Genomic DNA, 56,489 nt, shown 5'->3' with positions numbered 1-56,489 from the left:
TCCTCCTCCGGGCCACCCACGTCCCGGCCGACCACCACCGGTGTCACCGGGCTGCGGTGCTCCAGCAGCAGCTCCCGGGCCTTGACCAGCTGTTCCTTGCGGCTCCGGGACGCCGGGTTGTAGATCGCGATCACCAGGTCCGCGCTCGCCGCCGCCGACAGCCGGGACGCGATCACGTCCCACGGCTTCAGCCGGTCCGACAGCGACATGATGCAGAAGTCGTGCCCGAGTGGTGCGCCCGCCCGGCTGGCCACGGCCTGCGCCGCCGTCAGCCCGGGCACCACGCGGACCGGGACGTCCTTCCACTGCGGGTCCTCGCTGACCTCCAGCACGGCTGCGGCCATCGCGAACACGCCCGGGTCACCGGACGACACCACCGCCACCTTGCGGCCGCTCTTGGCCAGGTCGAGGGCGAACGCCGCGCGTTCCGCCTCGACCCGGTTGTCCGAGGGGTGGCGGCGCTGGCGGGCGTTCGGCGGGACGCGGTCCACGTACGGGCCGTAGCCGACCACGTCGTCCGCCGCCGCCAGAGCCTCCTGCGCCTCCGGGGTGAGCCAGTCGCGGCCCGCCGGACCCAGCCCGACGACCGTCACCTGTCCCTGCTGTTCCTGCTGCACCGGCTCGGCCACGAAGGTCGCGGCGGCCGGGCTCGGCAGCAACGCCAACGAGAAGTACGGCACTGTGTCCGGGTCGACGTCGGCCAGCCGGGCGTGGCGTTCCCGGTCGGTCGTCGCGCGTTCGACGTACCAGGCGTCGTCGAGGCGGCCGGCCTGGGCCAGCGCTTCGCGGACGCCGGTGAAGGTGCGGCCCAGCTTCATGATCGCGGCCGAGTCGGTGGCGGCCAGCCGGGCCGCGAGCTCGGCCGGTGGCAGGGTGCCAGGCAGCACGGTGAGGATCTCGTCGCGTTCCATCAGGGGGCGGCCGAGCACCGCCGAGGCCGCGCTCACCGAGGTCACACCGGGCACGACCTGCGTCTCGTAGCGGTCGGCGAGCCGCTTGTGCATGTGCATGTACGAGCCATAGAAGAACGGGTCACCCTCGGCCAGCACCACCACGTCGCGGCCCGCGTCCAGGTGGGCGGCCAGCCGTTCGGCGCTGCGGGCGTAGAACTCGTCGATCGCGCCCTGGTAGCCGCCCGGGTGGTCGGTCGCCTCGGTGGTCACCGGGTAGATCAGCGGTTCCTCGATCTGGCCCTCGCGCAGGTACGGCTCCGCGATCGCGCGGGCATTGCTGCGGCCGTGCCGGGCCGCGTGGTACGCGATCACCCCGGCCGCGCTGATCAGCCGGGCCGCCTTGACGGTGACCAGCTCCGGGTCGCCGGGGCCCAGCCCGACCCCGAACAGTCGGCCCGCCATGACTACTCCTCCTCCGAGGCGAGGGCGTTGACCGCCGCCGCCGTGATCGCGCTGCCGCCGCGTCGCCCGCGCACGACCAGATACTCCAGGTCGGACGCGGCCAGCGCGTCCTTCGACTCGGCCGCGCCGATGAACCCGACCGGGATGCCCAGCACCGCCGCGGGCCGCGGCGCGCCCGCCTCGACCATCTCCAGCAGCCGGAACAGGGCGGTCGGTGCGTTACCGATCGCCACCACGGCACCGCCGAGCCGGTCGCCCCACAGGTCGAGGGCGGCCGCACTGCGCGTGTTTCCGAGCTGCGCCGCCAGCGCCGGCACGGCCGGGTCGCGGAGCGTGCAGACGACCTCGTTGCCGGCGGGCAGGCGCTTGCGGGTCACCCCGGACGCCACCATCTCGGCGTCGCAGAGGATCGGCGCGCCGCCGAGCAGCGCCTTGCGAGCCGCGGTCACCACCCCGGCGCTGAAGCCGATGTCGCCTACCAGGTCCACCATCCCGCAGGCGTGGATCATCCGGACCGCGACCCGGGCCACGTCGGCCGGCAGCCCGGACAGGTCGGCCTCGGCCCGGATCGTGGCGAACGACCGCCGGTAGATCTCCGCGCCGTCGCGCACGTACTCCATCTCAGCCCTTCCTCGCGGCGCCGACCAGCGCGCCCACATCACCGACCGAGGTGACGCCGCCCGCATACGGCGAGCGCACCTCGTATCCCACGCCGGTCGCCTCGACCCGCACGTGCGGCCCGGCCGGGCTCCCGCACCCACGCGCGCAGCCGACCCAGTGCACCGGCAGCCCCTCGCCCGCGACCGTCGCGGCCTCCGCGTCGGCCCGCACGTCGGCCAATGACTTCGCGCAGCCCGGACGGCCCGCGCACGCGGTCACCCCGGCCCACCGCGACCCGGCCTCGACCTCGAGACCGGCCCCGGCCAGGGCCGCCAGCCACGACCCGGCCGCCTGCGGCGCCAGACCGGGCAGCACGACCCCACGCCAGGGCGTGAAGATCAAGCTCTCCGCCGCCTCCAGCACTTTCAGTTGTACGTCGCTGAGCCGCCCGAGCGGCACGAGGGCCCCGACGGCGACGGTCCCGCCGACCTGCTCGACGATCCCGATCGGCTCCCGCACGGCGGGCCGATGCAGGTCAGCGGGCTCACCGAGCGTCCGGCCCAGCGCCGCGGCGGTCCGCGCCGCGACGCGTGCCGGTCCATCCGCCAGCTCCCGAACCCGCCAGGCGACCCGCTGGCGCCCGCCGGCATCGGCGCTGGTCCGGGGGCGAGGGATGCCGTCTGGTCGCACCCCGGCGGAGACGCGCGGATCGACGGCAGCATCCGCGGGGGGCGGCCCACCCGGTGCCGCGTCGAAGCCGGCCGCGCCGCCGGGTGCCGCGTCGAAGCTGGCCGCGCCACCGGGGGAGGAGGTGGGAGCGGCGGTTGCGGAAGGCGCCTCGCGGGGGGTGGCTGCGGTTGTGGAGGTCTGGGCGGCGCGTTCCTCCAGGAAGGCGTGAGCCGCTGCCAGGAGCGCCGGGATCACCTCGGCCGGCGGGACGCGCAGGCCGGCGTCCACCCCGGCGAAGATGATCGCCACCTCGTCGGCGAGCGGGAGGGCCGCCACGTCCGCCCCGAAGGCCACGTCGCCCTCGCCGCCGTCCAGGGCGAACAGGAACCGCCCGGGCAGCCCGGCCAGGGACGGGTCCGCGCACAGGGCCTCGTCCAGGGCCCGCACCGGCAGTCCTCCGGCGAGCGGCGAGGCGGCTGTGTTCCGTACGAGTTCGTGGGTTTCCGAGGGCAGCAGGCCCGCTGCCCGCAGCCGGGCCGCCAGCTCCGCCACCGGGGCCTCGCGGAGCCCTCTGAGCTGGAGATTCGCCCGGCTGGTGAGCTCCACGTGCCCGTCGCCCCAGCGGGCAGCCAGCTCGTGCACCGCGGTGAGCTGCGCGCCGGTCATCCGGCCGCCCGGCACCCGGACGCGCGCCAGGGGCCCGTCGGCCGCGGCGTGCAGCCGCAGCGCGCCCGGGCAGGCATCGGCGTCGGCGCGCACGGATGGGATGGGCACGGCCCGGATACTACGGATCCGGGCCGACACTTTCCCGGCGGCGGTCGGCATCGTCACACCCGGCGCCTCGCCTTGACGCCGCTCGCGCGCTTCTGGAGAGTGGGAGGCCACGTGCGGCGACGCCGCGGAGGAAGCCGGTGCGAGTCCGGCGCGGTCCCGCCACTGTCACAGGGTCCTGATAGACCTTGGAGCCAGGAACTCCGGTCGCCGTGGATTCCTTCGACCCGGGGCGCGGACCCCGAGGGGAGAGCCGTGTTTCTGCTGCTGTCGACGTCTGACACCGACCTGCTGAGCGCCCGGGCCAGCGGGGCCGCCTATCGCCTGGGCAATCCCGCCCGCACGCAGGTCGCCGATCTGCCGGCGCTGCTCGACGGGGTCGACCTGGTCGTGGTGCGGATCCTCGGCGGGCGCCGGGCCTGGGAGGAAGGGCTCGACGCACTGCTCGCCGGGCCGGTCCCGGTGGTGGTGCTCGGCGGTGAGCAGGCGCCGGACGCCGACCTGATGAAGCTCTCCACCGTGCCCGCGGGTGTGGCCGCGGAAGCCCACGGTTATCTCGCCTACGGCGGCGCCGACAATCTGGCCGCCCTGCACGACTTCCTCTCCGACACGATCCTGCTGACCGGGCACGGCTTCGCGGCGCCGGTGCCCGCCCCCGACTGGGGCCTGCTCCCGCGCGAGGCGAGCGCCCAGACCGGCCCGACCGTCGCGGTGCTCTACTACCGCGCCCACCACATGGCCGGGAACACCGCTTTCGTCGAGGCGCTGTGCCGGGCGATCGAGGGCAAGGGCGCGCGGCCGCTGCCGATCTTCACCTCCTCCCTGCGCACCGCCTCGCCCGAGCTGCTCGCCGAGCTGCGCAAGGCCGACGCCCTGGTGGTGACCGTGCTCGCGGCCGGCGGCACCAAGCCGGCCACCGTCTCCGCGGGTGGCGACGACGAGGCGTGGGACGTCGGGGTGCTCGCCGACCTGGACGTGCCGATCCTGCAGGGCCTGTGCCTGACCAGCAGCCGGGCCGCCTGGGAGGCCAGCGACGACGGGCTCTCCCCGCTGGACGCGGCGACCCAGGTGGCCATCCCCGAGTTCGACGGCCGGATCATCACCGTGCCGTTCTCGTTCAAGGAGATCGACCCGGACGGCCTCTCGGTCTACGTCCCCGACCCCGAGCGGGCCGCCCGGGTGGCCGGCATCGCGGTCGCGCACGCCCGGCTGCGGCAGATCCCGCCGGCCGAGCGGCGGATCGTGGTCATGCTCTCGGCCTATCCGACCAAACACTCCCGGATCGGCAACGCGGTCGGGCTGGACACGCCCGCCTCCACGGTCCGGTTGCTGCAGGCCATGCGGGAACGCGGCTACCGGGTCGGTGACTTCCCGGGCGTCGCCGAGGGCGACGGCGACAAGCTGATCCACGCGCTGATCGCGGCCGGCGGCCAGGACCCGGACTGGCTGACCGAGGAGCAACTCGCCGGCAATCCGGTACGGATCGCCGGCTCGGCCTACCGGGAGTGGTTCGCGACGCTCCCCGCCGACCTGCGCGAGTCCATGGAACGGCACTGGGGCGAGGCGCCCGGCGAGCTGTACGTGGACGACGACGCCATCGTGCTGGCCGCCCTGCGCGACGAGAACGTGGTCGTGATGGTGCAGCCGCCCCGGGGCTTCGGCGCCAACCCGGTGGCCATCTACCACGACCCCGACCTGCCGCCGAGCCACCACTACCTCGCGGCCTACCGGTGGCTCGCCGACGAGTTCGGCGCGCACGCGGTCGTGCACGTCGGCAAGCACGGCAACCTCGAGTGGCTGCCCGGCAAGAACGTCGGCATGTCCGCCTCCGACGGCACCGACGCGGCCCTCGGCGACCTGCCGCTGATCTACCCGTTCCTGGTCAACGACCCGGGCGAGGGCACCCAGGCCAAGCGGCGCGCCCACGCGACGCTGGTCGACCACCTGATCCCGCCGATGGCCCGGGCCGAGTCGTACGGCGACATCGCCCGCCTCGAGCAGCTGCTGGACGAGCACGCCAACATCGCCGCGCTGGACCCGGCGAAGCTGCCGGCCATCCGGGCGCAGATCTGGACCCTGATCCAGGCGGCCAAGATGGACCACGACCTGGGCCTGGACAACCGGCCCGACGACGAGGAGTTCGACGAGTTCATCCTGCACGTCGACGGCTGGCTCTGCGAGATCAAGGACGTGCAGATCCGCGACGGCCTGCACATCCTCGGGGCCGCGCCGAGCGGGGAGGCCCGGGTCAATCTGGTGCTCGCCATGCTGCGGGCCCGGCAGATGTGGGCCGGTCAGGTGGCCGCGCTGCCCGGCCTGCGGGAGGCGCTGGGCCTGGCCGAGGGCGCCTCCACCGCCGAGACCGACGCCGTCGAGGCGCAGGCGCACGCGCTGGTCGCCGCCATGGAGGAGGCCGGCTGGGAGCCCGCCGCCGCCGACCGGGTCACCGCGGACGAGACGGTGGCGCAGGTCCTGCGCTTCGCCGCGACCGAGGTCGTGCCCCGGCTCGCGCGCACCACCGACGAGCTCACCAACGTCCTGCACGCCCTCGACGGCGGTTACGTGCCGGCCGGGCCGAGCGGGTCGCCGCTGCGGGGCCTGATCAACGTGCTGCCGACCGGCCGCAACTTCTACTCCGTCGACCCCAAGGCCATTCCGAGCATGCTGGCCTGGGAGACCGGGCAGGCGATGGCCGAGTCGCTGCTGACCCGCTACCGCGCGGACTACGGCGACTGGCCGAAGTCGGTCGGCCTCTCCGCCTGGGGCACGAGCGCCATGCGGACCGCCGGCGACGACATCGCCGAGATCCTCGCCCTGATGGGGGTACGCCCGATCTGGGATCCCGCCTCCCGCCGGGTGACCGGCATCGAGCCGATCGACCTGGCGGAGCTGGGCCGGCCCCGCATCGACGTGACCGTGCGCATCTCCGGCTTCTTCCGCGACGCGTTCCCGCACGTGGTGGCCATGCTGGACGACGCGGTCGGCCTGGTGGCGGCGCTGGAGGAGACGCCGGAGCAGAACTTCGTCCGGGCGCACGCGCTGGCCGACGTCGGCGCCGAGAAGACGTGGCGGCAGGCGACCACCCGGATCTTCGGCTCGCGGCCCGGCGCGTACGGCGCGGGGATCCTGCCGCTGATCGACAGCCGCAACTGGCGCGGGGACGCCGACCTGGCCGAGGTGTACGCGGTCTGGGGCGGGTTCGCCTACGGGCGCGGGCTGGACGGGGTCGAGGCGCGCGGGGACATGGAGACCGCGTACAAGCGGATCGAGGTCGCGGCCAAGAACATCGACACCCGCGAGCACGACATCGCCGACTCCGACGACTACTTCCAGTACCACGGCGGCATGATCGCCACGGTGCGGGCGCTGACCGGGCGGGCGCCGGCGGCGTACATCGGTGACTCGACCAACCCGGACGCCACCAAGACCCGCAGCCTCACCGAGGAGACCGCCCGGATCTTCCGCGCCCGCGTGGTGAACCCGCGCTGGATCGCGGCGATGCGCCGGCACGGTTACAAAGGCGCGTTCGAGCTGGCCGCCACGGTCGACTACCTGTTCGGCTACGACGCGACGGCGGGTGTGGTCGCCGACTGGATGTACGAGCAGCTCGCGGCCAGCTACGTGCTGGACCCGGACAATCAGAAGTTCATGACCCAGTCGAACCCGTGGGCGTTGCACAGCATCACCGAACGGCTGCTGGAGGCCGCGGACCGCAAGCTCTGGGAGTCTCCGGAGCCGGCGACCCTGGCCGCGCTGCAGCAGGTCTACCTGGAGACTGAGGGCGACCTGGAAGGCGACGCGGAATAGTGCGCCATCCGTGTCGAGCCGGCGCCGGTGACTCCGACCCAGGGGTATGAAGAGCAACCGCCGCGTCGTCGGCAACATCTCGCTGTCCCTCGACGGCCGCACCACCGGCGTCGGCGGCGACTACGACATGAGCTGGATCGTGCCGCACGCCGTCACCGACGCCGCCCGCGACCACATGATCCGGGTGACCGAGCCGGCCACGACTGTGCTGCTGGGCCGCAAGAACTATCAGGGTTTCGGTGGCTACTGGCCGGCTGTCGCCGGCAACCCCGAGGCGGATCAGCGCGACCGGACCTTCTCGGCCTGGCTCAACCGGACGGAGAAGGTCGTGTTCAGCACGACCCTGACCGGGGCGTCTTGGGAGAACTCCCGCATCGTGGCCGGCGACCTGCCGGGTGAGGTCCGCAAGCTGCGGGTCGGCGCCGGCGGGGACATCATCGTGCTGGCCAGCGGCAGCATCATCCGGGCCCTGCTCGGCGCCGACCTGCTGGACCGGCTGTGCATCACGCTGTGCCCGGCGGTGGTCGGTGGCGGCGCCAGACTGCTGGAGGACGGCCTCCCCGCCTCCACGTGGGCGCTCGCCGACACGAGGCCGTCGGAAACCGGGGCGCTCTGCCTGGTGTACGACCGGGTGTCGGCCTAACCGGCGTCGCGGCGGCGCAGCAGGTACGTGTCCATGATCCAGCCGTGCCGCTCGCGGGCCTCGGCGCGGACCCGGCGGATCTCGTCGCTCACCTCGGCCAGCGGGCCAGAGATCAGCAGCTCGTCCTCGGTGCCGAGGTACGCACCCCAGTAGATGTCCACGCCCTCGGCGTCCACCCCGCCGAACGTCTGGTGCGCGTCCAGCATCACGATCACGTCGTCGACGTCGGCCGGCCACTGCTCGGCCAGCCGCCGGCCGGTGGTCACCTGGAACGGGCGGCCGACCCGGTTCAGCCCGATCCGGTGCTTGGCCGCCAGCGTCGAGACACTGCTGACGCCGGGGATGACCTCGTAGGTGAACGTGGTCTCGCCGCGGGCCAGGATCTCGTCCAGGATGCTGATCGTCGAGTCGTAGAGCGACGGGTCACCCCAGACCAGGAACGCGCCGGTCTCCTCGTCGAGCAGGTGCTCGCGGATGAGCGCCTCGGTCACCTCGGAACGGCGGTGCCGCCAGTTCGCGATCGTGCCCTCGTAGTCGGCGGGGGTGCGGTCCCGGTCGGGGTCGCGGCCCTCGGCGATGCGCCGGCTGGGGCGGGCGTACGCCTTCAGCATCCGGCGCCGGAGCTCGATCAGGCTCTCCTTGGTGTCGCCCTTGTCGAGCAGGAAGAACACGTCGGTCCGGCCGATCGCCTTGGCTGCCTGCAGGGTCAGGTGGTCGGGGTCGCCCGCGCCGATCCCGATGACGTAGATCTTCCGCACGCCCAGCAGTCTGCCGCACGCCACCGACGCGCCGACCGCAGGCCCACGCCGAAGGCCGCAAGCCGGCCCGGAGCGAGTCGAACGCCGGAAAGCCAGACGCCGAGAAGCAGCACGCCGGGAAGCCGGACGCCGGGAAGCCGGACGCCGAGAAGCAGCACGCCGGGAAGCCGGACGCCGGGAAGTCGCACGCCGGGAAATCGGAAGCCGGGGACGACGACGGCCGAGGTGGCCCGCCGGTCAGACGGCGACCGCCGCCGCCCGGGCGTGCTCCAGCGCCAACTGCAACGCCCCGTGCAGCGCCGCCTCCGTGCCCAGAGTCCCGTGCTCGACCCGCGTCGGTCCCGGGAACGAGATCGCCGCCCGCACCCGCGGCAGCAGCGCCGGGTGCGTCCCCACCGGCCCTCCCAGCAGCACCAGTGCCGGATCCACCACCGCCGCCACCGAGATGATCGCCCGGGCCACCGCCGCCGCCAGCACCCGCAACGCCGGCTCGTCGCCGCGATCGAGCAGCTCCAGCGCCGCCGCCACGTCGTTGGACGGGGCGTCCGAGCGGCCGAGCCCACCCGCGGCCAGATCAGCGGCGATCGTCGGAGCTCCGGCGCCCGGCAGGTAGCCGATCTCACCGGCCAGCCCGTGCGCGCCGCGGATGAGCTGGTCACCGATGTAGAGCCCGACGCCGAGCCCGGCGCCGACGTAGACGTACGCGAAGCTGGCCTCACCCACCGCCCGGCCCGCGCGGTGCTCCGCCAGCGCGGCCAGGTTGACGTCGTTGTCGACCAGGATCGGGGCCGGGACCAGATCGCCGATCAGCTCGGCCGGGCTGAGCAGGCCCTCGGGGAACGGCGTGCCGGCCAGCGGGACCACCTCGTGGGTGACCGGGTGCACCGGGTTCGCGATGGAGATGCCGACGGCCCGCAGCGGGCCGGGCCCGCCGGGGAAGGCGCCGACGGCGGCCCGCAGGTTGGCGACCAGCGCGTCCACGTCGCCGGGGGCGCCGGCCGGGCGCCGGTGCTCGTCCAGGGTGCGGCCGGCCAGGTCGGCGGCCCGGGCCCGGACGCCGGACTGGTCCAGCTCCACCGCCAGCACCCAGCCGGCCCGCGCACCGAGCTCGTAGAAGGTGCCGATGCGTCCGCGGCGGCCGGTCTCCTTGAGGCCGGTGGCGTCGAGCAGACCACCCTCGACCAGGCGCCGGACGGCCTCGGAGACGGTGGGCCGGGAGTAGCCCGTCATGTCGGCCAGCTCGGCCCGGGTGGTGCGGCCCTGGCGGATCGTCTCGTCGAGCAGGCGCCGGTCCGTGGCAGCACGGAGCACCGTCTGCGGCAGTGCCCGGCTGACGTCGTTCACCGTCACCTCTTGTGATCTTCGGGTGGGATCTCCTACATTAGGACAAGGTTCTAGTAAGGTGACCTAATCAAATGGAGGCAGCGATGCACACCGCCCCGGACGACATCCCCCGCGCCATCCGTGAGACCAAGGCCGAGCTGCGCAAGCGGGTCGGCGACGTCACCGGCGCCTTCGCGCGGGCCGAGGCCGCGGTGCGGGCCGAGGTCGCCGAGGTGGTCGCGCAGCGCGAGCGCGGCGAGCAGGTCTGGCCGGTCGTGCAGTTCGCCGACATCGCCGCCGGCACGGTGCCGGCCGAGCTCGTCGAGGCGGTACGCCGCCGCGGCTGCGCCGTGGTCAAGGGCACCTTCGGCCGCGACCGGGCCGAGGGCTGGGACGCCGAGCTGGTGTCCTACCTGGACCGCAACGACTTCGCCGGCAAGTACCGCTACCTCGACGACGGCATCTTCGGCGGGCTGTCGGCGAGCAAGCCGTCGATCTTCCCCATCTACTGGTCGCGCCCGCAGATGGAGGCCCGCCAGGACGAGAACATGGTCGCCGTGCGCGGCTTCCTCAACTCCTTCTGGAAGCACGAGTCCGAGGGCCGGGTCTGGTTCGACCCGACCCGCGACACGGCGTACCCGGACCGGGTCCGGCGCCGCGAGCCCGGCACCGATTCGGCCGGGCTGTCCGCGCACACCGACTCCGGCTCGATCGAGCGGTGGCTGCTCCCGGCATACCAGAACGTCTTCCGGCACGTCTTCACCGGCAACCCCGAGGCGTACGACCCGTGGGACGGGGCCTACCGCACCGAGGTGCACGAGTTCGATTCCACGGTGATGTGCTCGGCGTTCCGGACGTTCCAGGGCTGGACCGCGCTGTCCGACATGGCGCCGACCGAGGGTGTGCTGCACGTCGTGCCGATCCCCTCGGCGATGGCCTACCTGCTGCTGCGGGCTCTGCAGGACGACGTGGCCGACGACGACCTGTGCGGTGCGGCCAACGGCCAGGCGCTGCCGATCAGCGAGCGCTGGCACCCGGCGCTGATGCCCGCGCTGACGCCGATCCCCGCGGTCGAGCCGGGCGACACGGTCTGGTGGCACGGCGACATGATCCACTCCGTCGGCGCGGTGCGGGACCAGCAGGGCTGGGGCAACGTCATGTACATCCCGGCCAGCCCGTACTGCGAGAAGAACGCCGCCTACGCAGCCGAGTGCGGCCAGGCGTTCCTCCGGGGCGTCAGCCCGAGCGACTTCGCGGCCGAGGACTACGAGGCCGACTGGGCGGGCCGGCCGACCGCCGACGAGCTCAGCCCGACGGGCCGCGCGCAGCTCGGTCTCTGAGGGGGTCAGTCGGGCAGGATCGGCACGGACGGGTTGAGGTCGCGGCCCAGGGAGGCCGCCCGGGTCACCGAGGACGAGCCGAACCTGTCCCGGACCGCGTCCAGCGCGCTGTCCAGGCTGTCCGCCACCGGTACGTCGAACGGCAGCTCCAGCTGCACCGCGCCGTCGCTGTCCAGGTTGCCCACCGCCACGCCGACCAGGGTCAGGCCGCGCTCGTCGATCAGCGGCCGGGCCTCGGTCAGCAGCTGGCGGGCGGTGGTGAGGATGGCGCTGGTCTGCATGGTCGCCTTGAGCAGGCTGCGCGAGCGGGTGGCCCGGGTGAAGTCGCCGAAGCGCAGCCGCAGCGTGATCGTGCGCCCGGCCCGGTGGGCCGAGCGCATCCGGCGGGTGACTCGGTCGACCAGGGCCGCCAGCGTCGCGTCGATCTCCTCGAACGGGCGTGGCCGGCGGCCCAGCGCGCACTGCGAGCCGATCGAGCCGCGCCGGTGGCCGGTGCGGACCCGGCGGGGGTCGCGGTTGTGGGAGAGCGCGTGCAGGTGCCGGCCGGCGTGCGCGCCGATCATGGTGACCAGGGCGGCCTCGCCGATGCGGGCCACGTGCCCGACGGTCAGGATGCGGTGCTCGCGCAGCTTGCCCGCGGTGACCGGGCCGACGCCCCAGAGGCGTTCGATCGGCAGCGGGTGCAGGAACGCGAGCTCCTCGCCGGGCGGCACCACGAGCAGGCCGTCCGGCTTGCCGACGGCGCTGGCCACCTTGGCCAGGAACTTCGTGCGGGCCACGCCGACGGTGATCGGCAGGCCGACCCGCTCGCGGACCTCGGCGCGCAGCCGGGCGGCGATGCCGGCCGGGGTGCCGCTGATCCGGTGCAGCCCACCGACCTCGAGGAACGCCTCGTCGATGGAGATGCCCTCGACGATCGGGGTGGTATCGCGGAAGACCTCGAAGACGGCCTTGCTGGCCGCCGAATACGCCGACATGCGCGGCGGCACCACGAGGGCGTGCGGGCACAACGCGCGGGCCTGGGCGATGCCCATCGGCGTGCGGACGCCGTACGCCTTGGCCTCGTAGCTCGCCGCGAGCACGACGCCGCCGCCGACCAGGACCGGGCGGCCCCGCAGGGCGCGGTCGTCCCGCTGCTCGACCGACGCGTAGAACGAGTCGAGGTCGGCGTGCAGGATGGTCGCCTGGTCGGACACCGCGTCATCTTCGCACACATGTTCGAATACGGCGACGCGCGAGGATGGGGGGCATGACGACCCGACCCCCGCTGGCCGAGAAGCTCGATCTGCAACCCCACCCCGAGGGTGGCTGGTACCGCGAGACCTTCCGGTCCGCGGTCACCATCAGGCCCGACGGGTACGCGGGCCCGCGCGCCGCCGCCACCGGCATCTACTTCCTGCTCCAGCCCGGCGAGTTCTCCGCCTGGCACGTGGTGGCCTCCGACGAGCTGTGGTTCCTGCACTCGGGCTCGCTGGAGCTGCGCTACGGCGGTGCCGGTCCCGACCCGGTCGAGGGTGGCGAGACGGTTGTGCTCACTGCCGAGAACCCGCAGGCGCTGGTGCCGGCCGGGGTGTGGCAGAGCGCGTATCCGGCCGGCTCGGAGCCCGTGCTGGTGAGCTGCGTGGTGTCGCCGGGTTTCGACTTCGCCGACTTCCGGCTGGCCTAGTGTCGCAGCTCACGGGCCTTCCAGGAAGTACCAGGGGGGCACCCCGGTTATGAAGGTTGAGTGCAACACGCTCAATCTTGAACCGGAGGAATCCCCATGGTGCTGCGTACCGATTTCGACCGCCTGACCACCCGCGTCTTCGACTCCGCCACCCGTAGCGCCGGTGCCCGCCTGGACGCCTACCGCGAGGGTGACTCGTTCTTCATCGACATCGACCTGCCCGGCGTCGACCCGGCCGGGATCGACATCACCGTCGACCGCAAGGTGCTCACCGTCCGCGCCCAGCGCAAGCGCGCCGAGCGTGACGGCGTGCAGTACGTCGTGGCCGAGCGCCCGATGGGTCCGGTCAGCCGGCAGGTCTTCCTGTCCGACTCGCTGGACACCGACCGGCTCGATGCCCGCTACGACAACGGCGTGCTGACCCTGAGCATCCCGGTGACCGAGAAGGCCAAGCCGCGCAAGTTCGAGGTTGCCGCCGCCTGACGGTCGGGTGTTTCTCCCGGGGCCGCGTACCGATCGAGGTGCGCGGCCCCGGCGCGTCAGTGGACGAACGCGAAGGAGTTCAGGTTGACGAACTCGGCGTCGTCGTCGCGGGCGAAAGTGATGAACACGGTGTGCCGTCCGGTGGTGGGCTCGATGTCCGCGCTGCGGGACTGCCACTCCTGCCAGCCGCCGGTGTCCTCGACCGGCACGGAGCCGACCGGCGCGTTCGCGGGGCTGTCCAGGCGGATCTCGATCCGGCCGCCGCCGTCGTCCACGTCCGAGGCCACCCGGACGGCGACCTCGGTGGCCGGCTCGGTGCCGAACTCCACCTCGTCGAAGCGCAGCCAGTCGCCGTTGCTGATCCAGCCGATGTTCTGCCCGCCGCCCTCGTCCTCGGTCTCCTGGAACTGGGTGCCCTGCTGCCCGGCGGCCGTCTCGGCCTGGATCACCGCGTAGGCGTCGATGCCGCCGGGCGCCGGGGCGCTCGCCGACGGTGACGGCTCGGCCGTCGGGGCGGCCGACTCGGCGGGCGACGACGCCACCGGTGGCGGGGCGGCCACGGCGGCGGCGGGGGTGTCCGGACCTCCCTGCAGCCGCCCGATCAGGTAGCCGAGCAGGACGAGGGCCAAGCCGGCCGCGGCGAGCGCGAGCCGGGTACGGGTGACCCGCGACCGGGAGTGATAGACGCCGGGCGGCGGGGAGGCTGGAGTAGTCATCGGCTCAGCAGGATAACGCAGCCGCCCGCCTTTTTCGAAAAGTGTCGACCATGGACGCTGAGCTGCGGTAACAGCCCGAAGTGCCGGGCGGTGCGGGCTGTGATAACGGCGCGGACATCGGCGGCGATCACCGGTTGACATCTCCGGGAGGCCGTACCAAGCTCGGTGAGAGCGCTCTCAGCGACAGCGGAGCGTAATGGCCGGGACGCACCCCCCTTCCCTGGTCCGCCCCCGAAGCGGCCCGGCCGACGCCGGATCCCTCCCGCGCGGATGTCCTCTCGCCGGGCCGGTGTCATCCGGGGGCCGACAGTTAGGTGCTCATGCGTCTCAACCGCAGATCTCTCCTCGGGCTCGTCGTCGCGGCGGTCGCCATCCCCGCCGCCGTCGCGGTGATCCCCACCGCCCAGGCCGCCACCGGCCCCGACCTGCTCCCGCTCACCGTCACCAACAACTCCGGCCGCGGCGAAGCCACCCACCTCTACGTGCTGGGCGTCAGCGACGGCAAGCTCGGCTACGTCACCGAGGCCGGCACCTTCACCCCGTGGACCGGCGGTGCCAACCCGCCCGCGCCGGCGCCGGACGTGTCGATCGCCGGCCCGGCCAACGGCGCCAGCAAGACCATCCCGGTGCCCAAAGGGCTCTCCGGCCGGATGTACATGTCGTTCGGCGACAAGCTCGACTTCAAGATCAGCCAGGACGGCGGCCTCGTGCAGCCCGCGCCGTGGGCGGCCGGCGACCCCAACAGCGACATCCTGTTCGACTGGAGCGAGTTCACCTACAACGACTCCGGCATCTGGCTGAACAGCTCGCAGGTCGACATGTTCGCCGTGCCGCACGCGGTCAGCGTCACCGGCTCCGACGGCAAGACCGCGGTCACGGGTCAGCTCAAGCCGGGCGGGCGCAACGCCGTCATCGACGCCATGAAGGCCGACGCCTCGTTCAGCGGTCTCGTCCGGACCCGCGCCGACGGCACCGTGCTGCGCGTGCTGGCTCCCGGCAAGGGCGCCGACGGCGGCGACTTCGACCCGAACTACCTGGCGTCCTACATCGACCGGGCCTGGGCCGCGTACGAGAACACCGACCTCACCGTGAAGCCCTTCGCCGACCAGCCCGACAAGATCTTCAAGGGCCGGACCAGCGGCGACGTCATGACCTTCACCGACGCCACCGGCGCGCAGGTCGCGACGTTCACCAAGCCCACCACCGCGCACGTGTGGGGCTGCGACGGCAACCTCGGCGCCCCGAACGACCTGGTCGTCGGCCCGATCGCGCGCAGCCTGTGTGCGGCGCTGCAGCGGACCACCCTGGGCACCCAGGCCGTCGAGCCGAGCACGGACGCGTCGACGTTCTACCGCAACGAGCCGACCAACCTGTACAACAAGGTGATCCACGAGCAGATGGTCGACGGCAAGGCGTACGCGTTCGCCTTCGACGACGTGGCGAACCAGGAGTCGCTGGTGCACAGCGGTGACCCGACCGCGATCGGCATCACGCTCACGCCGTTCGAGTAGGACCGGCCGGGTACGGCGCACCGGGACACCTCCGGTGCGCCGTACCCGTCGCTCAGATCTTCGGAATGAGCACCTGGGCCACCGCCGCCGCCTCGGCCAGGTTCTCGTCATCGCTGTCGCCGCGGCTGTAGACGTCGATCGCCACCGTGCCGTAGAGCACGTAGAGGTGCCCGGCCAGCTGGAAGGCCCGCTCGCCGACGTCGTTCACCGGCGTGGCCCCGGCGATCGTGACGGTGAAGTCCGGCTCGGTGGTCCGGTTCAGGAAGACGGCCAGCTGCCCGCCGGACTGCTGCCACTGGCAGTAGCGGTTGGTGTCACCGCGGGGCAGCCCGTCCTCGTCGATCCGGGTGATCTTCCGCCCGGTCAGCTCGGTGACCTGTTCCTTGCTGAGCAGCGTGCAGGGATCCGGAATGTCACCGGCGTCCTTGACCGAGTCACCCAGTCCACTGGCGGCGGTCGGCGACGGCGCCGCCGAGGCGGCGGCCGGCGGGGAAGCCGTCGAGGCTTGCTCCCCGGCACCGCAGCCCGTCAGGGCGAGACAGGTGACGAGGGCGGCGAATGGGCGGCGGTAGTCCATGGCTCTCCCTGGGTTCTCGCCGCGCGGTGCGGCGTGCGGCCAGGTTGCCGGTTCCCGCCGGGGCACCGGAAGGGCAAATGCGTCCGGATGGCACGGAGGCGGGAGAACTTCAGCCGTTCGGGGCGAGGGCGGAGAGGATCTCCTCGGCCCGTTCGCCGGCGGCCCGCGGGTCGGCCTGCGGTGAACCGATGAACGGGTCCCAGTTCAGGTCGTAGAACAGCTCGGTGACGCCGGCCTCGGCGTAGAGCTGGGCGCCGGCTCGGATCTGGTCCCAGGTGCCCGACAGCGGCACGCCGTCCTCGCGCAGCCCGGCCTTCACCACCCCGCGCACCACGATCCGGAGGGCGTCCGGGTCCCGCCCCGACTCCTCGGCCGCGCGCCGCACGATCTGCGCGCCCCGGGCGATGTCCGCCAGGCTCGCCCGGCTGCTGCTGACCCAGCCCGCGGCGATCCGTCCGGCGCGGCGCAACGCGACGTCCGCCGTGCCGCCCAGCAGGATCGGCGGGCCACCGGGCTGCACCGGCGCGGGAGCCATGACGCTCGGCGGCACGGTGTAGAACTCCCCGTCGAAGGCGACGTGCTCACCGGTGAACAGGGCCCGCAGCACGCGCAGGTACTCCTCGGTGCGGCGGCCGCGGGGATTCGGGTCCGAGCCCGTCGCCACGAACTCCACCTCGGACCATCCGGTGCCCAGACCCAGATCGAAGCGGCCGCCGGAGAGCACGTCGAGCGTGCTCGCCTGCTTGGCCAGGTAGGTGGGGGAGAGGTAGGGCAGGTTGATCACGGCGACGCCGAGCCGGATGTCGGTGGTGCGGGCGGCCGCGTAGGTCAGTGCCAGCAACGGATCGAGCACGCTGCGGTAGACCGGCTGCAGCTGCTGGCCGTCGCCGGCCAGCAGCCGCTGGAACGACCACAGGCCGTGGTAGCCGAGCTCCTCGGCCCGCATCGCGAACCCGGTCAGCGACAGGGGATCCGCCCACACCCCGGAGACCGGGCAGCCGCAGCTGATCAACATGCGGTTCACCGTACTGCCCGCCCGCCGGGCGGGCCACCGGGTCGGACGGAGCCCGCGGTGCACAATGTGGGCACAGGCTTCGCTACGGTCGGGAAGGGTCATCGCATGCCGCTGACTCTCGTGGAGATGGGCCCGGACGACTTCGTGCGCCGCCGCGCGCAACTGGTGGCGAGCTACGCCGAGGCGATCACGACGGCTCGCGCGCTGACCCGCGCCGAGGCCGAGGCCGAGGCCGAGCGGGACGTCGCCGGCAGACTCCCGCGCGGTCCCGCGACCCGGGGCCAGCTGCTCCGCAAGGCCCTGGCGGACGGCGCCGAGGTCGGCTGGATCTGGCTGTCGCTGCCCGGCCCGGCCCTGCCGGACACGGCCTGGATCAGCGACGTCGAGGTCGATCCGCCGTTCCGGTCCCGGGGGTACGCGGGCGCGATCATCACCGCGGTCGAGGCGGAGCTCGTCGCCCGCCGCGTGCCGGCGATCGGCCTCAACGTGTTCGGCGACAACACCACCGCCCGTCGGCTCTACGAGCGGCTCGGCTTCGAGGTGACCGCGGAGCAGCGCTCGCGCCCGCTGGCGGAGGTGCCCGCGGCCGAGGGGATCGACCTGGTGCCGATGACCGACTACGAGAGCCGGATCGAGGCGTTGTTCGCCGACTACGCCCAGGATCTCGTGCAGGAGCGGGGCCTGTGGCACGGCGAGGCCGAGGCGCGGGCGGCCCGCAAGCTGGCGGAGCTGCTGCCCGACGGGCCGCAGACGGACGGGATGATCCTGCGCACGGTGGTGGCGCGGGGCGTACCGGTCGGCTGGGTCTGGGCCGGTCTGCCGGCGCCGCCGCGGCCGGGGATGGGCTGGCTGCACAACATCGAGATCGACGGGCCCTACCGCCGCCGGGGCTACGGGCGGGCGGCCGTCACCGCGGTCGAGTCCGAGCTGGCGCGGCGGGGCGTCCGCACCATGGGGCTCAACGTGCACGGCGTCAACACCGGCGCGCGCCGGCTCTACGACCGGCTCGGCTACCGCCTGCTGGCGCAGCAGATGGCCAAGCACCTCGCGGCCCGGTGATCCGGGCCCGGCGTCAGTTGCTGTAGATCCGGGCCGGGCTGATCAGCACGGCGGTGCGCCGCTGCTCGGCCATCACCCGGTCGTATTCATCCCAGTCGTCGTGGGAGCCGCCCGCCGCAGTGAAGATCTCCCGCAGCAGCAGGCGCAGGCGGTCGGCGTCCAGCCACGGCCGAGGGTCGTCCGGACCGGCCAGCTCGGCGTGGCCCTCGACCGTGGCCCACTGCCAGCCGCTGCGGAACGCCGTCGTGATCTGTGGCCGGGCCCGCAGGTTGGCCAGCTTGACCCGGCCGTACGTGACGAACGCCAGCACCTGCCCACCGGTGCCGGGATGGGCCACGACACCGGCGTTGACCAGCGAGGACTGGATCGTCTGGTCGGCCCGCAGGGTGGAGACGACGGCCAGGCCGCTCTCGTTCGCCGCCAGGCTCCAGGCCTCGGACAGGGTTGTCACCGCTCGGCCTCCGCCTTGTCGAGGAAGTCCCGCATCCAGGCGATGCGGTCGTGGCTCAGGCCGGCCTGCTCGCCCTGGGCGATCGCCTCGCGGACGTGGGCCAGCCCCTGCTCGCGCAGGCCGTCGGCCAGCTCGGCGATGCCCAGCGCCATCGTCCCGCCGGGGATCCAGCGCGGGTCGCCGAGTTGGGCGCGCAGCTCGTGCGAGATGCGCAGGTGCTCCAGCGCCTTGTCCGACTGCAGATCGGACGCCGCGTAGTAGAAGCCGACGTGGCGGTGCACCTCGGAGCGCAGCAGCAGGTCGCCGTACCGGTCGGCCAGGTCGAGCGCCTCCCAGTAGTACGGCATCGCGGCGTCCCAGTCCTGCCGCAGCACCTGGTGGACCAGACCGACGCCGAAGAGCGACTCGGCCGTGCCCGCCGGGTCCCCGAGATCCCGCCGGATCTCCAGGGCCTGCTGGAACAGCGCTTCCTCGCCCTCGCTGTCGGCCTTGCCGAGGTCGTCCTCCAGCGCCCGGAAGTGCATGAGCATCGCCTGCCGGTCCAGCACCGCGGCCTCGAGCGCCCGGTCGCCGTCGGCCCGGGCCTGGGTCAGCAGCTCCTCGAAGGTCCGCTCGGCCGCCTCGTAGTCGCCGGTCCGGAACGCGGCCTCGACCATGGCCTCGTTGCCGGCCGCCAGTGTGTCCCCCGTTGTCCCCATTCTTCGCAGGCTACCGGCGGATCGGCGCCCCGGCTGTCCGCCCGCGCGTTTGCTTGCCCCGACCTGATCGAATCAGGGGCGTGACCGAGGACATCGAAACCCGCCTGACCGCGCTCGCCGGACTGGTCCGCGAGGCCGAACTGCTCCGCGCCCGGCGCGCCGAGCTCGACCAGCGCTGCACCGAGCAGGCGGCCGCCTTGACCGAGCTGCGCTCGCAGTGGGCCGGAGAGGTGCGCGACGTCGAGCGCCTCGAGGGCCTCTCGCTGTCCCGGGTGCTGATGGCCCTGCGCGGCGCGCACGCCGAGGAGCTGTCCCGCGAGCAGGCCGAGGCCGACGCGGCGCGGTACCGGGTCGCCGAGGCGGAAAGCCGGCTGGCCGCCGTCCGCGCCGAGCTGGCGACCGTCGACGCGCGGCTGGCCGAGTTCGCCGACCTGCCGGCCCGCTTCGCGCGGGCGGTCGACGACAAGGAGAGCCACTTGCGCCGTACCGGCGGCCCGCAGGTCACCCGGTTGCTGACCCTGGCCGGGGAGCGCGGCCGGGTGGAGGCGGAGCTGCGCGAGCTGCACGAGGCCGGCCGGGCCGCGGACGTCGCAATGGGTGCGCTGGCCGAATTGCGTCGGCAGCTCGACCGGCTCTCGGCCCGCCAGACGAGCAACAACCTGCTCGGCGGCGCGGTGGCGTTGCGTACGCCGGACTGGCTCGACGGGGTCGCGCGGTCGGCGGCGTACGCCGACCGCTGCCTCGTGGTACTGCACACCGAGCTGGCCGACGTCGGCCTGGCCCGGCCGCTGGGCCACGCCCCGCGGCCGGTGGTCACGCCCACCGGCTTCGCGCAGGTCTTCTTCTCGGACATGCTGATGCGGGACCAGATCAACCAGGCGATCCGCAACACCGACGGGTCGGCCGCGCTGGTCACGGAGATCCACCGCGACGTGGCCGCGCGCACCGAGGCGGCCCGCGCCTACTGGAGCGGACTGATGCGCGAGCGGCAGGACCTGTTGACGGCCTGATTACAGGGCGGCGAGCGCCTCCGGGATCGGGGTGTCGCCGGCGAACAGCTCGAACGTCGTGCCGATCGTGGCCGGGGTCAGCAGCACGGCGGCCAGCACCGCCGCCACGTCGTCGCGCGGCACCGGCCCGCGGTTGCCCAGTTCGGTGCTGACCCGGACCAGACCGGTGCCGGGGTCGTCGGTGAGCGAGCCGGGCCGCACGATCGTGACGTCGAGCCCGCTGGCCCGTACGTAGTCGTCGGCCTCGGCCTTGGCCTCCAGGTAGGCCCGCATCGACTCGCCCGCGGCGTCCGGCCGGTCCGCCCCGATCGAGGAGACCATGACGTAGCGGCGTACCCCGGTGGCGCGGGCCGCGTCGGCGAGCTTGACCGCCCCGCCCAGGTCGACGGTCCGCTTGCGGGCGGCCCCGCTGCCCGGCCCCGCCCCGGCCGCGAAGACCACAGCGTCGGCACCCCGCACGTACCCGTCCAGGGTCTCGTCGTTCTCCAGGTCGCCGATGACCGGTACGGCGCCGAGCGCGGTCAGGTCGCCGGCCTGGCCGGGGGAGCGGATGAGGCCACGGGCGGTGTGTCCCTGACCGGCGAGCAGGCCCAGCAGGCGCAGGGCGACCTGGCCGTGGCCGCCGGCGACGAGAATGTCCATGACTCTGTTCTACCGTTACCTTCAGTGCGCTTCAACGAGCACACGATCGATAGCCCCGCCTTGCGGCGGGACGGTCCCGGTCTGACCGGCGGATGCCGTGCCGGGTTCACGTTTCATCGCCACCTGCCCGCGTACGCGGGTCTTCTGGTCGGCTCCACGTGCTGCCACCGGGCCACTCCCGGCAGAGTCGAACTCAGCCGCGAGCGCGGCGAGGTTGAGGGAGGCGTTGTGGTCACGGTCGATGACCAGGCCGCACGCTTCACAACAGAATTCACGCTCGGCGAGGGACAGTTTGGCTTTCACTGTGCCGCAGCCCGAGCAGGTTTTCGATGACGGATACCAACGGTCGGCCACGAGGAGCCTGCCGCTGCTCCACCCGGTTTTGTAAGCCAACTGGCGTCGAATCTCCGCGAACCCGGCGTCGGCGATGTGCCGGGCCAGTTTGCGGTTGGCGAGCATCCCGGTGACGTTGAGGTCTTCGACAACGACGGTGCCGTGCTCGCGGGTCAGTCGGGTGGTGAGCTTGTGCAGCCCGTCGCGGCGCAGGTTGGACACCCGGGCATGCGCCCGCCCGAGCCGGGCCGCGGCGCGCTCCCAGCCTTTCGACGCTCGCCGTCCGGTGCGCCGGTCCGGCCCTGTCTTGCGGGACAGTGACCGGCCCAGCGAGCGTATTCGTTGCTGCGCTGCGACCAGGGGGCGCGGGTTGTCGACCAGCTCCCCGGTGGACAGGACCGCGAGATGCACAACACGCTAGCGGCTAACTACCCGCCGGCGGCGGGACCGGCTGGAACGCGACGTCCGTCACGTCGGCCGCCAGCTCGGTGAAGTCGGTGCCGTAGGCGGCCGGCTCGACGATGCGCAGCACGAGGGCGAAGGGCCGGTCGGCGCCGTACCTGCGGGCCAGCTCGTGATGGTGCGCCGCCAGGTAGCGGGCGCCGGCGAGGTTGCTGCCCGCGCTCAGGCCACCGATGAGGAACACCGGGTGGCCACCGGCCGGTCCCCAGAACCGGGCGAGCAGGACGTAGCTGGTCTCCGGGGTGAGGACGTACTCGGTGCCGCCGACGGTGAACGACAGCCGGGGCTGCTCCTCGTCGAAGACCGTGTACGTCACCCCGCGCAGGATCGTGCGTACGTGGGTGGCGCTGCGCGGGCTGGCCCCGCCGGGACCGCCGACGCAGAACTCGGTGAGCCGGCCGATCTCCCCGGTGGGCTGGTTCTCGCCGACCCGGTCGGCGTGCGCGCCGCACTCGCGGGCGATGGTCGCCAGCTCCACCAGGGCGGCGACGTCGCGGCGGTGCACGCTGAACTCGCGCGGCGACGACGCGTGCCGGGAGACCACCAGCAGGCAGCTGGCTCCCTCGGTGAGGCCGAAGAAGGCGCGTTCGCGGCTCAGCTTGCGGCGGCGCAGCAGAAAGCCGGCGAGCCAGACTGCCGTACCGGCGATGACGCTGGCCAGGAGATTGATCGCAAGGTCGCCCACGCGGTCATGATGGCCGATGTCGTCGACCGGGGATCAGGCGGACTCGCGGATCACCAGGGTCGGCTGGAAGGTCACCGAGCGCGGCAGCCGGCCGGGCGCGGCGATGTGGGCCATCAGCACCTCCGCCATCTCGGCGGCCATCTCCTCGACCGGCTGGCGGATGGTGGTCAGCAGCGGCCGGCAGTCCAGCGCGGCGCTGCTGTCGTCGAAGCCGACCACGGCGACGTCGTCGGGCACCCGGCGGCCGAGATCCTGCACCGCCCGCAGCGCGCCCTCGCTCATCAGGTCGCTGGCCACGAACAGGCCGTCGATGTCGGGGTGCTCGGTGAGCAGCCGGCGGGCGCACTCCTCGCCGCCGTGCCGGGTGAAGTCGCCCTCGATCGACGGCACGTCGCCCAGGCCGCGGTTGGCCAGGAACGACCGGAAGCCGTCGAGCCGGTCGGAGCCGGCCGGGATGTCCAGCGGACCGCTGATCGTGGCCAGCCGGCGGCAGCCGCGGCTGAGCAGGTGCTCGGCGGCGAGCCGGGCGCCGAGCCGCTGATCGACGTCGACGAAGCTGGCGGCCAGCGGTGAGGCCGGCCGGGCCGACACGACCGCCGGGATGCCGAGCTCGTGCACCTGCCGGGGCAGCGGGTCCTGCTCGTGGCTGCTGATCAGCAGCACCCCGTCCACATGGCCCTGGCGCAGGTAGCGGATGACGTGGTGATGGTCCGTCGAGTCGGTCGGGATGATCACCAGGTGCACGTCGTGCGGGCGCAGTGCGCCGGTCGCGCCGGCGGTGATCCGGCCGAAGTACGGATCGGTGAAGATCCGGTTCAGGAACGAGGAGTTGTGCGGCCGGTCCGGCTCGGAGATCACCAGGGCCACGGAGTTCGACTTGCGGGTGACCAGCGAGCGGGCTGCCACGTTGGGCACGTAGCCGGTGTCGGCGATGGCCCGCTGGACGATCTCGCGGATCTTGGCGTCGACGCTGGGGGCGCCGTTGATCACCCGGGAGACGGTGGCCCGCGACACCCCGGCCGCCTCGGCGACCTGGTCCATCGTCGGGTGCTGCCCTGCGCGGGAGGGCCGGGTAGTCATGGCGTCTGTTATAGCACCAGGCATTTTTCGCTTTAGCGCGCTTTCCCGCCCGGAGCCGCCGGGGCGGCGACGAGCCCCGGCGGCTGCGGACGTCATCTCACGGCCGCCCGTTGGTGCCGCACTTGACGATGATCCGGATGCAGTCGTTCACCCGGCGGGCCATCTCCTCGACCGGCCAGGCGTTGAAGAAGTCGCCGTGCATGCTGTACCCGTTGCCGGAGGCCAGCCGGAAGTCGGCCGTGCTGCCGCTGACCGGGTAGCGCATGACCTGGCGCAGCTTCGGCACGACGACCGGGTGGCTCGCCGGGCAGGCGGCGTTGACCGGGTACGCCATGTGGCTCTTGTGGTCCGGCGAGTCCAGGTCGCGGCCGTTCCAGCACTGCGGGAAGTCGAGGTACGACTCCAGCATCGTGCCGGCCGGACACTCCACGAAGTTCTGCGACGAGCCCACGTGCCCGGCGTGCAGGCAGGACCAGCGCGAGTTCGACGTGTCGGCCGGGCCGGTCGCCCTGGCGTTGCCGGCCACGATCCGCAGGCCGAACGGCAGCGGCTGGGTCTGGGCGATCAGATCGTCCCGGACGCCCTCACCCAGGTAGTAGAAGATGCCGGTGGTCGGCTCGACCGGGGTGTTGCCGTTGTAGAACGTCGGGATCCAGTACGACGACTTGTCGATCGACGGGTTGCAGTTGCTGTTCGCGTTGAACAGGTCGTCGACCGTCGAGTGGGCGTTGGTCACCGTGCTGCCGAAGAAGCTGTGCATGTGCGAGGCGCCCGGCATGTTCGGGAACACGATCGGGTCGTCGGGCAGCCGGTGGCTGAACGGGCAGTCCGCGAGGAACTCGGCGACCCGTACGGCGCCCGGCGGGATGGTCGGCGGGGGAGCGGTGCCGCCGCCGCTGCCGTACACCTCGAACTCGGCCAGCGAGACACCCCACTGGGTGGCGCGGGCGGTGGACTGCAGCCGGACGTAGCGCCCGGAGCCGGTGACCGCGACGGTCTGCCGGCCGCCCGTGCCGGCGACGTTGGCCTTGACCGTGGTCCACGAACTGCCGTTGGCCGACGTCTGCAGGTTGAACGTGCGCGAGTACGCGGACTCCCAGTCCAGCACCACCGAGGACAGGGTGGCGGTGGCGCCGAGGTCGACCTGCAGCCACTGCGGATCGCTGAACGCGCTGGACCAGCGGGTGCCGGGGTTGCCGTCGACGGCGTTGGAGGCCGGGAAGGCCGTGGATTCGATGGAGGAGGCCGTGGCCGGCCGGTTCGCCGACAGCAGCCCGTCGGCGGCGCTGGCCGGGCCCTGGGTGATGGCCACGTAGCCGGTGAGGACGGTTGCGACCGCGGCCGCGATGGACAGACTTCGTTTGCGCATTCCGATCCTTCCTGGGCCGGGGCGGGCGGGGAAACCCGCCCCGGCGCGGGGGTCAGCTCACTTGTAGACGCGGACGTAGTCGACGAGCATCCGGGCCGGGAACGGCGTGGAGGCGTCGATGGGACCGGGGAAGTCACCGCCGACGGCCAGGTTGAGGATGAGGTAGAACGGGTGGTCGAAGATCCACGGCCCGCGGGTCGCCTCGACGGTCGCCTTGCTGGCGTAGAACACCTGCTGGCCGTCGAGCAGGAACTTGATGCCCTTGCTGTCCCACTCCGCCGCCCAGACGTGGAAGTCCTGCGACAGGTCCGCGGTGGCGTACTTCTGGCCGTAGCCGCCGGCGCCGTTGTACTGCGGGGCGTGCAGCGTGGAGTAGGCCTCGCTGGTGTTACGGCCGAGGACCTCCATGATGTCGATCTCGCCGTTGTACGGCCACGGACGGCCGGTGAGGAAGTCGGCGCCCATCATCCAGAACGCCGGCCACAGCCCGTTGCCCTTCGGCACCTTGACCCGTGCCTCGACGCGGCCGTACTGCACGGTGAACTTGCCGCCGGTGTTCATCCGGGCCGAGGTGTACTCGCGGCCGTTGGAAGCTTCCTTGCGCGCCTCGATGACCAGCTGGCCCTGGCCGTTCATCTGGGCGTTGTTGCTGTTCTCGGTGTAGTACTGGATCTCGCCGTTCTGCGGCACGCCCGGGTCGTAGGTCCACTTGGCGGTGCTGGGCCTGGTGCCCGCCGGCTCGTTGAACTCGTCGTTGAAGACCATCCGGCTCGCCGGGAACACCGGGTCCGCGGGCTGGGCCGGCGGGGCGGTCGGGGCGCCACCGGTGCCGTAGACATTGAAGTCGTAGAGCGAGTAGCCGTACGGGGTCGCCCGCGCGGTGCCGTACATCCGCACGTAACGGCCGGTGCCGCTGACGTTCAGGACCTCCTTGAAGCCCTTGCCCGTGGTGGTCGAGTAGATGTCGGTCCAGGTGCTTGCGTTCGGCGACACCTGGATCTTGTACGAGGTCGCGTACGCCGGGTCCCACTGCAGCTCGACCCGGCTGACCTGGGCCGTCGCTCCCAGGTCGACGTAGATCCAGCCCGGGTCCACCCAGCCGGTGGTCGAACTGGTCGCCCAGCGCGTGGCCGGGTCCAGGTCGAAGGCCTTGCCGACGGTGCACGGGTTGCAGTTGACGTCGTTCTGCTCGCTCGACGCCGCGCCCGGCTTGTTGTAGGACAGCAGGGTCGCGCCGCCCGCCGGCGGCGGCGTGGTCGGACCGGTCGGCGGGGTGGTCGGCGTGCTGCCGCCCGCGAAGACCTGGAACTCCCACAGTGAGTAGCCGTAGATGGCCAGGGCCCGCTCGGTCAGATTGAGCCGGACGTAGCGGGTGTTGCCGGCGACTGTGATCGTCTGCTCGCCGGCGTTGCCGCGCAGCGTGCCGGTGGCGTTGGTGAAGGTCGTGCCGTTGGTGGAGAACTGGACTGTGAAGGCTGTCGCGTACGCGGCCTCCCAGGTCAGCTTCACGCTGCTGACGGCCGTCGTGGTGCCGAGGTCGACCTGCAGCCACTGGGCCGCCGCGAAGGCGCTGGACCAGCGGGTGCCGGTGTTGCCGTCGGTGGCCGCGGAGGCCGGCGTGCCCTCCCATTCGACGGAGGACGCGGTGGTCGGCTTGCCCTGGGAGACCACGACCTCGGCTGCGGCGGCGTTGCCGACCGTGGCGACCAGGTAGGCCGCCAGCAGGCCGAGCAGGGCGAAGGTGAGCGCGGCGATCCGCACGGGCGCCGGCCGGCGCCCGCTACTTCGGAAAACGTCAGGACTCATGGACGGTCCTCCTTGCGGGGAATCAAGAGGTGGGGAAACCAGCGGGATGTGTCGGAGCGGTTTCAGAACTGCTTCGGGGATGAGAAAGCGCTCTTTGATACGTCACTTTGAACTGCCGGTTAACAGGTGTCAATGCCTGCTAGGGCGTCGGGAAGCGCTTTCTCGACCGCGTTCTCGCGGCCGAAGGCGGATCGATGCAGGTGAACGGGCACACGGGGGGATCAGCGACCCGCCGGCAACGCCAGGTTCCGGAACCGGGTGCAGGGTCAGTCGACGGGCAGCGCCGACTCCAGGGCCGTCGTGACGAAGGCGGTGACGAGCCGGGTCCAGAACACCGGCCGGCGCAGCAGGGCGTGCGTCTCGCCGGGCACCGGCACGAACGAGGCGCCGATCCGGGCCGCGTACGCGGCGGAGGACCGCGGATCCGTCACCCGGTCCGCGTCACCGTGCGCGATCACGATCGTCGCGCCGGGCCGGGGCGCCGGCTCGCCGGCCTCGATCCACGGGGCCAGCGCGCACACTGCCGCCACCCCGGGCTCACCGGCCAGCCGCAGCGCGACCCGCCCGCCCATCGAATGGCCCACCAGCAGGATCGGGGCACCGGGATGCGACCGGCGCGCCTGCTCCAGCGCCCAGCGGGCATCGTGCACGGGGTCCTGCGCGCTGCCGTTCCAGCCGCGCAGCCGGTACCGCAGCGTCCAGACCGCGACCCGGCGGCCCCGCGTGCTCCAGCCGATCGCCCGGGCGAACGGCACCATCCGCAGCTGGGCCAGGCCCCGGCGGGCCGGGGCCACGCTGGTGGCCCGGCCGCCGGGCAGCAGCAACACCACCGCGCGGGCGTGCTCGCGGGGACCGGAGACGTCGAGCGCGGGAGAAAGCTCGACGGGGGTCCGGGGCGCGAACGCGGTCGGGTGGCTGGTCACGTCCAGCTCAGTACCCGTTTTCGCCGGGCGCATCCCGCGGTCACTCCGGTATCGGCACCGGCGGCCGGTGCAGCCGCGGCAGCGCGGTCACGGCCCAGATCAACAGCGCGGCGACGCCGAGCACCAGCACGGCCGCGCTGACCGCCTTGTCGATCGCCTGCGCAACGACCATCATCGGCAGCAGCTTGACCGCCACGGACCCGCCGAGCGCCCGGACCGACGCGCTGTAGGCCAGCGCCGTCGTGATGCCGTCGGCCGGCGCCTCATCCGCGACCAGCGCGTCCATGTCGCCCTCGAACGCGGTCTGGCTCACCCCGGCCAGGAACTGGGCGATCAGCACGCTGACCGCGTGCATCGGCGCGCCGATCCAGCCGACCAGCATGGCCACGCCCCACAGCGACCAGCGCAGGACGGCCGGCAGCTTCATGGTGCCGATCGCCTCGACCGCCACGGTCGCCAGCAGGCAGCCCAGGCTGAACGCGATGGCGGCGCCCGCCACCCAGCGCCGGCCGTGCAGCTCGGTGGTGAGCGGGATGGCCAGCAGGGTGGGCCCGGACGCGAGCAGCATGATGCCGCCACCCGCGACGAGCAGGCGCGGCGAGACCGCGAGCCGGCGTCGCGGCCGGCGGGCCGGGTTACGCCGGTGCCCGGTGATGCCCGTGCCGCCGGTGAGGGTGCTGACGGCGTACCGGAGGACCCGGGCCGGCATGATCCGGCGGGCCGCGCCGCGCGGGGTCATCCGGGCCCGGCGCGAGCTGATGATCGTGGGGACCAGCGAGCCCGCGTACGCGACGAAGATCAGGATCAGCGGCCAGCCGGTCGGGTGGCCGTCCGGGCCCGCCGGCAGCAGCGCGCCCAGTCCCGTACCGGCGGCCTCGACCGCCGCGATGGCCAGGGCGTACCGGGTCATCGACCGCGGCCGGGCATCGACCGCCGCGACCTCGGCCCGCATCGCGGCGAAGCCGACCCAGGCCGCCACGTGCATCGCCGTGACGGTGATCGCGATCAGCCAGGACGGCAGGCCGGCGATGAGCCCGGCGAGCGCGCCGACGCGCAGCAGGATCTCCGTGCCGGCGGCGCCGCGCAGCAGCGTCCGCCCGGCGTAGCGGCGCGAGAGCCAGCCGGTGACCGGCGCGGACAGCACCACGCCGATGAGCATCGCGGCGTTGTAGAGGGCTGCCTCGGCCAGACCGCCCCGGGAGACGGCCAGCAGCACGAGGATCGTCCAGCCCAGCGCCATGCCGAACGAGTCGATGACACCGGACACCACGAGCTCGCGTACCCGTCCGGCGCGGCGCAGGCCGACCGGTCCGACGCGGCGGTGCCCGCCGCCCCTGGGCTCACGCCGCTTGCGGTCAGTGACCACCGGAGGTTCCGGACCGGACCAGCTCATCCGTCAGCTCCCGCAGGTCCGGCTCGCCGGCGCCGCCGCCGACGAACAGCGGCGTGGGCGGCGCGAATCCGTTGAAGGCGGAGGCGTAGCTCAGGGTGTACGCACCGTCCGAGCCGATGTAGACGACATCGCCCACGTCGATGCCGGCCGGCAGCTCGACGCCGTGGAACATCGTGTCGGAGCTGTCGCAACTGGGACCCGTGATGGTGAACGGCAGGGTGGCCACCTCGCCGTGGCCGGGCACGGACGACCAGATCGGGTAGTCCCAGCCGGTCGGCACCTGGATCGTCTCCATCATGCCGTTGTAGGCGCCGACGTCGGCGAAGAGCCAGTTGCGCCCGCCCCGGACCTCCCGGCCGATCACCCCGACGGCCATGACCGCGGCCTCGGCGACCAGGTGCCGGCCGGGCTCGGCGACGAGCAGACCCGGACGGTACGGCAGCAGCTCGGCCAGCGCGGGCAGCACCATCGCACCGATCTCACCGATCGAGGGCACGTCGGCCCGGTAGCGGGCGGGGAAGCCGCCACCCAGGTCGATCATGTCGAGCCGGATGCCGTCGTCGAGCAGGTCGGCCATGATCGCTCCGGTCGCGCCGAGCGCGTGCCGCCAGGCGGCCGCGTTGCCGCACTGCGAGCCGACGTGGAAGGTGATCCCGTACGGGCGCAGCCCCAGCTGCCGGGCCAGCACCAGCAGGTCGCGGGCCTCGGGCACCTCGGCGCCGAACTTGCGCGACAGCGGGAACGAGCTGGCCGTGTCGTCGACCAGCAGCCGCAGGTAGACGGCGCTGCCCGGGGCGTGCGCGGCGATCTTGCGCAGCTCGTTGGCCGAGTCGAAGCTGAACCGCCAGAGCCCGGCGGCGTACGCGGCGGCGATGTGCCCCGGCGCCTTGACCGGGTTGCTGAAGAGCACGCCGGCCGGGTCCACGCCGAGGCGCTCCAGCATCCGCAGCTCACCCAGCGAGGCGACCTCGAAGCCGGCGCCGTGGTCCCGCAGCGTGGCCAGGATCTCCGTCGAGGGGTTGCACTTCATGGCGTAACACGGCAGCACGCCCGGCAGCGCCGCGGTGAACGCCGACAGCCGGTCCACGACCGTGTCCAGGTCGGTGACCAGGTACGGGGTGGGCATGTCGATGACCTCGAGGCACTGCGGGGACAGCGCGGCGGGCCACTGGGCCGGGAGCTGTGCGCGGGTGCCGGTGAGGGCGGCGGTCATCCGGACTCCTGAACGGTGGTGGGGGATGCGGGGGGATCAGGCCGGGGCCGGCTGGGCGCCGGCCCCTTCGAGCAGCAGCCGGCCGGCCTCGCCGGCGGGCACCGGGCGGGAGAAGTAGAAGCCCTGGGCGAACGTGCAGCCCATCTCGCGCAGCGCGGCGAGCTGGCCGTACTCCTCGATGCCTTCGGCCACGGTGGACATGCCGAGGCTCTGCCCGAGCTGGACGATCGTGCCGGCCAGCGCGGCGTCGTCGGCCTGCTCGCCGAGCCGCTCCACGAACGAACGGTCGATCTTGAGCATGTCCACCGGGAACCGGCGCAGGTAGGCCAGCGACGAGTAGCCGGTGCCGAAGTCGTCGATCGCCAGCGTCACGCCGAGCGCCTTGAGCCGGACCAGCTGGGCCAGGTTTTCCTCGGTGTCGGTCATCAGCACGCTCTCGGTCATCTCGAGGCAGAGCTGGTCGGCCGGCATGCCGGTCTCGGTCAGCACCTCGCGGACGACGGCCGGCAGGTCGCTGCGGTCGAACTGGCGGACCGAGACGTTGACGGCCATCTTGACCGGGCGGCGGCCGTCGCGGGCCGACCATTCCATCGCCTGGCGGCAGGCCTCCTGCAGCACCCAGCGGCCGAGCGGCACGATCAGCCCGGTGGCCTCGGCGATCGGGATGAAGTCGAGCGGGTTGATCAGCCCGCGGGTCGGGTGCTGCCAGCGCACCAGCGCCTCGAAGCCGATGACCCGGCTGTCGGCCATGTCGATGGTGGGCTGGTAGTGCAGCCGCAGCTCGCCGCGCTCCAGCGCCAGGCGCAGGTCGGCCTCGAGCTCCAGGCGCTCGACCAGACCGGCCAGCATCCGCGGGTCGTAGCTGGCGAAGCCGCTGCCGCCGGTGCCCTTGGCCTTGTACATGGCCAGGTCGGCGTTGCGCATGAGCTGCTCGGCGTCGTCGGCGTCGTCGGCACCGGCCGCACCCCCGCCGAGGGCGGCGTACGCGGCCAGCCCGATGCTGCCCCGCACGTGCAGGTCGCGGTCGCCCACGCGGAACGGCTCGTGCAGTTCGTCGACGATGCGCTGGGCCACGACCTCGGCCTCGCCCAGGCTGAGCGCCGAGCGGATCAGCACGGCGAACTCGTCGCCGCCGAACCGGGCCACCACGTCGCCCTCGCGCACCGAGCTGGTCAGCCGCTCGGCCACCCGGACCAGCAACTGGTCACCGGCCAGGTGCCCGAGGCTGTCGTTGACCTCCTTGAAACCGTCCAGGTCGAGGAAGAGCACGGTCACGTCGTCGTCCTCGCCGCGCTGCTCCAGGGCCTCGGCCACCCGCTCGCGGAACAGGGCCCGGTTGGCCAGCTGGGTCAGCGCGTCGTGGTAAGCCTCGTGCACCAGCTGCTCCTGCAGCTCCTTGCGCTCGCTGATGTCGCGGGTGTTGAGCACCAGGCCGCCGACGTTGGGGTCGCCGAGCAGGTTGGTCACGGTGATCTCGGCCTGGCGCTGCCGCCGGTCCAGGTGCGGCAGGGTCAGCTCCAGCACGGTGGTGGCGTACGGCCGCGCACTCACCGAGCGCAGGGCGTCGAGCAACCGCGCGGCCGACTCGGGGCTGAACCGCTCGGTGATGTTCCGCCCGGTGAGCATGGCCGGGGTGTAGCCGAAGACCCGCTGCACCGACTCGCTCTGGTACAGCACCACGGCGTCGGTACCGACCACGGTGACGACGTCGGAGCTGTGCTGCACGAGCGCGTGGAAGCGCTGCTCGCTGGCGTACAGCTCGGCGGTGCGGTCGGCGACGCGGGTCTCCAGGTTGCGGGTCAGGCCGCGGTTCTCCAGCAGGGTGAGCAGTTGCCGGCCGACGATCAGCAGGATCAGGGCCGAGCGGGTGTAGGCGACGAACGGGCTGGCCTGCCCGGTGCGGGCGAACCAGATGATGCTGGTGGCCAGGGCGGCGAGCACGGCGACGTACGGCAGCAACACCCCGAACGGCTGAGCGCCCTCGCCGTCCACTGCCGGCTCGGCCGTCGCGGGGTTGCCGGCCGGCTTGGTGGCGGCCAGCAGGATCAGCGAGAAGCCGGCGAACCAGCCGATGTCGGTGCCGCTGCCGGAGGCGTACGCCCCGGTCAGGTTGAGGTAGGCGTACCCGATGTCGGAGACCGCGAAGGCGACGATGCCGGCACCGACCAGGGCCAGGTGGGCGAAGTCGCGGCCCCGGCGGCGCTGCAGCGCCAGCATGTAGACCACGACCGTGACCATGACGATGTCGCCGAGCGGGTAGGCGAGGCTGAGGTAGAGCGCGAGGGCGCTGTCGCCGCCGGCCTCGATGAGCGGTTCGATGACCAGGTACCAGGCGATCAGTACCAGCGAGACGGCGACCATCAGGCCGTCCAGCACGCTGCGGGCCCGGTTGGCCAGGGTCTGGGTGGCGACCGGCAGCACCAGCAGGCCGGCCGAGGTCAGCAGGATCATGCCGAGGTAGCCGATGTCGGCCTGCGACGGCAGCGGCACCGAGCCGGTGAAGGTCTCCAGCCAGACCGCGCAGGCCTGACCGGCACCCCAGGACAGCACGCCGAGCCCGAGCAGAGCCCAGCCGGCCCGCTGCCGGCCCCGCAGCGACGCGGCGCGGAACAGGCACGCCACGGCCGCGGAGACGGCGGCGGCACACAGCCCGAGGTTGGAGATGAGCTGCGCGGTGCCCGGCCCGCCCACCCCGGTGCTGAGGACGACGCCGAAGGTGGCGACGACGACTGCGACGGCGACGCAGAGCCGTGCCCAGCGGTGGACGCCCCGGGGCGTCGGCGGTGCTGTGCTGGCTGCCATCAGACTCATCTCCGGTTCGCTCGCCCCCGGGGCAGGGGGTCGTAACTGCCGTGATCGGGCGGCGGCCGGGCGGATCTGAGAGGTTCGCCCGGATGGCCGGGTGCAATTCGGGTGCCCGGGGCGGGCGGCTCATTGACACGCGTCTTTGCTGCGTGACAACGTTGTCACGTGACGATGACGTCGTTGACCGGAGGTTTACCGATGACCCGTCGGCTCCTGGCGGCCCTGCTGCTGGTCGTTTCCGTCGGCACCGCGAGCCCGGCCCAGGCCCGGGCCGCCGCCGCGGAGGACCCCGTGGATCTGGTGCGCCCGTTCGTCGGCACGCAGAACTTCGGCAACACCTTCCCGGGGGCCAGTGCGCCGTTCGGCATGGTGCAGGTCAGCCCGGACACCGGCGGCCAGGGCGGCTACGACTACCAGCAGGACACCATCTACGGCTTCAGCCAGACCCACCTGTCCGGGGTGGGCTGCGGCGTCGCCGGCGAGCTGCCGATCATGCCGACCACCGGCGCGGTCACCACCGCCGACCCGAACCAGTACCGTTCGCCGTTCTCGCACGACGACGAGGACGCCGAGCCCGGCTACTACCGGGTCGGGCTGACGAAGTACCAGACCACCGCGGAACTGACCGCGACCGCGCGCACCGGCTGGCAGAAGTACACCTTCCCGGCCACCGGCGCCGCCAACGTCCTGTTCAACACCGGCAAGGCGAACCAGACGGTCTTCGACTCGGAGATCCACGTCGTCGGCGACCGGACCGTCGAGGGCCGGGTCCGCGCCGGCAACTTCTGTGCCGGCAAGGACGACCACACTGTCTACTTCACCGCCAGCTTCGACCGCCCCTTCGCCGCCACCGGCACCTGGCGCGGCTCGGCGCTCTCGCCCGGGGGCCGGGACGCCGCCGGATCCGGCGGCAACGGTGCCTGGGTCACCTTCGACGCGAGCGAGGACCGCGACGTGGTGGTCAAGGTCGGGCTCTCCTACACCGGCCTGGCCGGGGCCCGGCAGAACCTGACCGCCGAGACCGCCGACTCGTACGACTTCGCCGCCACCCGGGCCGCCCTGCGCGCGAAGTGGGCCCAGGAGCTGGACCGGATCGCGATCGGCGGCGGAACGGCCGACCGGCGCAGCGTCTTCTACACCGCGCTCTACCACTCCCTGCTGCACCCGAACCTGGCCGGTGACGTCGATGGCCGGTACGTGGGCTTCGACCGCCAGGTGCACACCGCGCAGGGGTACACGCCGTACCAGAACTTCTCGCTGTGGGACACCTACCGCCCGCAGAACCAGTTGCTGGAGCTGCTCGTGCCGCAGGTCGCCCGGGACGTGGCGCTGTCGGTGGTCGCGATCGGGCGCGACGGTGGCTGGCTGCCGCGCTGGGCGCTGGCCAACAGCGAGACCAACATCATGACCGGTGACCCGGTCACCCCGTTCCTGGTCGAGGCCTGGTCCAAGGGCCTGCTGGCCGGGTACGAGCAGGAGGCGTACGCGCTCCTGCGGAAGAACGCCACCGCCCAGCCGCCGGCGGACTCGCCGTACAACGGGCGGACGGGTCAGGACTTCTACGCCGACCGCGGCTACATCCCCTCCGGGCTGAGCCGGGGCAAGGAGTGCGCCGACAAGGGCGGCGACAACGACTGTGACCACCCGGCCTCGGCGACCATGGAGTACGCGGCTGCCGACGCAGCGCTGGCTCTGATGGCCAAGGGGCTGGGTAAAGCTGCCGACGCGAAGCTGTTCGCGGGCCGCGGGCAGTGGTACCGCAATCTGTGGGATTCCTCGATCAAGCAGTTCCGGCCGCGGACGGTCGACGGGACGTGGCTGACGCCGTACGACCCGGTCGCGGCGGCCGAGCAGTTCCACGAGGGCGGGGCGTATCAGTACCAGTGGCTGGTGCCGCAGGACCCGGCCGGGCTGGTGCGGCTGATGGGCGGCCGGGCGGCCACCGAGAAGCGGCTGGACGACTTCTTCGTCTACGACAAGCTGCTGACCGATCCGGCCGGCACCGCGCGTACGGACTGGATCGCCGCGCCGTACGACTACTACGCCAAGGCGACGTACAACCCGAACAACGAACCGGATCTGCTCGCGCCGTACATGTATCTCTGGGCGGGTGACCCGGCGAAGACCGCGACGGTCGTGCGCGCCGCGATGACGCTCTTCACCACCGGCCCGGACGGCATGACCGGCAACGACGACCTCGGCACGATGAGCGCCTGGTACGTCTTCTCCTCGCTGGGCCTCTACCCGACGATGAGCGGCGCCAACTTCCTGGCGCTGTCCAGCCCGCAGTTCCCGGAGGCGACCGTGCGCACCGGCGGCAAGACGCTGACCATCACCGCGCCCGGCGCCTCGGACACCAACCGCTACATCCAGCGCGTCCGGCTCAACGGTCGATCCGTCGCCAAGACCTGGCTGGACTGGTCGGCAGTGACCCGCGGCGGCACGCTCGCCCACACGCTCGGCACCAAGCCGTCGTCGTGGGGCACGTCGGTCGCGGCCCAGCCGCCGTCGGTGAACAAGGCGCCGGCGGACGGCCGTACCCACGTGGACGCCACCGTCCGCCCGGCCAGCGCGGCCCTGCCGGCCGGCTCGGCCACCGCCCAGCAGGCGGCGTTCCAGGTCGACGTGGTCGGCCAGGCGCCCCTCGTGATCGCGCCCCGCGTGACAGCGACGGCGCCGCCGGGCTGGAAGGTGACCGTCGCCCCGAAGCACCCCAAGGTGCTGCTCAGCGGGCGCCTGCCGATCGGCACCACGGTTGCGGTCACCGTGCAGGCGCCGGCCGGGACACCCGCGGGGGCGTACCCGATCGAGGTCTCGGTCTCCGCGCCCGGCACGGAGACGGTGAAACGGACGGCCATGATCACGGTCCGGGAGCCGCTCACCTGCGCCGGTGCGACGGACGCCGGCTGCCTGGTCGACCTCGGTGCCGAGCGCACCCTCGACGGCACGGCCACGGTGGCCGACCCGGCGGAGGGCAACTTCGACGGCGGCGGCTGGAGCTACGACGCCGACCTGCTGCCCAAGGCCGGCCCGGTGACCTGGGGCGGCGTCACGTACCAGGCGCCGGACCCGGCCGGGACGGCGAAGAACTTCGCGCCGGCCCGCGGCCAGTCCCTGCTGCTGCCGACCGGCGACCACGCGGCGGTGCACCTGGTCGCGACGACCCACAACGGGCCGGTGACGGCCGCACTGACGATCGGGTACACCGACGGCACCTCCGCCCCGGCCACGGTGACGGTGGCGGACTGGTGCGGCACGGCGTCCGCGGGCACCACGACCGTGCTGGCGATGCCGCACCGGATCAAGGCGGGCCAGGGCGTGGACGGCCCGCCGGTCAGCCTCTTCGGCGTGCGGCTGCCGGTCGCGGAGGGCAAGCAGGTCCGCTCGATCACCCTGCCGGACGACCCCCGCCTGCACCTCTACGCGGTGACGCTGGCCTGATCCTTGTCCAGGCAGAACTCGTTACCCTCGGGATCTGCCAGCACGGTGAGCCCGTCCGTTTCCCACAGGACCCGGGCGCCGAGGCCGGTCAGCCGGGCCAGCTCGGCGACCGGGTCCTCGGCGTTCAGATCCAGATGCACGCGGTTCTTGACGGTCTTGCGCTCGGGTACCTGGGTGAACCACAACCGCGGCCCACCCCCGGGCCCGGGCACCACCAGCACGGTCGGATCCTCATCGGGATCCGGATCGTCCGGCCCGTACGGCGCGACGCTGTACCCCTCGAGCACCTGCACCCACCACCGGGCCAGCGCGGGCGCGTACTCACAGTCGAAGACGATGTCCATGATCCGGGCCACGACTACATCACCCACCCGTAGAGGCGTTCGACGTGCAGGCTCAGCACGATCCGGCTGTCGGCGACCATGGCGCGCCGGTAGTCGGCCCAGTCGGGATGTTCCTCGCGGCGGATCAGCCGGTAGACCTCGACGAGCTCCTCGACCGTGGCGTCGTGTTCCTCGGCCGACGGCGGTGAGAACGTGGCGCGCACGTCGGCGACCACGTAACCGCCGCCTCCCGGGCCGGCCACGCGCAGGCTGCCGCGCGGGTCCCGGCGCAGGTTGTGCACCTTGGCCAGGGTTTCGCGGGTCGACACGCGCAGTACCCGGGTCGGGTCGTCGGCGGTGTAGTTCACATCGGACAGCTGGGGCCGGCCGTCGCGCTTGATGGTCGCGAGGGTGCAGAGGTCGGCCGCGGCGATCACGGGCCACAGGTCGTCGGACATGGTCGTCACGCTAACCCAGGAGACAGCGCAGCCGCCCCTCCCGCGCGGGAGGGACGGCTGCGTCCTGGGCTTCAGCTCAGAGCTTGGCGCACTGGCCGATCCGTACCCCGCTGACCTTGTTGGCCAGCCCGTTGTTCACCGGCGCCGGCTTGTTGCCGGAGCAGGTGAGCGGTCCGCCGACCGTGTTGCCGGCCACCACCGTGGCCTTCTTGTTGGTCAGCAGTGTCACCGCGCTCTTCAGGGTCGAGTTCTCCAGGCTGACCGGGCCCGACCCGGTGACCGTGACGGGTCCGCTCACCGTGGTGTCCAGCAGCGAGACCGTGCCCGCCCCGGTGGCCGTCACCGCCGCGCGCAGGGTCGCGCCGGTGGCGTAGAGCGAGGCGCCCCTGGAGACCGTGACCAGGCCGGTGATCTGGGCGCCGGCCTTGATGCAGGTGACCCCGGACCGGACCGACACCGCGCCGACGACCTTGTCGGCGATTGTCGTGGTGCAGGCGGGTGCCGGGATGCCGAGCAGTTCCACCTCGGCGAGTGTGGTGCCCGCGGCGACGTCGAGCCGGTAGTGCGCGTACCGGCCCGGGCTGGCGATCTTGAAGGGCCGGGTCTGCCGGCGCCACTCGAACTTCTGGTCCTTGCGCTCGTCGATCGTGGTCCACGTGGTGCCGTCGTAGGAACCCTTCAGCGTCCACGAGGCCGGGTCCTGCTCGGCCTCGGTGCTCGAGGTGAGCGTGTAGTAGCCGGCCTGCTCGCCGGCGGAGGCGAACTGGTACTGCCAGCCGTCGGCGAGTGTGGCCTGGGTGGTGGAGGTGTCGTCGACCAGGGCCGGGTCCGATGCCGTGCCGCGGCCCGGTCCGGTCAGGTCCCGCAACGGGGCCGGCACCGCGTCGCCCGAGGTGAGCGACGGCGGGGCGGCGTCCGGGCCGGTGCCCCACCGCGACGGCGACGAGCCCATGGTGAAGTCGAGCGTCGCGCCGTCGGCCAGCAGCGAGTGCGGCAGCGACGTGGAGCCGTACGCCTTGCCGTTGACCTTCAGCGACTGCACGTAGACGTTGCTGCGGCTGTTGCCGGGGGCGTTGACGACGATCTTCTTGCCGTTCTCCAGGTTGACCGTCGCCCTGGTGAACAGCGGCGAGCCGATCGCGTACGCGGGGCTGCCCATCTGCAGCGGGTAGAAGCCGAGCGCGCTGAACACCTGCCAGGCGCTCATCTCGCCGTTGTCCTCGTCGCCCGGGTAGCCCTGGCCGATCTCGCTGCCCAGGTACAGCCGGGACATCGCCTCGCGGACGATCTCCTGGGCCCGGTCCGGCCGGCCCGCGAAGTTGTACATGTACGGGATGTGGTGCGACGGCTGGTTGCTGAAGCCCCACTGGCCCATCCGGACGTCGCGGGCCTCGTACATCTCGTGGATCGGGCCGCCGTACGAGCCGTAGAAGGTGGCCGTCTCCGGGGTCGCGAAGAACTTGTCGAGCTTCTTGACCAGACCGTCGCGGCCGCCGTACAGGTTGGCCAGGCCCTGCCCGTCCTGCGGCACGTGGAAGGCCATGTTCCAGCCGTTGGTCTCGGTGTAGTCGTAACCCCAGACCCGCGGGTCGTAGGAGGAGGGCGGGTTGCGCCAGTTGCCCGCGGAGTCCCTGCCCTGGAAGAAGTCCACCGACGGGTCGAACATGTGCACGTAGTTCAGGGCCCGGTTGCGGAAGTACTCGGCCTCCTCGGCGTACTCCTCGGCCTTGGCCCCGCCCTTCTTGGCCAGCGCCTCGGCCATGTTCGCGATGCCGTAGTCGTTGATGTAGCCGTCCATCGCCCAGGACATCGCCTCACCGGTGGCGTCGCTCGGCGTGTAGCCCTTGAAGATCGAGCTGGCCAGGCCCTTGCGGCCGACGTTGGCGTTCGGCGGCGTGACCGTCGCGTTCTTCACCGCGGCCCGGTACGCCGTCTCGGCGTCGATGCCCGGCACCCCCTTGAGGTACGCGTCCGCGAAAGCCACGTCCGAGCTGGTGCCGACCATCAGGTTGGCGTAGCCCGGCGACGACCAGCGCGAGATCCAGCCGCCGTCGCGGAACTGCTGGACGAAGCCGTCCACCATCTCCCCGGCCTGCTTCGGCGTCAGCAGCGAGTACGCCGGCCACGTCGTCCGGTACGTGTCCCAGAACCCGTTGTTGACGTAGACTTTGCCGTCCTTGATCGGCGCGCCGGTCTCCGTCGGTGTGCTCGCCGGGCTGGTCACCGCCGACTGCACGGTGTGCTTGTAGACGGGCTCGGCGTTGCTGCCGGTGTTCTCGAAGCCCGAGTTGGGATAGAGGAACAGCCGGTACAGGTTCGAGTAGAGCGTGACCAGCTGGTCCTCGGAAGCGCCCTCCACCTCGACGGTGCGCATCTTGGCGTCCCACAGGTCGCGGGCCTGGTCGCGGACCGAGGCGAGCGTCGCGTCGGCGGCGATCTCCAGGTCCAGGTTGTGCCTGGCCTGCTCGACACCGATCAGCGACGTCGCGATCCGCATCCGCACCGTCTTGTTCTCAGCGGTGTCGAACTTGAGGTAGCCGGTGGACGGCCGGTTGCCGGTGGGCAGCATGCCGCTGGCCGTGACCGGGGCGTCGACGGTGGCGTACATGAACATCCGGGTGAAGCCCGCGGAGAGGCCGCCGCTGTTCACGTCTGACCAGCCCGAGATCGACTTGCCGGCGGCGTCGATGGTCAGCCCGGACCGGCTGTCGACGTTGTCCAGGATCAGGTTGCCGTTGTCCCCGGTGAAGGTGAACTGCATCAGCGCGGCGTGGTCGGTGGGCGCGATCTCGGTCTTGAGCCCGTTGTCGAAGGTGACGCCGTAGTAGTACGGCTTCGCGATCTCGTTCTCGTGACCGAAGGCCAGCGCGCGGTTGGCCCGGTTGGCATCCGGTACGCCGGTCGCGGCGCTCGGCATCACCTGGAACGTCTGCCGGTCACCCATCCACGGGCTGGGCTCGTGGCTGGTGGAGAACGCCTGCAGGGTGGGGCGGTTCGCCGCGTTGTTCTGGCGGTGGTACTCGTACAGCCAGCTGGTGGAGCCGGCGTTGGTGACCGGGGTCCAGAAGTTGAAGCCGTGCGGGACCGCCGTGGCGGGGAAGTTGTTGCCGCGGGAGAACTCGCCCGAGGACATCGTGCCGCGGCGCGTCTCCGCGTACTCGGCGAGGTGCTCCCTGGGCTTCGCCGGGGCGACCTCGGCGAGCGCGATGTCGTCGTACCAGGCCCGGAAGGTCGTGGGACCGGACGGCTTGTCGTACGTGATCAGGATGCGGTCGACGGTCTTGCCCGCCGCGACCTTGCCGATCCGCGCGGTCCGCTTGTTCCACTGCGCGGTGTAGAGCGTCTGCGACGCGCCCTGCGCAGCCGCGCTGACCACGGTCCCGTTCTGGTCGACGGCCTTCAGGTCGGACAGGAAGGTGCCGTCGGTGAAGGCCAGGTCGACCGCGGTGTACGTGGCCGGGTTGGACAGGTCCTCGCGGTTGAACTCCGGCAGCACCAGGTACGACAGCTCGGTGTCGGCGGTGACCGCCACGTCGACGTCGAAGACCTTGTTGCCGGAGTGGCCCCGGCCCTCGGCGGTGTGCCGCCCGGCGATCTGGAACGCCTTGAGCCCGGTGAAGCCCACGCCCGCCTTCGCGGTGGGGGAACTGGCCGGGCCCGGGCCGACCCGGCTCTGCATCGGACCGGTCGGCGGCGGCGTCACGTTGGCGTCCGCGAGCTCCAGGTCGGCGAGCTGGGTGAGGTTGCCGGACGGGTGCCCGGTGATGGTGAGCCGGTAGATCGGGAAGGAGCCCGGGTCCGCGACGGTGTAGGTCTTCGTCTGGAAGCGCTCGGCGAAGGTCTGCCCGGTCTGCGTGTCGACCGTGGTCCAGGTGCTGCCGTCGGTGGAGCCCTGCAGCGTCCAGTCCCGCGGGTCCCGCTCGGGAGCGTCGTTGGCCGAGGTCAGGGCGTACTTGATGACCTCGGCGGGAGCGTCCAGGGTGTACTGCGCCCAGCTCGTCGGGGTGTCGACCAGCCACTTGGTGGCCGAATCGCCGTCGTTGAGGTTGTTGCGGCCCTCGTTGCTGTTCGGTTCGGCGTTGACCGCGATGCCGGTGACGTGCGCACGCAGGCTGCCCGGCATGCCGACGATCACGGTGCCGTCGACGCCGCCGCTGCCGGCTGCCGTGTCAACCGTGTCGGTCCAGGTGGGTTGCGGGTCGTCGGTCTCGAACGACGAGCGGAACGAGGTGGCGGCGGCGGCCGCGGCCGCCCCGCCCGTGGCGACAGCGGTTGCCGCGGCGATCAATGTGACGGATAACAGGGCGACACCCCATCGTGGCCGGTGCATGCCGTCTCCTTCTCGGGGCCGTGAAACATTCGCGACACATCGTCACGTGCAAGTTCCTCGATCCGCAAGGGTTCGGCGGCACCCGATTGACATCGATGTCAGCGCAACCCCGCCGGCCGGCGCTCCAGCACGATCCGGCGCATCAGCGGCCCACCAGCCCTTCCTCGTACGCGAGGATCGCCAGCTGCACCCGGTCCCGGACGCCCAGCTTGGTGATCGCCCGGGTGATGTGGGTCTTCGCGGTCAGCGGACTGATCACCAGCTCCCGCGCGATGTCCTCGTTGGACAGTCCCGAGGCGACCAGGGTAACCACCTCCCGCTCCCGGCTGGTCAGCGTGGCCAGCCGCGCGCCACCGGCCGGCGCCGGGGCCGGCCGGTGCGCGAACTGCTTGATCACGCGCCGGGTGACGCTGGGGGAGAGCAGCGCCTCGCCGGCCGCCACCACCCGGACGGCGTGCCGCAGCCCGTCCGGGTCGATCTCCTTGGTGAGGAAGCCGCTCGCTCCCGCCTCCAGCGCCGCGAACACGTACTCGTCGGTCTCGAACGTGGTCAGGATGATCACCCGGCAGTCCCGCAGCTCCGGATCCGCCATGATCCGCCGGGTGGCGGCGATCCCGTCCAGCCCGGGCATCCGGATGTCCATCAGCACCACGTCCGGGCGCAGCGCCCGAGCGGTCCGCACGGCCTCGTCCCCGGTGGCCGCCTCGCCGGCGATCACGATCTCCCGGTCGCGTTTGAGCAGGCTGCGGAAGCCGGCCCGGACCAGGTGCTGGTCGTCGGCGAGCAACACGGAGACGGGCATGTCAGGCCGCGACCGGGAGCATCGCGCGGACGGTGAAGCCGCCGGCCGGTCCGGGCCCCGCGGTCAGGGCGCCGCCCAGCGCCGCGACCCGTTCGCGCATCCCCATGATCCCGTGACCCTGCGTACCCGTCGCCTCGCCGGCACCGTCGTCGGTGACCTCCACCGTCACGCTCGCCGGGGTGTAGTCCAGCGTCACCGTCACCCTGGTGGCCCGGGCGTGGCGCACTGTGTTCGTCAGCGCCTCCTGCACCACGCGGTAGACCGCCGTCGCGACCGGCGCCGGCACCTCGGCGCGTTCGCCCAGCTCGGTGACGGTCACCTCGATCCCGGCCGCCCGGACCTGGTCGGTGAGCCCGGCCAAGCCCTCCAGCCCGGCGGCCGGGGTCTCGATCCGGTTGCCCTCGCGCAGCACGTCCACCAGCGACTTCAGGTCGCTCATCGCCCGGCCCCGGACGTCCTGGGCCAGCCGCAACGCGTCGCGGGCCTCCTCCGGCTCCTCGTCGAAGGCGTCCAGCGCCACGTTGAGGTGCACACCGACCACGGCGAGCGTGTGCGAGACCACGTCGTGCAGGTCGCGGGCGATACCGACGCGTTCCTCGGCCCGCCGCCGCAGCGCCTGCAGCTCCTGCTCGTGCAACGACTGTTCCAGCCGGGCGGCGACCGCGTCCTGCCAGCGGCGGGTGCTGCGGTACGCCGAGGCGGCGGCGAGCACCGCGGCCAGCCACAGCGCCTCCCCGCCGAGCTGGCCCAGGACCCGGTCGGAGTCGTACTGCTCGACGAAGGCGTCCCAGGCCAGGCCGTACCACAGGGTGAGCGCCCCGGCCACGACGGCCGTGCGCAGCCGCCCGGCGAGGGCCAGCGCGGCGAACGCCGCCGTGGCGGGCCAGGCCCAGCCGCTGCCGATCAGGTCCGACGAGCGCCAGGCCACGACGGTCAGCACGGAGACGATCAGGACGGTCAGCGGCCACCGCCGGACGACCAGCATCAGCATGGCCAGCCACACCCCGATGGTGGCGGTCATGACATCCTGCAGGTTGCCGCCGGTGACGGCGAGCCCGGCGGGGACGCCGACCAGGGTCAGGGCGGCGGCCACCCAGGGCAGCGAGCGCGGCATGGTCATCACCGTCCTGTCCGCACGGTCGGTCGCAGCGGCCGCAGCGCCACGAAGCTCAAGCAGGCCGCCGTCATCCACAGGGCGAGCCGCCGGGTCAACGAGATGAGCGTCTCATGGTCGGCGATCCCCAGTCTCGGTCCCGCCACGACGTCCAGCGCGACGAGTGCGGTCAGCGCACCCGTCCCCGCTGCGATCAGGCACAGTTGCTGTCTCACGGTCTCGGTCATGGGGGAAAATTAGGCTCGGCGAGGGCCCGCCCGCGTCGTCCCGGCGCCGTCTCTGCCGCCGACTCCGTTCGAGTACGGGGCTACACCGATCGCCGTATGTCGCCCTAGGCTGACCCGCGTGATCGACGAAGGCACCGCCGCCGCCGTGCTCGCCGCCTACGGCCGTTTCCCGGTCCGCCCCGGGCTCACCGAGTCCGAGCTGGCCGGCGTGGAGCAGGAGTTCGGCTTCTCGTTCGCCGACGACCACCGCGCCTTCCTGGCCGCCGGCCTGCCGTTCGGGCGGGGCTGGCCGGACTGGCGGGACGGCGACCGCAGCCGGCTCCGCGAGCGGCTCGCCATGCCGGTCGAGGGCGTGCTCTTCGACGTCGCCGAGAACGGCTTCTGGTACGAGGGCTGGGGTCCGCAACCGGCCGGGAACGCCGACGCCGTCACGGTTGCCCGCCGCTTCCTGATGACCGTCCCGCGGCTCGTGCCGGTCTACTCCCACCGCTATCTGCCCGCGGGCCGGGGCACCGCCGGGCATCCGGTGCTGTCGGTGATGCAGACCGACATCACCAGCTACGGGGCCGACCTGACGACCTACATCCGCCACGAGTTCGGCGACGAGCCCCTGAACGCCGGCCGCCCCACCGTCGCCTTCTGGCGCGACCTCGTGGCCTGACCCCCGGCGTCGGGGGCCTAGCCGGCCTTGACCCGGGGAGCGTGGAAGCGTTCCGCGTGCTCGGCCACCCACTGTGCGAAGGTGCGCGCCGGGCGGCCGGTCACCTGCTCGACGGTGTCGACGACGGTCGTGGCGGCCTCGCTGGAATCGGCGTACCAGCCGATGACATATTCGGCGTCCGCCCGTGACACGCCGGTGGCCGTCAGCCTGTCCACGGCCTGTTGGTGGGTGATCGGGACGAAGACGATGTCACGGCCGATCTCCCGGGACAGGATCGAGATCCGCTCACGCGGGGTCAGCGATTCGGGCCCGGTGAGGTTGTAGGCGCGCCCCGCATGGCCGTCTCTGAGCAGCGCGACTGCCGCCACCGCCCCGATGTCGGCCTCGTGCACGAGCGCGCTGGGCAGGTCGTACGGCTCGCGCACGATCCCCTCGGCCCGGACCGAGTCGATCCACGTCAACGTGTTGGACATGAACTCCTGCGGTTCCAGCCGTGTCCACTCCACACCCGAGTCCGCCACCGCCTGCTCGACCGGTCCCACCCAGCCGCCCCACACCACGGTGATGCGCCGTACACCCGCATCAACCGCCCGCCGCACCAGCTCGGGCCCGGCCTCGGCCAGCCCCGCCGTCACCGTGATGTGCAACCGGCTGACGCCATCGAGGGCGGCGTCCAAGCTCTCCGGTGCCGTGTGCGTTCCGGCCACCAACTCCACCCCGGCGGGCAGCCGCTCCGCGGCCGCAGCCGGATTCCGCGTGAGTGCCCGGACGCGGTCCCCCCGGCGGATCAGCTCGGCCACCACGTGCCGGCCGGTGTTCCCGGTGGCCCCCGTAACCAGCGTCGTCACGATCGAACTCCCTTCGTCGCGACGACGCTAAATCCTCAACTCGACTTGACGTCAACCCTCGACTTCGCGCTTCGCGCGGGCACGGCGCTTGCCCTCGTGCATGGCGGCCACCCGGGCGACCGGGATGGTGTGCCCCTCGGCGACCAGCCCCGGATCGAGCGGCTGCGGCTGCGGCATGTGCGCCGCCCACGGGTCACTGCCGTTCAGCAGCTCCGGCGCCGTCCGTACGGTGAAGTCGGCCGGGGTGACGTCGTCGAGCACGTCCCAGCCCACCGGGAACGACACCGGCAGCCCCGGCCGCACCCGCGGGCTGTACGCCGCCACCACGCTCGCGCCACCCGAACGGGTCGCGTCGAGGAACACCTTGCCGTGCCGGTCCTCGCGGATGAACGCCGTCGTCGCCAGCTCCGGATCGAGGCGCTCGGCGCGGGCAGCGACGGCCCGAGTCGCGGCGGCCACGTCCACGGTCGCCGCGCTGCCGTCGAGCGGCACGAAGATGTGCACACCCTTGGACCCGCTGGTCTTCACCGCACCCGCCATGCCTGCGTCCGCCAGCGCCCGGCGAACCAGGTGGGCCGCGCGGACCACCACATCGAAGCCGGCACCCTCGGGCGGATCCAGGTCCATGATCAGGTGGGTCGGGCGGTCGCGGTCGGCCACGGTCATGAGCGTGGGGTGGTACTCGACCGCGCGCTGGTTGGCGAACCAGAGCAGCGTGCGGCGGTCGTTGCAGAGGGCGTACTGCACCTCGCGGTGCGACGCCTCGGCCCACACGGCGGTCCGGGGCACCCATTCCGGCGTGTATTTCGGCAGGTTCTTCTGCATGAACTTGTCCTGCCCGCGCAGCACCCGGATGACCGACAGCGGCCGGTCGCGCAGCACGGCGAGGACCGGATCGCGGACCGCGTCCAGGTAGTCGACCAGGTCCCGCTTCGTCGCCCCGGCACCGGGGAAGAGCTCCTGGTCCAGGTTCGTCAGGGGTACGCCGGCCCGTTCCTCTTTGTCCGCCATGGCCTCATCCTGCCCGGACCAGGCTCAGGGCGGGAAGCACCATGGCCAGGGTCAGCACCACGTACACGCCGCCGAGGAAGAACTGGCCGTGCCGGGTGGCGATGACGGCGCCGACGAACGGCAGCACGACCGCGGTCAGCGCGGCCAGCAACAGGGTGCCCGGCTGCCGTTCGGGCCCGGTGACGCCCCAGCCGACCAGCAGCGACACGGAGACCAGCCAGATCAGGGTGACGAGAGTGACCTTCAGCGCGACCTCGGTGCGGACCCGGGCGGCCCGGCGCTCGGCGCGCAGCTCACCCGCCGACGGGAGCCCGACGTCGACGCGCGACAGCGGCGTCCGCTCGATCTCCAACGTCACAAGCAGCACTCTAGGGGAGCCGCCGGGTCCGCCGCATCACCAGCGCAGGATGACGATCATCCGGGCCACCACCGCAGGGTGACTGCGGTGAACCGAGTCAGCCGGGCGGGCGTTCGCCGCTGCCGCGGGCGATGACCGAGGTCGAGATGACGATCGAGCGGGCCGGGCCGGAGTGGCCGCTGATCCGCTCGTGCGCCAGCCGGGCCGCCTCCCGGCCCATCGCCACCGCGTCGTGGGCCACCACGGTCGTGCCGATGACCTCGGCCAGGTCGAAGTCGTCGAAGCCGATCAGCGCGGGCGGATCCGGCCGGTTCTTGAGTGCCCGCAGCGCGCCCGTGGTCAGCCGGTTGTTCGTGGTGAACAGCGCGGTGGGCGCCGGATCGAGGGCCAGCAGCTCGCGGACCGTCTCCTCGGCCCGGCGCACGTCGTGCACGTCGGTGCGCAGATAACGCTCCCACTCGTTGTTGCCGGCCGCGTTCATCGCCGCCCGGAAACCCTCGATGCGCTTGCGCTGCGGCACCGTCCGGGCCAGGTCGGCGACCAGGGCGATGCGCCGGTGGCCGCCGCGCAGCAGATGCTCGGCGCCGGCCCGCGCGCCGCCCGCGTTGTCGATGACCACGACGTCGGCGTCGATGCCGTCCGGTGGCCGGTCCAGGAAGACGAACGGCACACCGCGGCTGCCCTCGATGGCCAGGTACTCGTGGCGGTCCGCGCTCGGCACGATCAGCAGGGCCCGTACCCGCCGCTCGAGGAACGTGTCGATCAGCTCCCGTTCCAGGGTCGGGTCCTCGTCGTTGTTGGCCGTCACCAGCTGCAGCCCGTGCTGGCGCAGCTCGCGCTCGATCCCGCTGGCCACGGCCGAGTAGAACGGGTTGGTCAGGTCGCCGCTGATCAGCGCCACCAGCGCCGAGGTGGCACCCCGGCGCAGCTCACGAGCGATGCCGTTGAGCCGGTAGCCGAGCTGGTCCGCGGCGTCACGGACCCGGCGGCCGGTGTCCTCGGCCACGTTCGGCTCACTGTTCAGCGCCCGTGACGCCGTCTTGAGGCTGACCCCGGCCAGGGCGGCCACCTGGGTGAGCGTCGGCCGGCGGGCGGTCGATTCGTCGACGGCGCCGGCGGCGGACCGGGATGCGGGCATGGTGCTCCGAACTGTCGGCGAGAGCGGTGAGCCGGACGAGCAGGCGGCTCAGGCGGCAATTATGACATCGGCACCGGCGGGTCCGGCCGGCCCGGCACGCGCCGACCGGCCCGGCCCGTACGAGCGGATCGGCGCCGCGGAACCAGCCGTTCGGGCCGCTGTGGAGATCCGCAAAATCACTACTGTCTGTAGTCTCCGGCTCCGAGGTCGGGAGGGAATAGTACCTGTTGGAGGCGTTGTGTCGGACACCATCACCGCCGGTCGGGATCGGTACTTCGATACTCTGCGTGCTGTCGCCATCATCCGGGTGGTGTTGTTCCACGCCTTCCCGCTCGCCGCGCTTGAACTGGTCTTCCCCTCGATGGGGGTCATGTTCGCGCTCGGCGGCTCGCTCATGGTCAAGTCGCTCGACCGGTCCGCGGCCCGCGCCGTGCGGAGCCGGGTGCGCCGGTTGCTGCCCGCGCTGTGGGTGATGGCGCTGATCCTCGTACCGCTGATGATCCAGCGCGGCTGGCCGGACCGGCCGTCCTGGCCGCACCTGCTGCTCTGGGTCCTGCCCGTCGCGGACCCGCCGGCCAGTGAGTTCGGCTACCCGGCCGCGGGGGTGCTCTGGTACCTGGTCACCTACCTGTGGCTGGTCCTGCTGTCGCCGGTGCTGCTGAGCCTCTACCGCCGGTGGAACCTGCCGACCGTGCTGCTGCCGCTGTTCGGGCTGATGCTGCTGACCGCCTACCCGGACACCTTCGGCACGACCGCCGGCTGGGTGGTGCAGAACGTGCTGGCCTTCGGCTCGTGCTGGATCCTCGGCTTCGCCCACCGCGAGGGCGATCTGGCCAAGCTCCGGCCGGCAGTGGTGCTGGGCCTGGCCGCCGCGTGTGTCGCGGGCGGTCTCGGCTGGGCGTACCTGCATCCCGGCGACACCGGGACGGACCTCACCGGCCTGCCGGTCGCGTACGCCGTCTTCTCCATCGGTTTTGTGCTCGCTCTGCTGCGCTGGGCGCCGCGGATGGACTGGCTCGCCCGGGTCCGGCCGCTGGACGGTTTCGTGTCGATGGTGAACAACCGGGCGGTGACGATCTACCTGTGGCACAACGTGGCCATCACCGTCGCGGTCTTCCTCTTCGACCCGCTGAAGCTGTGGCGGATCCCCACCCAGGGCCTGGAGAGCGCCGTCGACTTCACCATCGCGCTGGCCGCGCTCGCGGTCATCGTGCTCACCCTCGGCTGGGTCGAGGACATCGCGGCCCGCCGGCCGCCGCGTGTCTCCCCGTTCGTCCGGCGGCGCGGACTTCAGCAGCCCCTGGCTCCGGCGCATGCCCCCGCGCCGGCGGCCGTCTGAGCTGCTGGGAATGAGCGGGCCCGCTACCGTCCGGTGGCGGGCCCGCTCTCAAGCTGGGGCCGCGGCGGCCGGCAGGTCCCGGCGGCCACGCAACGGGCCGAGCACGAGGATCAGGCCGCTGGCGGCGTACCCGATCGCCATCACCATGATCGCGTAGCGGGTGCCGAGCGGGCCCGCCAGGGCGCCACCCAGGACGGCCCCGACCGGGATCGCGCCGAAGTTGACGAACTGCATGCTGGTCAGCACCCGGCCGAACAGCGCGGGCGGGCAGTACGCCTGCCGGAAGCTCGCGCCGATCACGTTGCCGGCGATGGCACCGGCGGCGACGCCGAGCATTCCGGCGACGAACATGAGCAGGCCCGGACCCGGCTGGGCGAAGGGGATGAGCACCGAGGCCACCCCACCGAAGGTCTTGCAGGCCACCAGCGCCCGCGCACCGCCGAGCCGGCGGACCAGCCGGGGGGTCAGCGACGCGGCACCGACCCCACCGAGGCTCACCGCCGCGAACAGCAGACCGACGGTGGTGGTGCTGACCCCGAGCTCGCGCACCAGGAAGACCACGGCGATCGCGTTGATGCCGGTCAGCCACAGGTTCGCGGCCGCGCCGTAGAGGGTCTGGTTCCGCAGGTACTTGTCGCGGAGCAGCCAGCGGGCGCCCACGGCGATGTCGGCGCGGATGCTGACCCGCGCGGTGGGTGCCGGGCGCCGCTCGGCGCGGCGGATGCGCCACAGAGCGAAGGCCGACACCAGGAAGCTCACCGCGTCCAGCACCAGGCCGGCGACGGCGCTCACCGCGGCGACGAGCAGGCCGCCCGCCGCCGGGCCGGCCACCTGCGCGGCGGACTCGGTGCTCTGCAGCGCGGAATTGGCCCCGACCAGGTCATCCTTGTCGAACGCGGCCGGCAGGTACGCCGCCCACGCCACGCTGAAGAACACCGTGGCCGCGCCCAGCAGCAGGGTGACGGTCAGCAGGTGGGCCATGGTCAGAGCGCCGGCCCAGGCGGCGACCGGCACGCTGATCACCAGGGCGGCGGAGACCAGATCGCTGATCAGCATCACCGGCCTGCGGGCGACCCGGTCGATCCAGGCGCCGGCCGGGAGACCGATCAGCAGCCAGGGCAGCCAGGCGGCGGCGGTGAGCAGGCTGACGGTGAAAGCGCTCGCGTCCAGGACCTGCACGGCGATCAGGGGAGTGGTGACGCCGGCGACCGAGCTGCCCAGGCGGCTGACGGTCATGCCCGCCCACAGCTTGCGAAAATCGGCGTCGCGCAGGACGCTCCGGCGCCCGGCCGGCGCCGCGGAGGCCGTCGTCGCGCCGGCCGTGGGTGGGGCGGCTGCAGGTGGGCCGGCCGGGGGTGGGCCGGCGGTGGGGGGCCCGGACGTCGGGGGCCCCGACGTGGGTGGGGCGGTCACGGGCGGGCCGGGAAGCCCCGGCCGATCACGAAGACCGGCTCCCGGTCCGGTGTCTCGGGGCGCCCCGCGTAGCGGTCCATGACCGCCTGGATCTCCGCGCCCATCTCGGCCAGCTCGGCCGGGCTCAGCCGCAGGAAGCCGTCGGTGGAGAACGCGGCGTCGCTCCACGGCTCCTCCCGGGCGGCCGGGCTGCCCAGCCAGGTCGAGATGAGGTCGACCTGCCGTTGCAGACCGATCGCCATGGCCGCGTCGGCCGCGGCGATGTCGGCGGCGTCGGCGGCGAAGTCGGCGGTGCTCCAGCTGATGCTCCGGTCGGGCATCCGCCACCAGTGCTCCTTGCGGTTGCGCGCGAGCTCCGGCGCCTCCTCGATGAGGCCGGCCTCGGCCAGCACGCGCAGGTGGTGGCTCACGTTGGCGACGGCCTGCCCGGTGGTGCGGGCCAGCACGCTCGGCATGGAGGGCCCGTCCACGCGCAGCACGTCCAGGAGCCGGCGCCGGACCGGATGCGCGACCGCCTTGAGAACGGCGGCGTCCTTGATCTGAGGCATGACCCCACCATGCCATGGTAAAGAACCGTTGCGCAACAGCACTTTACTAATACTGTCAGCGGGACAGCCGTCGCACGATCTCTTCCGGCGCGAGCTGCCGGTCGGCCGACTCCGGGGCACCAGCCGCCAGCCCGGTCCCCGCGATGTCCGCATAGACCACCGCCAGGGCCTCGAACAGAGCCGGCGTCAGCCCCGCCTCCTGCTGCGTCACCGCGATCTCGCGCATCTCGTCGACGAACCGGTGCGCCTTCGTGGCCGCGCTCACCACCCCCGCCGTGTCGTCCAGCCCGTTGCGCGCCAGGTCCGCCAGCACCTGCTCCAGCACCCCGTGCCGCCCGGCCGTACGCATCGCCTGGGTGATCAGGGCGGTCATTCCCTTGTAGATGCCCGCCGTGCACATCTTCAGGGCGCTCGCCGGGCCCAGCTCGTCGCCCAGCACCACCGGAGTGACCTGGCCGTCCCACGGCAACCCGGCCACGGCCTGCGCCTGCGGGCCGCTGAGGTAGATCCGGGCACCCGGGCGGGCGGACGGCGGCGGCCCCGAGACGGACCCGTCCACGACCGGCAGGCCGGCGTACGCCTCGGCGATGCGGGCCATCGTCTGCGGTGCGACGGCGTTCAGATCCGCCACGATCGGCGCCGCACCCGTACGGCGGGCCGCTGCCGCGATGCTGTGCGCCACGGCGAGGGCCTGCGCCGGCGGGGTCACCGACAGCACCACGTCGGCCACCGTGACCATCTCGTCCAGGCCGGGCAGCAGCTCGAGGCCGGCGGCCAGCCGCCGCGTCCGCTCCGAGCGCCCGGCCGTGGTCGCGACCACCCGCGCGCCGCCCGCTCGCAGTGCCCCGCCCAGGCCCGCGCCCATGTGTCCCGGACTCACGATCGCCACTGTCACCATGGTGCCGACTCTAAGGACTTCGTCACAACCGGGGCACAGACGACGCACAGTGAACGCTGGTTGTCTGGTCCCAGACATTCAGCGAGGAGAGGCGACGACCGTGCAGGACCAGAGAGATGAGGACAACGCCGCATACGTGCGCCGCGTGCACGACCAGGGGCTGCAGTTCGACCTGCGGACCATGTCACGGCGCCGGTTGCTCGCTGCCTTCGGCGGGGTGGGCGCCCTCGCCCTCGTCGGCGGGACGGCGGCCTGCGACAGCGCGGCCGAACCGGCGTCGACGGCCGGCGCCACCAGCACTGCCGCCACCGGCTCGGTCACCGAGGTCGAGTCGGAGACGGCCGGGCCGTTCCCGGCGGACGGGTCGAACGGGCCGAATGTGCGCACCGAGTCCGGCATCGTTCGCCAGGACATCCGCACGTCGTTCGGGGAACTGAGCGGGACCGCCGAGGGCGTACCGCTGGAGTTCTCGCTGATCGTGACCGATCTCAACGGCAAGGCCCTCACCGGGGCCGCGGTCTACGCCTGGCACTGCGACCGTGACGGCAACTACTCGCTGTACTCGACCGGCGTCACGGACCAGAACTACCTGCGCGGCATCCAGGAGACCGACGCCACCGGCACCGCGACCTTCACCAGCATCTTCCCGGCCTGCTACACGGGCCGGTGGCCGCACATCCACTTCGAGGTCTACTCGTCGCTGGCCGACGCCACCAGCGGTAACGGCCCGATCGTCAAGACGTCGCAGATCGCGCTCCCCGAGGATGTATCGGACGCCGTCTACGCCACCGCCGCCTACAGCCGGAGTGTGGCCGCCATGAGCCGGGTCAGCCTGGCCACCGACAACGTCTTCGGTGACGACTCGGCGGTCACCGAGCTGGCCACCGTCACCGGTAGCGTCGCCGACGGCTACGTCGCCACGCTGACGATCGCCATCGACCCGTCCTGACCAGGCTTTCGCCCTCCCGAGGGGTCCGGATCGCCGACGTGGGCCGCGACACATCGGTGACGATTGTGACCGATCGGGGTACCTCGAACGGGCTATAGCTAGCGGTCTATCCCTTGGTCACAATCGGACCATGACCGCGCCCGGAAACGACGCCCTCCTGATCACATTGCTGGCCGCGTTCACGGCCTGCATGGGTTACGCCGCCGGCCGCCTGCACCAGTGGTACCGCACCCTTCTGGACCGTGACGAGGCGTACCGGGACGGCTACGACACGGCGACCCGCAGCGTGTTCAGCCTGGCGGCGCGGTTGATGGGCCCCCGGCGGGCGGCCCGTGGGACGGCCGTCGTCGGTTCAGGACCCGTGACACGGCCGGATCCGTCGGTGATCGTGCTGCCGGCCTCGTCCTCCGTGACGCCGCCGCCACCCGATCTGCGTCCGTCGCCGGTCAGCTCGCCGTCCTCAGCCGGGTCGCGGTCCTCAGTCAGCTCCCGGGCCGCCGGCGGCTCGCCGTCCGCGCCGGCCCGCGCGGTCTCCGGCTCGTCGCCGGGTGTGTCTGCCTCCCCGCCCGGCCCGAGCTCAGCCAGTTCTGCCATGTCGGGCGCGGCTGCCTCCGGCTTCCCCGCGCCGGTCTCGGTCTCACCGCTGAAGACCGGATCCTCGTTCTCGGGAAACAGCCCCTTCGCCAAGGGAAAGAGCGTGTCCACCCCGGCCAAGAGCTCGTCGCGCGCGGGGGATGGCTCGTCGGCCACCGGGATGGGCTCATCGCGTGCGGAAGGGGCAGCGCCGCCTGCCGGCACCGGCCCGTCGGTTGCGGGCGAGGGCGCACCGGCCACGGCCACGGGCACAGGCGCAGGCGTCGATCCGCGTCCGGCAGGCGAGCCGGTTGCCGGGGAAGATCTGCCTCCGGAGGACGGCACTTCGCCGTCCGCGGGTAAGGGCTCGTCCGCCGCCGACCGGACCGAAAGCGCCGGCGGCGGCCGTCACCTGGTGCCGGACGAGCTCGTCCGGGCTCCGACCTACCGGCTGACGCCGGACCGGGTGGCCAGGGCGAAGGTCCGCCAGGTGCACCTCGACGACGACGATTCGGAGGACACGACCCGGCTGCCCTCGGCGGTGCCGCGGCCACGCCAGTCGTGAATCGGCCGGAACTGTCACAGCCCGGCGTTAGGGTGCGCCATGGTCACCGTCCAGGAGGTCCGCGAGGTCGCCAGGAAGCTGCCCCGCACCACCGAGCACCTGATCTACGACCGGGTGAAGTTCCGGGTGGGGCAGATCGTCTACGTGGCGTTCTCCCGCGATGAGACGGTCATGGGCTTCGCGTTCCCGAAGGAGGAGCGCGACTCGCTGGTGGCGTCCCAGCCGAAGGTCTTCCACCTGCCGAAGCCGACCGACCTGCGTTTCCAGTGGGTTCAGGCCTGGCCGGCCGAGCTCGACCACCGACAGATGGAGGAGCTGGTGATCGACGCCTGGCGCATGGTGGTCCCGAAACGAGTGGCCGCCGCCTACGTCGCCGGCCGGCCCGACGCCGACCCACCGGGCAGCCGATAGGCCGGTGCAGCCGTCTTCGACCGGTCCAGGATGAGGGCATGGGCAACTACCTGGAGACGGATCGGCTGGTGCTGCGCCACTTCACCGAGGCCGATGTCGACCTCATCGTCGAGCTGGACAGCGATCCTGCGGTGATGCGCTACGTGACGGGCGGCCGTGCGACGCCGTTCGAGGAGGTTCGGGACGTGGTGCTCCCGTTCTGGCTGGCGTACCACGAGCGGGGTGAGCAGTTCGGCTTCTGGGCCGCCGTGGAGAAGGCGACCGGGCGTTTCGTCGGCTGGTTCCATCTCCGGCCCCGCCCGGACGGCCCACCCGCCGGTGGTGACGCCGGCTCGGGGGTGGAGCTGGGATATCGGCTGCGCCGCGAGGCGTGGGGCAAGGGCTACGCGACCGAGGGGAGCCTGGCGCTGATCCGCAAGGGCTTCACCGAGCTCGGCGTCGAGCGTGTCTACGCCGAGACGCTGGCCGTCAACATCGGCTCGCGCCGGGTCATGGAGAAGGCGGGCCTGCGCTACATCCGCACGTTCCACCAGGAGTGGCCGGAGCGGATCCCCGGCGACGAGCATGGCGACGTGGAATACGCCCTGACCCGGGCCGAATGGGTCGCCGCCGACGGTCAGCGCAGGTAGCCGCCCTCGGCCAGGTTCTTGGCGTGCTGGGCGTACACCTCGGGCTCCCGCGGGGCGAGCGTGGCCAGGCCGTCGACGTACCGGTTGTACATCGAGAAGGCCGCCGCGATCAGCACCGTGTCGTGGATGGCCTTGTCGTCGGCGCCATGCTTGCGGGCGAGGTCGATGTCCGCCGGGCTGACGCCGCGGCCGTCCACCCGCACCTTCTCCGCGATGGCCAGCAGTGCCTGCAGCTTGGGATCGGTCTCCGGGTGCTCGGTGGTCTTGCCTTCCTGGTGCAGCAGGTGGGCGGCGACCGCGCCGTGGATCCCGCTGCAGTACGTGCACTCGTTGCGGCTCGAGACGTAGGCGGCGATCGTCTCCCGCTCGCCCGGGGTGAGGGGTGACGGCCCCCGCAACAGGGCGTCGGCCAGGCCGTTGAGCGGGCCGGCGGTATGCGGATACTGGACCAGGAGCCCGACCATGCCGGGCAGTTCGGGCAGGTTGATATGCGGCACGCGCTCATCGTCCTGCGCGGCGGAAGGCATGTCCAGCACGCCTCCGGATGCTTCCCACGACCGTTCGTCCGATGGCCGCCGGCGGTGCTGTGGCTCAGGACCGCATTGCCCGCCAACCGGCGCGGAGCTCAGCGACGAACAACGCCGGCTGCTCGAAGGCTGCGAAGTGCCCGCCGCGCTCCGGCTCACCCCAGTAACGGATGTCCAGGAACCGCTGCTCGGCCCATCGGCGCGACGGTCTCGGGTTCTCCCTCGGGAAGACCGAGCAGGCGGCCGGCACCTCCACCACATCGGTCGTGCCGGTGCGGAACCGGGCCTGAACTGACCGGAAGCTCTCCCAGTAGAGCCGCGCTGCCGAGGCGCCCGTCCCGGGCAGCCAGTAGAGCATCAGATTGTCCAGCAGCTCGTCGCGAGTGAGCACGGTGGACAGGTCACCGCCGCAGTCCGTCCAGGCCTGGAACTTCTCGATGATCCAGGCGGCCAGGGCGGCGGGGGAGTCGACCAGGCCGTAGCCGATGGTCTGGGGTCTCGTCGACTGCTCCAGGGAGTAGCCGTCGCCGCTGTCACCCGAGGTCTCGAGGTCGTGCAGGGCGGAGTGCTCCGCCTCGGTGAGGGCGTCGAACGTCGCCGGATCCGGCGCGACCAGCGGTGGCATGACGTGGATGCCGAGGACCCGGTCGGGGTGCTGCTGGGCGATGCTCGTGCTGACGCTGGTGCCCCAGTCGTGACCCGCGGCCACGAAGCGCGGATAACCCAGTCGCTCCATGAGCACCACCCACGCGTCGGCTGTCCG

The 56,489-nt window shown here is 72.4% G+C and carries 52 protein-coding genes and 1 riboswitch (2 of these 53 running past the window's edge); of the genes, 15 read left to right on the top strand and 37 right to left on the bottom strand.

Annotation, left to right across the window (positions count from 1 at the left end):
• The 3 genes in view from Aau02nite_RS21230 to Aau02nite_RS21220 are tightly spaced (at most 2 nt apart) and all read right to left on the bottom strand, a layout consistent with a single transcriptional unit that may run on beyond the window.
• On the bottom strand, positions 1-1,355 hold the 5' portion of the coding sequence (locus Aau02nite_RS21230; RefSeq protein ID WP_212990266.1) for a precorrin-2 C(20)-methyltransferase. The gene continues 145 nt to the left of window position 1, outside the view; only the first 1,355 of its 1,500 coding nucleotides appear in the window; the start codon lies at positions 1,353-1,355; its stop codon lies beyond the left edge, outside the window.
• Positions 1,356-1,357: 2 nt separating this feature from the next.
• Complete coding sequence (locus Aau02nite_RS21225) at positions 1,358-1,975, bottom strand: precorrin-8X methylmutase (protein WP_212990265.1); 618 nt, start codon at positions 1,973-1,975, stop codon at positions 1,358-1,360.
• 1 nt (position 1,976) lies between these two features.
• Positions 1,977-3,398 (bottom strand): ferredoxin-like domain-containing protein, encoded by a 1,422-nt coding sequence (locus Aau02nite_RS21220; protein WP_246595325.1) that lies wholly within the window; start codon positions 3,396-3,398, stop codon positions 1,977-1,979.
• A gap of 127 nt (positions 3,399-3,525) precedes the next feature.
• A riboswitch (cobalamin riboswitch) is annotated at positions 3,526-3,599 on the top strand.
• 51 nt (positions 3,600-3,650) lie between these two features.
• Between Aau02nite_RS21220 and cobN the strand changes: the two genes are divergently transcribed.
• Together cobN and Aau02nite_RS21210 are read left to right on the top strand one after the other, a co-directional pair.
• On the top strand, positions 3,651-7,202 hold the full coding sequence (gene cobN, locus Aau02nite_RS21215; RefSeq protein WP_212990264.1) for a cobaltochelatase subunit CobN: 3,552 nt from the start codon (positions 3,651-3,653) through the stop codon (positions 7,200-7,202).
• Between the two features lie 46 nt (positions 7,203-7,248).
• Positions 7,249-7,845 carry a dihydrofolate reductase family protein gene (locus tag Aau02nite_RS21210; protein ID WP_212990263.1) on the top strand — a complete coding sequence of 199 codons (597 nt, stop codon included), beginning with the start codon at positions 7,249-7,251 and terminating at the stop codon, positions 7,843-7,845.
• Here the strand turns inward: Aau02nite_RS21210 and cobF are convergent.
• Both cobF and Aau02nite_RS47410 read right to left on the bottom strand, forming a co-directional pair.
• The gene (gene cobF / locus Aau02nite_RS21205) at positions 7,842-8,603 is read right to left on the bottom strand and encodes a precorrin-6A synthase (deacetylating) (protein WP_212990262.1); all 762 of its coding nucleotides are present in this window, start codon (positions 8,601-8,603) and stop codon (positions 7,842-7,844) included. The two genes, Aau02nite_RS21210 and cobF, sit on opposite strands and share 4 nt — an antisense overlap.
• Positions 8,604-8,840: 237 nt before the next feature.
• Positions 8,841-9,953: an ROK family transcriptional regulator gene (locus Aau02nite_RS47410; RefSeq protein WP_212990261.1), complete on the bottom strand. Its 1,113-nt coding sequence runs from the start codon at positions 9,951-9,953 to the stop codon at positions 8,841-8,843.
• Positions 9,954-10,018: 65 nt separating this feature from the next.
• Between Aau02nite_RS47410 and Aau02nite_RS21195 the strand changes: the two genes are divergently transcribed.
• Complete coding sequence (locus Aau02nite_RS21195) at positions 10,019-11,266, top strand: YbiU family protein (RefSeq protein ID WP_212990260.1); 1,248 nt, start codon at positions 10,019-10,021, stop codon at positions 11,264-11,266.
• Between the two features lie 5 nt (positions 11,267-11,271).
• Here Aau02nite_RS21195 and dinB read toward each other — a convergent pair whose 3' ends face one another.
• Positions 11,272-12,462 carry a DNA polymerase IV gene (gene dinB, locus Aau02nite_RS21190; RefSeq protein ID WP_212990259.1) on the bottom strand — a complete coding sequence of 397 codons (1,191 nt, stop codon included), beginning with the start codon at positions 12,460-12,462 and terminating at the stop codon, positions 11,272-11,274.
• A gap of 53 nt (positions 12,463-12,515) precedes the next feature.
• Here dinB and Aau02nite_RS21185 point away from each other — a divergent pair, with 53 nt between their 5' ends.
• Positions 12,516-12,932, top strand: a complete 417-nt coding sequence (locus Aau02nite_RS21185) for a cupin domain-containing protein (RefSeq protein ID WP_212990258.1) — start codon at positions 12,516-12,518, stop codon at positions 12,930-12,932.
• A 96-nt stretch (positions 12,933-13,028) separates the two neighbouring features.
• Positions 13,029-13,415, top strand: a complete 387-nt coding sequence (locus tag Aau02nite_RS21180; RefSeq protein WP_212990257.1) for an Hsp20/alpha crystallin family protein — start codon at positions 13,029-13,031, stop codon at positions 13,413-13,415.
• 56 nt (positions 13,416-13,471) lie between these two features.
• On the opposite strand, the gene Aau02nite_RS21175 is transcribed toward Aau02nite_RS21180, so the two are convergent.
• The gene (locus Aau02nite_RS21175) at positions 13,472-14,131 is read right to left on the bottom strand and encodes a carbohydrate-binding protein (RefSeq protein ID WP_212990256.1); all 660 of its coding nucleotides are present in this window, start codon (positions 14,129-14,131) and stop codon (positions 13,472-13,474) included.
• Positions 14,132-14,451: 320 nt separating this feature from the next.
• On the opposite strand from Aau02nite_RS21175, the gene Aau02nite_RS21170 reads away from it, so the two are divergent.
• Complete coding sequence (locus Aau02nite_RS21170) at positions 14,452-15,642, top strand: beta-1,3-glucanase family protein (protein ID WP_212990255.1); 1,191 nt, start codon at positions 14,452-14,454, stop codon at positions 15,640-15,642.
• Between the two features lie 52 nt (positions 15,643-15,694).
• Here Aau02nite_RS21170 and Aau02nite_RS21165 read toward each other — a convergent pair whose 3' ends face one another.
• Positions 15,695-16,219 (bottom strand): DUF3558 family protein, encoded by a 525-nt coding sequence (locus Aau02nite_RS21165; protein WP_212990254.1) that lies wholly within the window; start codon positions 16,217-16,219, stop codon positions 15,695-15,697.
• 109 nt (positions 16,220-16,328) lie between these two features.
• Complete coding sequence (locus Aau02nite_RS21160) at positions 16,329-17,234, bottom strand: LLM class flavin-dependent oxidoreductase (RefSeq protein WP_212990253.1); 906 nt, start codon at positions 17,232-17,234, stop codon at positions 16,329-16,331.
• Between the two features lie 105 nt (positions 17,235-17,339).
• Between Aau02nite_RS21160 and Aau02nite_RS21155 the strand changes: the two genes are divergently transcribed.
• The gene (locus Aau02nite_RS21155; RefSeq protein WP_212990252.1) at positions 17,340-18,293 is read left to right on the top strand and encodes a GNAT family N-acetyltransferase; all 954 of its coding nucleotides are present in this window, start codon (positions 17,340-17,342) and stop codon (positions 18,291-18,293) included.
• 13 nt (positions 18,294-18,306) lie between these two features.
• Here Aau02nite_RS21155 and Aau02nite_RS21150 read toward each other — a convergent pair whose 3' ends face one another.
• Both Aau02nite_RS21150 and Aau02nite_RS21145 read right to left on the bottom strand, forming a co-directional pair.
• Complete coding sequence (locus Aau02nite_RS21150) at positions 18,307-18,744, bottom strand: TIGR03618 family F420-dependent PPOX class oxidoreductase (RefSeq protein ID WP_212990251.1); 438 nt, start codon at positions 18,742-18,744, stop codon at positions 18,307-18,309.
• A complete protein-coding gene (locus tag Aau02nite_RS21145; RefSeq protein WP_212990250.1) occupies positions 18,741-19,442 on the bottom strand; it encodes a tetratricopeptide repeat protein in 702 nt (233 codons plus the stop codon). Before Aau02nite_RS21145 ends, Aau02nite_RS21150 begins: the two co-directional genes overlap by 4 nt.
• Positions 19,443-19,522: 80 nt before the next feature.
• Between Aau02nite_RS21145 and Aau02nite_RS21140 the strand changes: the two genes are divergently transcribed.
• Positions 19,523-20,452, top strand: coding sequence for a hypothetical protein (locus tag Aau02nite_RS21140; protein ID WP_212990249.1), 930 nt, complete (start codon positions 19,523-19,525; stop codon positions 20,450-20,452).
• On the opposite strand, the gene Aau02nite_RS21135 is transcribed toward Aau02nite_RS21140, so the two are convergent.
• The 10 genes from Aau02nite_RS21135 to Aau02nite_RS21085 all read right to left on the bottom strand — a co-directional run bounded on the left by Aau02nite_RS21135 (position 20,453) and on the right by Aau02nite_RS21085 (position 33,160).
• Positions 20,453-21,094 carry an SDR family oxidoreductase gene (locus tag Aau02nite_RS21135; RefSeq protein WP_212990248.1) on the bottom strand — a complete coding sequence of 214 codons (642 nt, stop codon included), beginning with the start codon at positions 21,092-21,094 and terminating at the stop codon, positions 20,453-20,455.
• A 21-nt stretch (positions 21,095-21,115) separates the two neighbouring features.
• Positions 21,116-21,838 (bottom strand): RNA-guided endonuclease InsQ/TnpB family protein, encoded by a 723-nt coding sequence (locus Aau02nite_RS21130; protein WP_212990247.1) that lies wholly within the window; start codon positions 21,836-21,838, stop codon positions 21,116-21,118.
• 13 nt (positions 21,839-21,851) lie between these two features.
• A complete protein-coding gene (locus Aau02nite_RS21125) occupies positions 21,852-22,574 on the bottom strand; it encodes a hypothetical protein (protein ID WP_212990246.1) in 723 nt (240 codons plus the stop codon).
• A 33-nt stretch (positions 22,575-22,607) separates the two neighbouring features.
• Positions 22,608-23,654 (bottom strand): LacI family DNA-binding transcriptional regulator, encoded by a 1,047-nt coding sequence (locus Aau02nite_RS21120; protein WP_246595324.1) that lies wholly within the window; start codon positions 23,652-23,654, stop codon positions 22,608-22,610.
• 97 nt (positions 23,655-23,751) lie between these two features.
• On the bottom strand, positions 23,752-25,023 hold the full coding sequence (locus tag Aau02nite_RS46560) for a DUF1996 domain-containing protein (protein WP_246595323.1): 1,272 nt from the start codon (positions 25,021-25,023) through the stop codon (positions 23,752-23,754).
• A gap of 57 nt (positions 25,024-25,080) precedes the next feature.
• Positions 25,081-26,829, bottom strand: a complete 1,749-nt coding sequence (locus Aau02nite_RS21105) for a discoidin domain-containing protein (protein WP_212990245.1) — start codon at positions 26,827-26,829, stop codon at positions 25,081-25,083.
• A gap of 266 nt (positions 26,830-27,095) precedes the next feature.
• A complete protein-coding gene (locus Aau02nite_RS21100) occupies positions 27,096-27,752 on the bottom strand; it encodes an alpha/beta hydrolase (RefSeq protein WP_212990244.1) in 657 nt (218 codons plus the stop codon).
• A gap of 40 nt (positions 27,753-27,792) precedes the next feature.
• Complete coding sequence (locus Aau02nite_RS21095; protein ID WP_246595322.1) at positions 27,793-29,145, bottom strand: MFS transporter; 1,353 nt, start codon at positions 29,143-29,145, stop codon at positions 27,793-27,795.
• A complete protein-coding gene (locus tag Aau02nite_RS21090; RefSeq protein WP_212990243.1) occupies positions 29,108-30,358 on the bottom strand; it encodes a type III PLP-dependent enzyme in 1,251 nt (416 codons plus the stop codon). The genes Aau02nite_RS21095 and Aau02nite_RS21090 overlap by 38 nt, the downstream gene beginning before the upstream one ends.
• A gap of 36 nt (positions 30,359-30,394) precedes the next feature.
• Entirely contained in the window at positions 30,395-33,160 is a 2,766-nt protein-coding gene (locus Aau02nite_RS21085) for a putative bifunctional diguanylate cyclase/phosphodiesterase (RefSeq protein ID WP_212990242.1), read from the bottom strand.
• 201 nt (positions 33,161-33,361) lie between these two features.
• Between Aau02nite_RS21085 and Aau02nite_RS21080 the strand changes: the two genes are divergently transcribed.
• On the top strand, positions 33,362-36,604 hold the full coding sequence (locus Aau02nite_RS21080) for a GH92 family glycosyl hydrolase (RefSeq protein ID WP_212990241.1): 3,243 nt from the start codon (positions 33,362-33,364) through the stop codon (positions 36,602-36,604).
• Here Aau02nite_RS21080 and Aau02nite_RS21075 read toward each other — a convergent pair.
• From Aau02nite_RS21075 to Aau02nite_RS21050, 6 genes are all read right to left on the bottom strand, one after another.
• Complete coding sequence (locus Aau02nite_RS21075; protein ID WP_246595321.1) at positions 36,583-36,975, bottom strand: VOC family protein; 393 nt, start codon at positions 36,973-36,975, stop codon at positions 36,583-36,585. The genes Aau02nite_RS21080 and Aau02nite_RS21075 overlap by 22 nt on opposite strands.
• Complete coding sequence (locus tag Aau02nite_RS21070; protein WP_212990240.1) at positions 36,963-37,385, bottom strand: PPOX class F420-dependent oxidoreductase; 423 nt, start codon at positions 37,383-37,385, stop codon at positions 36,963-36,965. Before Aau02nite_RS21070 ends, Aau02nite_RS21075 begins: the two co-directional genes overlap by 13 nt.
• Before the next feature lie 76 nt (positions 37,386-37,461).
• Positions 37,462-41,670 (bottom strand): GH92 family glycosyl hydrolase, encoded by a 4,209-nt coding sequence (locus Aau02nite_RS21065; RefSeq protein WP_438841159.1) that lies wholly within the window; start codon positions 41,668-41,670, stop codon positions 37,462-37,464.
• A 187-nt stretch (positions 41,671-41,857) separates the two neighbouring features.
• Positions 41,858-42,517: a response regulator gene (locus tag Aau02nite_RS21060; protein WP_212990238.1), complete on the bottom strand. Its 660-nt coding sequence runs from the start codon at positions 42,515-42,517 to the stop codon at positions 41,858-41,860.
• Between the two features lies 1 nt (position 42,518).
• Positions 42,519-43,631 (bottom strand): sensor histidine kinase, encoded by a 1,113-nt coding sequence (locus tag Aau02nite_RS21055; protein ID WP_212990237.1) that lies wholly within the window; start codon positions 43,629-43,631, stop codon positions 42,519-42,521.
• A 5-nt stretch (positions 43,632-43,636) separates the two neighbouring features.
• Complete coding sequence (locus Aau02nite_RS21050) at positions 43,637-43,858, bottom strand: hypothetical protein (protein ID WP_212990236.1); 222 nt, start codon at positions 43,856-43,858, stop codon at positions 43,637-43,639.
• A 118-nt stretch (positions 43,859-43,976) separates the two neighbouring features.
• Here Aau02nite_RS21050 and Aau02nite_RS21045 point away from each other — a divergent pair, with 118 nt between their 5' ends.
• A complete protein-coding gene (locus Aau02nite_RS21045; protein WP_246595320.1) occupies positions 43,977-44,519 on the top strand; it encodes a hypothetical protein in 543 nt (180 codons plus the stop codon).
• Between the two features lie 17 nt (positions 44,520-44,536).
• Here Aau02nite_RS21045 and Aau02nite_RS21040 read toward each other — a convergent pair whose 3' ends face one another.
• The 4 genes from Aau02nite_RS21040 to Aau02nite_RS21025 all read right to left on the bottom strand — a co-directional run bounded on the left by Aau02nite_RS21040 (position 44,537) and on the right by Aau02nite_RS21025 (position 47,874).
• Positions 44,537-45,367, bottom strand: a complete 831-nt coding sequence (locus Aau02nite_RS21040) for an NmrA family NAD(P)-binding protein (RefSeq protein ID WP_212990235.1) — start codon at positions 45,365-45,367, stop codon at positions 44,537-44,539.
• 51 nt (positions 45,368-45,418) lie between these two features.
• Positions 45,419-46,378, bottom strand: a complete 960-nt coding sequence (locus tag Aau02nite_RS21035) for a DNA polymerase domain-containing protein (RefSeq protein WP_212990234.1) — start codon at positions 46,376-46,378, stop codon at positions 45,419-45,421.
• 4 nt (positions 46,379-46,382) lie between these two features.
• A complete protein-coding gene (locus tag Aau02nite_RS21030; protein ID WP_212990233.1) occupies positions 46,383-46,736 on the bottom strand; it encodes a hypothetical protein in 354 nt (117 codons plus the stop codon).
• 97 nt (positions 46,737-46,833) lie between these two features.
• On the bottom strand, positions 46,834-47,874 hold the full coding sequence (locus Aau02nite_RS21025; RefSeq protein WP_212990232.1) for a LacI family DNA-binding transcriptional regulator: 1,041 nt from the start codon (positions 47,872-47,874) through the stop codon (positions 46,834-46,836).
• Between the two features lie 238 nt (positions 47,875-48,112).
• On the opposite strand from Aau02nite_RS21025, the gene Aau02nite_RS21020 reads away from it, so the two are divergent.
• A complete protein-coding gene (locus Aau02nite_RS21020; protein WP_212990231.1) occupies positions 48,113-49,213 on the top strand; it encodes an acyltransferase family protein in 1,101 nt (366 codons plus the stop codon).
• A gap of 48 nt (positions 49,214-49,261) precedes the next feature.
• Here the strand turns inward: Aau02nite_RS21020 and Aau02nite_RS21015 are convergent, their stop codons facing one another.
• The 3 genes from Aau02nite_RS21015 to Aau02nite_RS21005 are packed head-to-tail and all read right to left on the bottom strand — an operon-like array spanning position 49,262 to position 52,072.
• The gene (locus Aau02nite_RS21015; protein WP_438841158.1) at positions 49,262-50,626 is read right to left on the bottom strand and encodes an MFS transporter; all 1,365 of its coding nucleotides are present in this window, start codon (positions 50,624-50,626) and stop codon (positions 49,262-49,264) included.
• A complete protein-coding gene (locus tag Aau02nite_RS21010; protein WP_212990229.1) occupies positions 50,623-51,174 on the bottom strand; it encodes a winged helix-turn-helix domain-containing protein in 552 nt (183 codons plus the stop codon). The genes Aau02nite_RS21015 and Aau02nite_RS21010 overlap by 4 nt, the downstream gene beginning before the upstream one ends.
• A 55-nt stretch (positions 51,175-51,229) precedes the next feature.
• Positions 51,230-52,072, bottom strand: coding sequence for a DUF1932 domain-containing protein (locus tag Aau02nite_RS21005; protein ID WP_212990228.1), 843 nt, complete (start codon positions 52,070-52,072; stop codon positions 51,230-51,232).
• Between the two features lie 100 nt (positions 52,073-52,172).
• On the opposite strand from Aau02nite_RS21005, the gene Aau02nite_RS21000 reads away from it, so the two are divergent.
• Positions 52,173-53,021 (top strand): intradiol ring-cleavage dioxygenase, encoded by an 849-nt coding sequence (locus tag Aau02nite_RS21000; RefSeq protein WP_246595319.1) that lies wholly within the window; start codon positions 52,173-52,175, stop codon positions 53,019-53,021.
• Positions 53,022-53,285: 264 nt separating this feature from the next.
• On the opposite strand, the gene Aau02nite_RS20995 is transcribed toward Aau02nite_RS21000, so the two are convergent.
• Positions 53,286-53,708, bottom strand: a complete 423-nt coding sequence (locus Aau02nite_RS20995) for a hypothetical protein (protein WP_212990226.1) — start codon at positions 53,706-53,708, stop codon at positions 53,286-53,288.
• 10 nt (positions 53,709-53,718) lie between these two features.
• Here Aau02nite_RS20995 and Aau02nite_RS20990 point away from each other — a divergent pair, with 10 nt between their 5' ends.
• Genes Aau02nite_RS20990 through Aau02nite_RS20980 form a run of 3 tightly spaced genes read left to right on the top strand, consistent with a single transcriptional unit; the run spans position 53,719 to position 55,199 of the window.
• Positions 53,719-54,159 carry a hypothetical protein gene (locus Aau02nite_RS20990; protein WP_212990225.1) on the top strand — a complete coding sequence of 147 codons (441 nt, stop codon included), beginning with the start codon at positions 53,719-53,721 and terminating at the stop codon, positions 54,157-54,159.
• Positions 54,160-54,198: 39 nt separating this feature from the next.
• The gene (locus Aau02nite_RS20985; protein WP_212990224.1) at positions 54,199-54,570 is read left to right on the top strand and encodes an MmcQ/YjbR family DNA-binding protein; all 372 of its coding nucleotides are present in this window, start codon (positions 54,199-54,201) and stop codon (positions 54,568-54,570) included.
• 38 nt (positions 54,571-54,608) lie between these two features.
• Complete coding sequence (locus Aau02nite_RS20980; RefSeq protein ID WP_212990223.1) at positions 54,609-55,199, top strand: GNAT family N-acetyltransferase; 591 nt, start codon at positions 54,609-54,611, stop codon at positions 55,197-55,199.
• Here Aau02nite_RS20980 and Aau02nite_RS20975 read toward each other — a convergent pair.
• Positions 55,187-55,726, bottom strand: coding sequence for a carboxymuconolactone decarboxylase family protein (locus tag Aau02nite_RS20975; protein ID WP_212990283.1), 540 nt, complete (start codon positions 55,724-55,726; stop codon positions 55,187-55,189). The genes Aau02nite_RS20980 and Aau02nite_RS20975 overlap by 13 nt on opposite strands.
• Before the next feature lie 64 nt (positions 55,727-55,790).
• A protein-coding gene (locus tag Aau02nite_RS20970) for an epoxide hydrolase family protein (RefSeq protein ID WP_212990222.1) crosses the window boundary here: on the bottom strand, positions 55,791-56,489 show its 3' portion. It continues 486 nt past the right edge of the window; the window shows 699 of its 1,185 coding nt (coding positions 487-1,185); the start codon falls outside the window, past its right edge; the stop codon is at positions 55,791-55,793.

Origin of the sequence: Actinoplanes auranticolor (genome assembly GCF_018332655.1) — a bacterium.
GTDB classification, from domain to species: Bacteria; Actinomycetota; Actinomycetes; order Mycobacteriales; family Micromonosporaceae; genus Actinoplanes; species Actinoplanes auranticolor.
This window is presented reverse-complemented; position numbering and strand designations above follow the sequence as displayed.

What these genes read in the sequence shown, in the direction of transcription:
- Aau02nite_RS21225 (WP_212990265.1), bottom strand. Translation starts at nt 1,975, where the DNA reads ATGGAGTACGTGCGCGACGGCGCGGAGATCTACCGGCGGTCGTTCGCC.
- Aau02nite_RS21210 (WP_212990263.1), top strand. Translation starts at nt 7,249, where the DNA reads ATGAAGAGCAACCGCCGCGTCGTCGGCAACATCTCGCTGTCCCTCGAC.
- Aau02nite_RS21195 (WP_212990260.1), top strand. Translation starts at nt 10,019, where the DNA reads ATGGAGGCAGCGATGCACACCGCCCCGGACGACATCCCCCGCGCCATC.
- Aau02nite_RS21185 (WP_212990258.1), top strand. Translation starts at nt 12,516, where the DNA reads ATGACGACCCGACCCCCGCTGGCCGAGAAGCTCGATCTGCAACCCCAC.
- Aau02nite_RS21180 (WP_212990257.1), top strand. Translation starts at nt 13,029, where the DNA reads ATGGTGCTGCGTACCGATTTCGACCGCCTGACCACCCGCGTCTTCGAC.
- Aau02nite_RS21175 (WP_212990256.1), bottom strand. Translation starts at nt 14,131, where the DNA reads ATGACTACTCCAGCCTCCCCGCCGCCCGGCGTCTATCACTCCCGGTCG.
- Aau02nite_RS21170 (WP_212990255.1), top strand. Translation starts at nt 14,452, where the DNA reads ATGCGTCTCAACCGCAGATCTCTCCTCGGGCTCGTCGTCGCGGCGGTC.
- Aau02nite_RS21165 (WP_212990254.1), bottom strand. Translation starts at nt 16,219, where the DNA reads ATGGACTACCGCCGCCCATTCGCCGCCCTCGTCACCTGTCTCGCCCTG.
- Aau02nite_RS21160 (WP_212990253.1), bottom strand. Translation starts at nt 17,234, where the DNA reads ATGTTGATCAGCTGCGGCTGCCCGGTCTCCGGGGTGTGGGCGGATCCC.
- Aau02nite_RS21155 (WP_212990252.1), top strand. Translation starts at nt 17,340, where the DNA reads ATGCCGCTGACTCTCGTGGAGATGGGCCCGGACGACTTCGTGCGCCGC.
- Aau02nite_RS21145 (WP_212990250.1), bottom strand. Translation starts at nt 19,442, where the DNA reads ATGGGGACAACGGGGGACACACTGGCGGCCGGCAACGAGGCCATGGTC.
- Aau02nite_RS21135 (WP_212990248.1), bottom strand. Translation starts at nt 21,094, where the DNA reads ATGGACATTCTCGTCGCCGGCGGCCACGGCCAGGTCGCCCTGCGCCTG.
- Aau02nite_RS21120 (WP_246595324.1), bottom strand. Translation starts at nt 23,654, where the DNA reads ATGACTACCCGGCCCTCCCGCGCAGGGCAGCACCCGACGATGGACCAG.
- Aau02nite_RS46560 (WP_246595323.1), bottom strand. Translation starts at nt 25,023, where the DNA reads ATGCGCAAACGAAGTCTGTCCATCGCGGCCGCGGTCGCAACCGTCCTC.
- Aau02nite_RS21105 (WP_212990245.1), bottom strand. Translation starts at nt 26,829, where the DNA reads ATGAGTCCTGACGTTTTCCGAAGTAGCGGGCGCCGGCCGGCGCCCGTG.
- Aau02nite_RS21095 (WP_246595322.1), bottom strand. Translation starts at nt 29,145, where the DNA reads ATGAGCTGGTCCGGTCCGGAACCTCCGGTGGTCACTGACCGCAAGCGG.
- Aau02nite_RS21090 (WP_212990243.1), bottom strand. Translation starts at nt 30,358, where the DNA reads ATGACCGCCGCCCTCACCGGCACCCGCGCACAGCTCCCGGCCCAGTGG.
- Aau02nite_RS21085 (WP_212990242.1), bottom strand. Translation starts at nt 33,160, where the DNA reads ATGGCAGCCAGCACAGCACCGCCGACGCCCCGGGGCGTCCACCGCTGG.
- Aau02nite_RS21080 (WP_212990241.1), top strand. Translation starts at nt 33,362, where the DNA reads ATGACCCGTCGGCTCCTGGCGGCCCTGCTGCTGGTCGTTTCCGTCGGC.
- Aau02nite_RS21070 (WP_212990240.1), bottom strand. Translation starts at nt 37,385, where the DNA reads ATGTCCGACGACCTGTGGCCCGTGATCGCCGCGGCCGACCTCTGCACC.
- Aau02nite_RS21060 (WP_212990238.1), bottom strand. Translation starts at nt 42,517, where the DNA reads ATGCCCGTCTCCGTGTTGCTCGCCGACGACCAGCACCTGGTCCGGGCC.
- Aau02nite_RS21055 (WP_212990237.1), bottom strand. Translation starts at nt 43,631, where the DNA reads ATGCCGCGCTCGCTGCCCTGGGTGGCCGCCGCCCTGACCCTGGTCGGC.
- Aau02nite_RS21050 (WP_212990236.1), bottom strand. Translation starts at nt 43,858, where the DNA reads ATGACCGAGACCGTGAGACAGCAACTGTGCCTGATCGCAGCGGGGACG.
- Aau02nite_RS21035 (WP_212990234.1), bottom strand. Translation starts at nt 46,378, where the DNA reads ATGGCGGACAAAGAGGAACGGGCCGGCGTACCCCTGACGAACCTGGAC.
- Aau02nite_RS21025 (WP_212990232.1), bottom strand. Translation starts at nt 47,874, where the DNA reads ATGCCCGCATCCCGGTCCGCCGCCGGCGCCGTCGACGAATCGACCGCC.
- Aau02nite_RS21010 (WP_212990229.1), bottom strand. Translation starts at nt 51,174, where the DNA reads ATGCCTCAGATCAAGGACGCCGCCGTTCTCAAGGCGGTCGCGCATCCG.
- Aau02nite_RS21005 (WP_212990228.1), bottom strand. Translation starts at nt 52,072, where the DNA reads ATGGTGACAGTGGCGATCGTGAGTCCGGGACACATGGGCGCGGGCCTG.
- Aau02nite_RS20985 (WP_212990224.1), top strand. Translation starts at nt 54,199, where the DNA reads ATGGTCACCGTCCAGGAGGTCCGCGAGGTCGCCAGGAAGCTGCCCCGC.
- Aau02nite_RS20980 (WP_212990223.1), top strand. Translation starts at nt 54,609, where the DNA reads ATGGGCAACTACCTGGAGACGGATCGGCTGGTGCTGCGCCACTTCACC.
- Aau02nite_RS20975 (WP_212990283.1), bottom strand. Translation starts at nt 55,726, where the DNA reads ATGCCTTCCGCCGCGCAGGACGATGAGCGCGTGCCGCATATCAACCTG.